The 46,945-nt window shown below is 71.8% G+C and carries 35 protein-coding genes, 1 tRNA gene and 4 pseudogenes (1 of these 40 only partly in view); 5 read left to right on the top strand and 35 right to left on the bottom strand.

Going from position 1 to position 46,945, the window contains the following annotated elements; all coding sequences use genetic code 11:
* From LWC35_RS18635 to LWC35_RS18590, 11 genes are all read right to left on the bottom strand, one after another.
* The coding region (locus LWC35_RS18635; protein ID WP_232871423.1) for a sugar ABC transporter substrate-binding protein at nt 1-1,034 on the bottom strand (1,034 nt) is incomplete at its 3' end.
* Nucleotides 1,034-1,876 (bottom strand): polysaccharide deacetylase family protein, encoded by an 843-nt coding sequence (locus tag LWC35_RS18630; protein WP_232871422.1) that lies wholly within the window; start codon nt 1,874-1,876, stop codon nt 1,034-1,036. The genes LWC35_RS18635 and LWC35_RS18630, both read right to left, overlap by 1 nt.
* Nucleotides 1,877-1,939: 63 nt before the next feature.
* Nucleotides 1,940-2,677, bottom strand: coding sequence for an SDR family NAD(P)-dependent oxidoreductase (locus LWC35_RS18625; protein ID WP_232871421.1), 738 nt, complete (start codon nt 2,675-2,677; stop codon nt 1,940-1,942).
* Nucleotides 2,674-3,405, bottom strand: a complete 732-nt coding sequence (locus tag LWC35_RS18620; RefSeq protein ID WP_232871420.1) for an SDR family NAD(P)-dependent oxidoreductase — start codon at nt 3,403-3,405, stop codon at nt 2,674-2,676. The genes LWC35_RS18625 and LWC35_RS18620 overlap by 4 nt, the downstream gene beginning before the upstream one ends.
* A 123-nt stretch (nt 3,406-3,528) precedes the next feature.
* Nucleotides 3,529-5,310 (bottom strand): ABC transporter substrate-binding protein, encoded by a 1,782-nt coding sequence (locus LWC35_RS18615; RefSeq protein WP_232871419.1) that lies wholly within the window; start codon nt 5,308-5,310, stop codon nt 3,529-3,531.
* 385 nt (nt 5,311-5,695) lie between these two features.
* The gene (locus LWC35_RS40980) at nt 5,696-6,139 is read right to left on the bottom strand and encodes an NAD(P)-binding protein (RefSeq protein WP_372463063.1); all 444 of its coding nucleotides are present in this window, start codon (nt 6,137-6,139) and stop codon (nt 5,696-5,698) included.
* Between the two features lie 57 nt (nt 6,140-6,196).
* Complete coding sequence (locus LWC35_RS18605) at nt 6,197-7,060, bottom strand: SWIM zinc finger family protein (protein ID WP_232871418.1); 864 nt, start codon at nt 7,058-7,060, stop codon at nt 6,197-6,199.
* Nucleotides 7,057-7,185: a hypothetical protein gene (locus LWC35_RS39355; protein ID WP_269804385.1), complete on the bottom strand. Its 129-nt coding sequence runs from the start codon at nt 7,183-7,185 to the stop codon at nt 7,057-7,059. The genes LWC35_RS18605 and LWC35_RS39355 overlap by 4 nt, the downstream gene beginning before the upstream one ends.
* Nucleotides 7,186-7,220: 35 nt before the next feature.
* Nucleotides 7,221-7,901, bottom strand: a complete 681-nt coding sequence (locus tag LWC35_RS18600; RefSeq protein WP_232871417.1) for a hypothetical protein — start codon at nt 7,899-7,901, stop codon at nt 7,221-7,223.
* Entirely contained in the window at nt 7,895-9,004 is a 1,110-nt protein-coding gene (locus tag LWC35_RS18595) for a plasmid pRiA4b ORF-3 family protein (protein ID WP_232871416.1), read from the bottom strand. Before LWC35_RS18595 ends, LWC35_RS18600 begins: the two co-directional genes overlap by 7 nt.
* A 393-nt stretch (nt 9,005-9,397) precedes the next feature.
* Nucleotides 9,398-9,775, bottom strand: coding sequence for a hypothetical protein (locus LWC35_RS18590; protein WP_232871415.1), 378 nt, complete (start codon nt 9,773-9,775; stop codon nt 9,398-9,400).
* A 920-nt stretch (nt 9,776-10,695) separates the two neighbouring features.
* Between LWC35_RS18590 and LWC35_RS18585 the strand changes: the two are divergent.
* Nucleotides 10,696-11,921, top strand: a pseudogene (locus LWC35_RS18585) (IS256 family transposase).
* 108 nt (nt 11,922-12,029) lie between these two features.
* Here the strand turns inward: LWC35_RS18585 and LWC35_RS18580 are convergent.
* Both LWC35_RS18580 and LWC35_RS18575 read right to left on the bottom strand, forming a co-directional pair.
* Nucleotides 12,030-12,518, bottom strand: a complete 489-nt coding sequence (locus tag LWC35_RS18580) for an NUDIX hydrolase (RefSeq protein ID WP_232871414.1) — start codon at nt 12,516-12,518, stop codon at nt 12,030-12,032.
* A gap of 223 nt (nt 12,519-12,741) precedes the next feature.
* The gene (locus LWC35_RS18575) at nt 12,742-13,158 is read right to left on the bottom strand and encodes a hypothetical protein (protein ID WP_232871413.1); all 417 of its coding nucleotides are present in this window, start codon (nt 13,156-13,158) and stop codon (nt 12,742-12,744) included.
* A gap of 999 nt (nt 13,159-14,157) precedes the next feature.
* Here LWC35_RS18575 and LWC35_RS18570 point away from each other — a divergent pair.
* Both LWC35_RS18570 and LWC35_RS18565 read left to right on the top strand, forming a co-directional pair.
* The gene (locus LWC35_RS18570) at nt 14,158-15,213 is read left to right on the top strand and encodes an FUSC family protein (RefSeq protein ID WP_232871412.1); all 1,056 of its coding nucleotides are present in this window, start codon (nt 14,158-14,160) and stop codon (nt 15,211-15,213) included.
* Nucleotides 15,214-15,863: 650 nt separating this feature from the next.
* Complete coding sequence (locus tag LWC35_RS18565) at nt 15,864-16,868, top strand: RNA polymerase subunit sigma-70 (protein WP_232871411.1); 1,005 nt, start codon at nt 15,864-15,866, stop codon at nt 16,866-16,868.
* 61 nt (nt 16,869-16,929) lie between these two features.
* Here the strand turns inward: LWC35_RS18565 and LWC35_RS18560 are convergent.
* The 7 genes and pseudogenes from LWC35_RS18560 to LWC35_RS18530 form a co-directional block, all read right to left on the bottom strand.
* A tRNA-OTHER gene (locus tag LWC35_RS18560) sits at nt 16,930-17,038 on the bottom strand.
* Nucleotides 17,011-17,538: pseudogene (locus LWC35_RS18555) on the bottom strand (zinc-binding dehydrogenase); the annotation flags it as partial. The gene LWC35_RS18560 and the pseudogene LWC35_RS18555, both read right to left, overlap by 28 nt.
* 195 nt (nt 17,539-17,733) lie before the next feature.
* Nucleotides 17,734-18,240 (bottom strand): annotated as a pseudogene (locus LWC35_RS18550) (leucine zipper domain-containing protein); the annotation flags it as partial.
* Between the two features lie 128 nt (nt 18,241-18,368).
* A pseudogene (locus LWC35_RS18545) lies at nt 18,369-19,778 on the bottom strand (IS1380 family transposase).
* 855 nt (nt 19,779-20,633) lie between these two features.
* A complete protein-coding gene (locus tag LWC35_RS18540; RefSeq protein WP_232871410.1) occupies nt 20,634-22,094 on the bottom strand; it encodes an alkaline phosphatase PhoX in 1,461 nt (486 codons plus the stop codon).
* Nucleotides 22,095-22,287: 193 nt separating this feature from the next.
* Complete coding sequence (locus tag LWC35_RS18535; RefSeq protein ID WP_232871409.1) at nt 22,288-22,596, bottom strand: hypothetical protein; 309 nt, start codon at nt 22,594-22,596, stop codon at nt 22,288-22,290.
* A gap of 43 nt (nt 22,597-22,639) precedes the next feature.
* The gene (locus LWC35_RS18530) at nt 22,640-22,840 is read right to left on the bottom strand and encodes a hypothetical protein (RefSeq protein WP_232871408.1); all 201 of its coding nucleotides are present in this window, start codon (nt 22,838-22,840) and stop codon (nt 22,640-22,642) included.
* A 1,548-nt stretch (nt 22,841-24,388) separates the two neighbouring features.
* Here LWC35_RS18530 and LWC35_RS18525 point away from each other — a divergent pair.
* Nucleotides 24,389-24,532, top strand: a complete 144-nt coding sequence (locus LWC35_RS18525; RefSeq protein ID WP_232871407.1) for a hypothetical protein — start codon at nt 24,389-24,391, stop codon at nt 24,530-24,532.
* Nucleotides 24,533-24,808: 276 nt separating this feature from the next.
* Here LWC35_RS18525 and LWC35_RS18520 read toward each other — a convergent pair whose 3' ends face one another.
* The 15 genes from LWC35_RS18520 to LWC35_RS18450 form a co-directional block, all read right to left on the bottom strand.
* Nucleotides 24,809-25,249, bottom strand: coding sequence for a PaaI family thioesterase (locus LWC35_RS18520; RefSeq protein ID WP_232871406.1), 441 nt, complete (start codon nt 25,247-25,249; stop codon nt 24,809-24,811).
* Nucleotides 25,249-26,979 (bottom strand): fatty acyl-AMP ligase, encoded by a 1,731-nt coding sequence (locus tag LWC35_RS18515; protein WP_232871405.1) that lies wholly within the window; start codon nt 26,977-26,979, stop codon nt 25,249-25,251. Before LWC35_RS18515 ends, LWC35_RS18520 begins: the two co-directional genes overlap by 1 nt.
* Entirely contained in the window at nt 26,976-27,686 is a 711-nt protein-coding gene (locus LWC35_RS18510; RefSeq protein WP_232871404.1) for a thioesterase II family protein, read from the bottom strand. The genes LWC35_RS18515 and LWC35_RS18510 overlap by 4 nt, the downstream gene beginning before the upstream one ends.
* Nucleotides 27,683-28,831: a cytochrome P450 gene (locus LWC35_RS18505; RefSeq protein WP_232871403.1), complete on the bottom strand. Its 1,149-nt coding sequence runs from the start codon at nt 28,829-28,831 to the stop codon at nt 27,683-27,685. The genes LWC35_RS18510 and LWC35_RS18505 overlap by 4 nt, the downstream gene beginning before the upstream one ends.
* Entirely contained in the window at nt 28,828-29,643 is an 816-nt protein-coding gene (locus LWC35_RS18500) for a class I SAM-dependent methyltransferase (protein ID WP_232871402.1), read from the bottom strand. The genes LWC35_RS18505 and LWC35_RS18500 overlap by 4 nt, the downstream gene beginning before the upstream one ends.
* Nucleotides 29,640-29,897: an acyl carrier protein gene (locus LWC35_RS18495; protein ID WP_232871401.1), complete on the bottom strand. Its 258-nt coding sequence runs from the start codon at nt 29,895-29,897 to the stop codon at nt 29,640-29,642. Before LWC35_RS18495 ends, LWC35_RS18500 begins: the two co-directional genes overlap by 4 nt.
* 1 nt (nt 29,898) lies before the next feature.
* The gene (locus LWC35_RS18490; protein ID WP_232871400.1) at nt 29,899-30,855 is read right to left on the bottom strand and encodes an acyl-CoA desaturase; all 957 of its coding nucleotides are present in this window, start codon (nt 30,853-30,855) and stop codon (nt 29,899-29,901) included.
* Nucleotides 30,852-32,222 carry an acetyl-CoA carboxylase biotin carboxylase subunit gene (locus LWC35_RS18485; protein WP_232871399.1) on the bottom strand — a complete coding sequence of 457 codons (1,371 nt, stop codon included), beginning with the start codon at nt 32,220-32,222 and terminating at the stop codon, nt 30,852-30,854. The genes LWC35_RS18490 and LWC35_RS18485 overlap by 4 nt, the downstream gene beginning before the upstream one ends.
* 4 nt (nt 32,223-32,226) lie before the next feature.
* Entirely contained in the window at nt 32,227-32,760 is a 534-nt protein-coding gene (locus LWC35_RS18480; protein WP_232871398.1) for an acetyl-CoA carboxylase biotin carboxyl carrier protein, read from the bottom strand.
* Entirely contained in the window at nt 32,757-34,445 is a 1,689-nt protein-coding gene (gene accD, locus LWC35_RS18475) for an acetyl-CoA carboxylase, carboxyltransferase subunit beta (protein ID WP_308194584.1), read from the bottom strand. The genes LWC35_RS18480 and accD overlap by 4 nt, the downstream gene beginning before the upstream one ends.
* The gene (locus tag LWC35_RS18470; RefSeq protein ID WP_232871397.1) at nt 34,442-36,040 is read right to left on the bottom strand and encodes a PfaD family polyunsaturated fatty acid/polyketide biosynthesis protein; all 1,599 of its coding nucleotides are present in this window, start codon (nt 36,038-36,040) and stop codon (nt 34,442-34,444) included. Before LWC35_RS18470 ends, accD begins: the two co-directional genes overlap by 4 nt.
* The gene (locus LWC35_RS18465) at nt 36,034-38,139 is read right to left on the bottom strand and encodes a beta-ketoacyl synthase (protein WP_232871396.1); all 2,106 of its coding nucleotides are present in this window, start codon (nt 38,137-38,139) and stop codon (nt 36,034-36,036) included. Before LWC35_RS18465 ends, LWC35_RS18470 begins: the two co-directional genes overlap by 7 nt.
* Complete coding sequence (locus tag LWC35_RS18460) at nt 38,136-44,642, bottom strand: type I polyketide synthase (protein WP_232871395.1); 6,507 nt, start codon at nt 44,640-44,642, stop codon at nt 38,136-38,138. Before LWC35_RS18460 ends, LWC35_RS18465 begins: the two co-directional genes overlap by 4 nt.
* Nucleotides 44,643-44,717: 75 nt before the next feature.
* Nucleotides 44,718-45,287, bottom strand: coding sequence for an SGNH/GDSL hydrolase family protein (locus LWC35_RS18455; protein WP_232871394.1), 570 nt, complete (start codon nt 45,285-45,287; stop codon nt 44,718-44,720).
* Nucleotides 45,287-46,492, bottom strand: coding sequence for an NAD(P)/FAD-dependent oxidoreductase (locus LWC35_RS18450; protein ID WP_232871393.1), 1,206 nt, complete (start codon nt 46,490-46,492; stop codon nt 45,287-45,289). The genes LWC35_RS18455 and LWC35_RS18450 overlap by 1 nt, the downstream gene beginning before the upstream one ends.
* Before the next feature lie 286 nt (nt 46,493-46,778).
* On the opposite strand from LWC35_RS18450, the gene LWC35_RS18445 reads away from it, so the two are divergent.
* A protein-coding gene (locus tag LWC35_RS18445; RefSeq protein ID WP_232871392.1) for a YiiD C-terminal domain-containing protein crosses the window boundary here: on the top strand, nt 46,779-46,945 show its start. 367 nt of this gene lie beyond the right edge of the window; the window shows 167 of its 534 coding nt (coding positions 1-167); it begins with the start codon at nt 46,779-46,781; its stop codon lies off the right edge, out of view.

Genomic DNA, 46,945 nt, shown 5'->3' with positions numbered 1-46,945 from the left:
AACGGCGACCCGCCGGGCAGGGTGGGGCTGGTGGCGAGGTTGACGAACTTCGGCACCTGCTGGCCCTTCACCAGGTCGACGACGGCCTGCAGCGCCTCGCGGGTCTCCTGCCGCGGCAGCATCACGATCGAGCCCGCGAGAGCACCGGACCTGACGTTGTCCAGGGCCCAGGAGTCGCCGCCGAAGTCGTAGACCGCGATCTTCGACCCGGCGGTCGCCTGGACCACGCCGCGGGTCATCCCCGAGAAGTTGGACATGATGATGTCGAGGTCCGGGTTGGCCTGGACGATCGTCTGCGCCGCCTGGAAGGCCTTGGCCGTGGTGTAGTCCGTGGTCTGTTTGGCGACGATGGTGAACCCGTGCTTCTCCAGCTCCTCGGCGGCCTGGAAGAAGCAGATCGTGTTGGCGTTGAGGTCCGGGCCCGAGATCAGTGCGACCTTCCCGCCATTCGGGTGCGCCTTGATCAGCTGCGTCATCCAGTCCTGGTAGACGTCGAGCGTCTGGCCGCCGACGTAGGTCACCGTGCCCGGCTCCCAGGTCTGCTCGCCGAGGTTGGTCGCCCGCCCGCAGATGGGCAGGTTGAACACGCTCACCATGATCCCGGCCTTCGGGGCGTCCTTGGTGAGCAAGGAGCAGACCAGGTTGCCGTCGTTGGGCTCGACGGCGAACGCGTTGTACTTCCCGCTGGTCAGCGCCGTCTGCATCTGGTCGAACTGGGTCTGGGCGTTGAACTGCCCGTCGAAGACGTCGACGGTCACGCCGTTCTGCGCAGCGAAACCGTGCGCCTCGTCGATCGCCGCCTGCAGGTACTGGTTGCTGCTCCCCGCCGAGAAGTAGGCGATCTTGAGCGAGGACACCTCCTGCACGGTCGGGGCGGGCTGGCCCGCCGGGGTGGCGGCGTCCTGCGTGGCCTGCGAGCTGGCTGTGGAACAGCCGGCGAGCAGCAGGCTCGAGGCCGCGAGGGTGGCGGCCGCGAGCCGGAGGAGCGGGCGGGTCATGGAGGTGGCCTTCCTGTCCGGGATCAGGGGGGACATCAGTCCTCGCCCCACGTGTCGTGAATGGCGGAGAGCGGGGCGAACCAGGTGCCGGGGAAGGAGGCCATGTAGTCGATCAGGCGTTCGAAGCCGATCATGTTGTGCGCCCGGGCGATGGTCTGCGGGTGCACGGTGATCGCCAAGACCCCGCCGGGGACGTGCTGGTAGGCGTAGTCGAAGTGGTCCTTGAACCTCTGGAACATGACCTCGCTGGAGCCCAGGCCGGGATTCTTGCCGGGGATGTACTCGGCGACCGGGAAGTCGTCGAGGAACCAGGAGACCGGGAACTCCAGGATCGGGCTCGGCGGGCCGAACGTGCTGCCCTCCTCCCAGCCGACCGTGACCGGCCGGGGGTGGTAGGGCTCGAAGTCGCGGCCCATCAGCGACGAGTCCCACTCGAAGCCGAACTCCTCGAGCAGCGAGAGGGTCTGCTCGGTGAAGTCCCAGGCCGGGGAGCGGTAGCCGCGGGGCCGGCGCCCGACGTACTTCTCGTGCAGCTCGAGGGTCTTCTCCATGAGCCTGCGCTCCTGGTCGCCCTCGAGGTTCGGGACCGGCTCGTGCCAGCAGCCGTGCGCGGCGATCTCGTGGCCGGCCTCGACGATGCTCTCGAACCGCTCGGTGAAGGTCTGCATCGTGTGCGCGGGTGTGCACCAGGTCGTGGTGATGTCGTAGCGGGAGAACAGGTTGAGCAGACGGGGCACGCCGACCTCGGCGCCGAACTCGCCGCGGGACAGGTAGCTCGGGCTGGACAGGCCGAACGTGCCCATCCACACGCTGTGGGCGTCGAAGTCGGCGCCGATGCTCACCGCGAGGGTCTTGCCGTCGGGGAGGTGCAGGGACATGGTGTCCTCTCGGGGGAAGGTCTGCGGGACGGGCGGGTCAGGTGGCGCGGGACGGTCGGTGGATCACGTGGCGAGGAAGCCGCCGTCGACCACGAAGTCGGTGCCGGTGACGAACCGGGACTCGTCCGAAGCCAGGTAGACGCAGGCCCAGGCGATGTCGGCGGGATCGCCGCCGTGCCCGACCGGGGTGGAGCCGATGACCCGTGCGTTCGCGTCGGGCGGCTGGCGGTCGGTCAGCGGGGTGCGGATCCAGCCGGGGACCAGTGCGTTGACCCTGATCCCCTGGGCGGCATAGGTCACCGCGGCGTTGCGGGAGAGCGACCCGACGGCGCCCTTCGCCGCGTTGTAGGCGGTGACTCCGACCCCGCCGACCACACCCCAGTCAGAGGAGAAGTTGATGACGGACCCGGCGCCGGCGTCGAGCATCGCGGGGAGGAAGGCCCGCATGCCCAGGAACACCCCGGTCTGGTCGACGCCGATGATCCGCTCCCACTCGGCGAGCTCCAGCTCGTCGAGCGGGTCGTAGCCGATCACGCCGGCGACGTTCGCGAGGATGTCGACGCGGCCGTAGCGGGTTCGGACGTGGTCGGCCAGGTCCGCCCAGCCCTGCTCGGACGTGACGTCGAGGAACCGTTGCTCGACCAGGGGGTAGTCGCGGTCGAAGGGTGCAACGTCCACCGCGACGACCCACGCCCCCTCGTCGGCGAACGTGCGGGCGACCGCGCGGCCGATGCCCATCGCCGCACCGGTGACGACGGCGACCTTCCCGGACAGCCGCTGTGGGCCGCGGACGCCGTTCATCGGGCCAGGTACCCGCCGTCGACGGGCAGGTCGATGCCGGTCACGAAGCTCGATTCGTCGGAGGCCAGGTACACCGCCGCCCAGGCCACGTCCGCCGGGTCGCCGGGGCGGGTGAGCGGGGTGGCGTCGGTGTAGCGGTCGTTGATCTCGTCCGTCTGCGCCGCGGTCATGGGGGTCCGGATCCAGCCGGGGAGGATCGCGTTGGCCCGGATGCCGTCCGCGGCGTAGGTGACCGCGGCGTTCTTGGTCAGCGTGCGGACCGCGCCCTTTGCGGCGTGGTACGCCGTGATGCCGGGGACCGCGACCGCACCGACGATCGAGGAGATGTTCACGATCGAGCCGGTCCCAGCCCGCCGCATGTGCGGGATCACCGTGCGCATGCCGAGGAAGACCCCGGTCTGGTCCACCGCGACCACCCGCTGCCAGGACTCGAGCGCGGTCTCGTGGACCACGTGGTAGTCCGCGACCCCGGCGTTGTTCACCAGCACGTCGACCCGGTCCCAGGCCCCCACGATGTCGTCGACCAGTGCACCCCAGGCGTGCTCGTCCGTCACGTCCAGCTCGGCGGTGCGAGACATCCCGGTCGGCCCGTCGAAGGGCAGAACGTCGGCCCCGACGACCGTCGCGCCCTCCTCCGCCATGAGTTCGGCGATGCCGCGGCCGATGCCGCGGGCGGCGCCGGTCACCAGGGCGACCTTGCCCTCCAGGCGTGGCGTTCGGGACTGCATACCCGGCTCCCTGTCTCCTCGGCTTCAGCCGGTCGGCCCGGCTGTCGAGGAGCACGGTAAGAAGCAGGGAGGTGTCCGCGGATCGTCCGATCTACGTACGCGGTGTAACGACTCTCGGCCAGGTCACGCCAGGGCGCGCGAACGGGTGAGCCAAGGCTGGGGCCGGAACCGCGCATCGGCGTACGGCGCCGGGGCGAGGATCCGCTGCCGCCCGTCCTGGATCTGGAAGACCAGGTGGGCCTGGGACAGCGAGGGGTCCACGGCCCGGCCGGAGTAGCTCAGCGCGGTCTGCGAGTCGTTGCCGAACCAGTAGGAGCCGTTCACGCCCCGCAGGACGCCGTGGCGCAGCTCGTCGGCGACGGCGCCGCGGTCCCGGGCGTTCGCCGCCTGCGACCACGCGCCCGCCATGAGCCGCACCCGGTCGTAGGCGATGCCGGCGTGGGACCGCCCCGGTTGGACGCCGAACCGGCGGGCGTAGCGCCCGGCGAACGCCCGCGCCAGCGGATCGGAGTAGGTGCCGGTCACGGTGGCCCAGAGCAGCCCCTCGGCCTTGCTGCCGAGCATCTCGCGGAACGCGCGCACGCTCGGCGCGTAGATCGAGTAGACGAGGGTGTCCGACGGCGCGGCCTGGAACGCGTCGAGGAAGGAGATCGTGCCCTCGAGCAGGTAGTGGCCCAGCATCACCGCGGCGGGCTCGGTGCGCGCGACCCGCTCGGCCACGCCCGCCCAGGTGTGCAGCGTGTCCGCGGCCAGCGGCTGGATCACCTCCAGCGCCCAGCCGTCCGCCTCCGCGATCCGCGCGGCCTCCGCGACACCGAGATCCGACGGGCCGGCCGGGCCGCCGAGCGTCCACGGGCTGAGCACGACGGCGAGCCGGTTCGAGCTCGGCGCCCACGTCCCCTCGTCCCGTAGGGCGGTCATCTGCTCCACGAAGCGCGGCGCGTAGTTGACGTCGCTGGGGCAGACCTGGAAGACCCGGGAGAAGCGGCCGGGATCGGACCGCACCCGCTCCTCCATCGCGGTCATGGTGGCCGCGTGCAGGTAGGGGATGCCCGAGTCCGCGGCGATGTCGTGCGCGACGTCCTGGTGGGTGAGGTAGCCGGAGGTGAGCACGTCGACGTCCCGCTCGGCGAGCTGGGTGAAGGTCCGGCGGATGCTGTCGGCGTCCAGGATGTCGACGTCGACGATCTCGACGGACAGCAGCCTGCCGTCGATCCCGCCGCGGGAGTTGATCTCCTCCACGGCGAGGCCGGTGGCCTGGGCCATCTCGATTCCGTCCGCGGCGGCGAACCCGCGCATGGGGAGCGCCGCGCCGATGACGAGCGGGTGCCGGGTGATCCGAACCGGCGGCAGCCGCAGGTCCCGGGTGCGCGGCGAGGGGATACCGGTGAGCTCGCGGCCCAGCCGGAGCGCCTCGAAGCCCTCGTCCCCGCCGGGCAGGGGGACCCGCAGGAGCCCCTCCTCCACCGCGATCACCGCGGCCGACGTGCGTCCCGCGACGCCCAGCTTGCGCATGATCCGGTCCACGTGCGTGGTCACCGTGCGCGTGCTCAGCTCCAGCCTGCGGGCGATGTCGCCGTTGGTGGAGCCGCTCGCGAGCAGGGTCAGCACGTCCAGCTCGCGCAGGGTCAACCCGAAGGGGAGCTGGTAGGTGCGCCGTCCGGCGACGACCACGCGTCGGGGGGCGTCGCCGGGCACGTCGACGACGACCAGCCAGGTCTCCGCACGGCCCGACCCGACCCAGATGAACCGCCTGCGGTCGACCTCGGGGGCGCGTCCCAGGGCGGCCACGGCGGACAGCAGGCCTACCGGGACGTCGGCGCCCGCACCGGCCTCCACAGAGACCAGCACTCCGCGGTCGTCCACCTGGACGCAGAAGTCGTTCTCGTCCGTCATGCTGTCCATCCAGTTCTCCCGCCGGATCCGGGGCAGATCCGACCCCGTCGGGTCGGCGTGGCCGGCGAATCGTACGCAGCCACGGGCTGCGGCGGGAGGGGTGCAACAAGACGGAAACGGACCGTGGGACGCCCGTCTCGTTTTTGTGGACCGGATGCGACACTCGGTGTCATAACTGTCGCACTGAGTGGCGTGAAACCGGGAGTTGTGTCCCAGGGCGTGGTGTAGGTCGTCGGTCGAGACCACGGCGTGGGTGACCGCCGCACACGATCTGGACCACGCCACGGGGCGTCATCAGAAGGAGGCCATGACAAACGAGGTCCGACCCCGAAGGGCGCGTCGCACGCCTCTGAACTGCGAAGATGAGGCCGCCTTGGGGAGTCGAACCCCAGACCTACGCACGACGAGAATTGTCGTCCACGCGTTCGCGAGAGGTATCACCGACTTCGGTGCAGCTCAGAGGCTTGCGGTGACGCATCAGTGGTATCGCCGGAACGAGTTGGCGGCCACGAAGGGGGCCACGGACAAACCTGAGGGGAAGCTCATCAAGCGCGCCATCGTCGTAGCGTCGAGGGCGGCCACCTCGAAGCCCCGGCTTTTCCTGGGATGAAGTATCGCTCCTCCCGTCCACGTCGACGGTGTGGGCGCCGAGCGTCTGGGCGCAGGCCGCCCGCACCTGCGCGTCCAGCCCCATCCGGCGGATGACCTCCTCGGCCACCCCGCGCGCGTCCACCGCCCGCTCCACCACGGTCACCTCGGCGACCCGCCGGTGCAGCCGGTGGGCCAGCGCCGGCCCGGCGATGCCCGCCCCGGCCACCAACACCCTGATACCGCCCACCGATGTCTCCCCTTCGTCCGCCCGTCGAGGGGGAAGACGGCGACGGGACCCGGAAAATCAGCGCCCTCCAGGCCCGGGATCGAGCCCGGGGACCGTGGAGGTGTGCGCACCCACCGGCGCGTCCTGCTCCGGCACCCGCTCCTCGCGGATCCGCCGGCCCGGCGCCGGTGGGCCCTCGGCCAGGACGTTGCGCCGCCAGGTGGCGATCAGGACCGCCGGAATGATGATCAACGACGTCCGCCCCATGAACACCGAGACGGGGTCCGCCTGCTCCAGCGCGGGCAGTGCGTACAGGACGAACAGGGCCAGCGTCGACAGGACCAGGACGATCGCGCGCGCCGCCCGCACGCGCCCGAACCCCGCCGCGTCCAGCGTCCAGGGCATCGCCCTGCGGAACAGGTCGACGACGGCCCAGAGCGTGAGGTATCCCGCCACGCCGTAGATCCACCAGCGGCTCCAGCCGGTCGCGAGGGCGAAGTTCTTGACGTCACCGTCGGCCGCGAAGGTGCGGAGCGGGACGTAGTCGTAGAAGTTGCCCACGCTGTGCGCGATGTACCAGAAGAAGAAGTACAGGACCCACGGCCGCCCGGAGATCGCCGGGCGTCGCAGGAGCCCGCGGTCGGCGAGGTAGAAGACGCCGTTGCCGATCACGACCCCGGCCATCGCCGTCAGCGCGGCGGCCGTCGTGTGGCCCGCGGCGAGCGCCTGGTCATAGTCGACGTCCTCGTCGATGTCGCGACTCAGGGTCTCCAGGTAGGCCCTCGGATGGGGGGCGGTGTTCGGCGACCCCGCCGCCACGAGCGCGAGCGCCACGCAGTGCTTGCAGAAGGACCCCGACACCCCGACCGGGCAGGAACAGCGGAACTTGAAGCCGTCCGGCCCGGAGTCCAGCTCGACGGCGTAGGGCTCCGAGCCGATCACCGTGGCCCGCACCCGTCGGCGACATGCCCGACCGGCCCGACCGCACCTCCCTCCGCGTAGTCGCGGCCACGTCCGAAGGTGACCGGATCGGCCAGCCCCTCGACGTCCGCGATGTCGAGGTGCATCAGCGGCTCGCCACCCGGAACCCGACCTCCGTGAGTCAGGCACGTGCCCGACCGCGCTTGCGCTCGCTGCTCCACTCGAACCAGCGGCTCAGCTCGACCTCCGAGCGCCGAGCGAGGGTGTCGGCGAACCGGCGGAAGGCGCCCCGGCCATGGATCGCATCGCGGAGGCCTTCAGCAAGCCGACTGTCGGCGACGGTGTCGATGAAGTCGACCATGTCGCGATAGCCGTCGCGGGAGTCGCCGTCGACCCAGCGGAAGCGGTCCCCGTCCTCGAAGTCCGGTGCCTCCACGTCCGAACCGTCCTCCTCCGCGTACTCGATCGCCGACCGGGGCCACACGTCGCCGGTCTGCAGGTCGAGTGCGCCTCCGGTGGTCAGCGGATCGCCCTCGAGGATCTCGGTCAGCAGCTCGAGATCAACCCTGAGCGGCCGTAGCAGCGGCATCGGACCCGTGCCCGCGAGCCCGTCGAGCTGCTCCGCCAGCTCGACGTCGCCGACCCAGCCCCGGCTGCGCAGGGCGGCGGCACAGTCGGCGGCATGCGCGGCCGCTCCGTCGGCCCGGTGAGCGAGGGCCGTCGCCGCCCCGTCCCCGATGAGTTGCCACACCGGGAGCGGCTCACCCGCGGCGAGAAGCGCGACGACCGCGGCCCCGTCCCCGCGGTACACGGCCCCGCGCAGCTGCCGGAGCCATTCCCGACGGTCCTCCCTGGTCACCACGGCGGCCTCCCGGCGGGCAGCGGAGCCAGCGCCGTCGCGCGCGGCAGCAGCGTGCGGGCCGACGGGCCCGCCTCCCACGTATGCCACCCTCCGGCGAGCAGGTCGAGCGCGCCGAGCTCTGCGGACATCCAGTTCAACGACAACTCGTGCTCCTCGTCGGTCGATGCCCGACCGTCGACGCCCCACCCCACGCCCATCAGCGGCACGACCCGGCGAAGCAGATCCTCACGGGCGAGCGGACCGGACGCGGCGAGGACCGCCACCGTCGTCGTGGCCAGCATCTCCTCGTACCCGCCCGGCTCGAACCAGCGGCGCAACCGCCGGACGACCTCGACATCGTCGCCCGCCGCCCGGGTGGGGCGCAGCACCCCGCGGGCGAGCCGGGCCAGCCCGACCTTGCGCAGGATGTCGTGCAACACCGCCAGCGGAGGCAGGTCCTCCTCGATCGACGCCGGCCGCTCCAGCGGGTACCAGTCCGGCCGCTGCTCTTGCACCGCCCGCACGACCGCACGCGGCAGCCGCCCACCCGGCGTCAGTTTCACCCCGCCCGCGAGCAGATCGAGGACGATCCGCACGCTCTCCGGCACCTCACCCACCGTCTGCCGGATCAGCAGGTCGGTCGCCTCCCGGTCGAAGGCCGGTAGCTCGCCTGCCCACTCCCGCAGGTGCTCATACTCGACGTGACTCGGGTCGGCGAGCACCTCGAGCAGGTGCTCGTACCCCGGCACGCCGCCGCAGTCCTCCGGCGGGCAGGCACCCTCGCCCTCCACACAGCCCGGACCCTCACCTCCCGCGCCGACGACCTCGACCTCGTGCTCCCAGCTGTCGCCGAAGTCGTAGAGGTACTCGAACCGCACCGGCATCTCTCCGAGTAGGGCTGTCGCCTCGTCACGCGGCTGGAGGGCGTCGTCCCCATCCGGATCCGGCACGCCGTACCGGACCCCGTCCGCCACGAGCAGATGCAGGTGGCTGTCAGTCCAGCCGAGCGCCACCTGGAGGAGCTGGTGCAGCTCCGCCAGCGTGACGGCGGCGGGCACGTCGATCACCCTCACGACCCGCGGTTCGACGTCTGGCACGGTGATCCGCAGGCGGGTGGTCTGCATGGCCGGAACGGTACCGACGTTCCGCGGCGACCGGACCGCACCGGGCCGGCGGCGACGAACTCATACCGATGGAGGCCACGTCATGACGCCCTGACCAGCGACGATGCAGACGAAGGAGGCCACGCCGATCACGCCGCGAAGGAATGAAACCTCATGTAAGAGTCTGACCTGCGAAGATGAAGCCGCCTTGGAGAGTCGAACCCCGGACCTACGCATTACGCGATTTCTCGTCCTCGGGGTATCCATGGGCGCCAGTCGCATCAGGGCAGCTCAGAGGCTCGACACGGCGGGCGTCGAGAAGGCTCGATCGTGTCGGCCATCGCTGGTCCTTCCCCGGGACGCGCCCGGAGCTACAGACCGGTTTCACCGAAGATCAAATGGTCCCGATCTCGCCTACCCCGCGGTTGGAGATCCCTCTCGTTCCGCGCGGTCGGCCTCGGCGCGGCTCAGCTGAGCGGCGTCACGTTCGGCAGCGGCCGCCTGACGATGGCGGGCGGCCTGGTCGGGGACCTGGTGTGCGTCGAGGAGATCGGCGCAGTGGTCGTGCGCGAAGGCGGTGCGCTCGTGTTGGGTGGCTGCGCGGCGGTGCGCGGCGACGGCGTGGGCGAGCCCGTCGGCGGCGGCTTGCTCGGCGGCAACGAGGTCGTCGCCGGCGACCGGTTGGCGCGCGCGGATCCGGGCGGCGCGGTTTGCCAAGGCGGTGCGACGCTCGGCCAATTCGTCCGTGCGGCGGGCAAGGTAGTCGCGGGCGTCGTCGACGTGATCGGACACCTGTTCGTAGTAGCGCCCCGGCGTCACTGGACGGCCAGTGTCATCTCTCCAACGGTAGACCCGGCCGGTGGCGCCCGGTAGCCGCTGCGCCGTCGGAAGACGCGGCGATCGAGATTCTGCGCCGCGGGCCCGCTCGACTCACGAGCGGACCGGAGGTGAGAGCGCTCGTCGCGTGGTGTCACGGTCTCGTGCTGGACCAGCCAGCCGCCGGAAGCAGTGGGCCGGCTGAGGCATCGGAACGGCTCGAACGGGTAGACAGCGGTACATGGTTCCCAGTCGGCCGGAGTGGGAGGAAGTAGCCCGCATCGCACGGTTTGCCTCCGCCGAAGCGAAGGTCGCTCGCGAGATGTCGCAGGCGGTGAGGGCAGCAGCGCCGGAGGTGCGGGCGAAGGCCCTCGAGTCCGTTCGACGCTCACGGGCGGTCAGGGAGGCCATCAGAGACGCAAGACCCGACCGGCTCCTCCCGCGCAGGTCGGACTGTGGATCGCGGTCCACTGCGCAGGCCCTGAAACGAGTCGGGCCCTGACCAAAACAGCTGGTTAGCTCCCGATTCTGTGCTGTGCGCCGGAAAGGTCTCGAACCCCTAACGTTCTGATCCGTAGTTGGGGCACGCCGGCCGACACATGCGGCGACCAGCGGGTTAACCCGGCACCGTCAGCCTTGCGCTGGGAGGGGACGAGCCCGCGCCGCGAGGAGATCACCAGTCAGATGCGGTCGTGCAGGCGGAGCGGGTCGACAGGCTGGAGCCTCGACCGCTGGACCGACGACGAGCCGATGCCCGGCCGAGGCAGCGGGAGGGGTCGCGTCCCCGCTGGTGGTGGAAGTCCGGGGTTCTTCCGGCGTGGCTGAGCGCGTGGGAAGGGCCACCGCGTGAGTCTCTGCGTGATCCCGCCAAGGAACTCGTAGAGAGGTGCCACGCGATGGCCCTGGACCAGTCTGCCCTGCTCGAAGTCCTCGACGCACTCAAGGCTGCTGATGTCGGTGACCGTGTCCGTACTGCGGCGGAGACGATCTATCAGGCGTTGATCGAGGCCGAGCTCACCGACACCATCGGCGCCGCCCTGCACGAGCGCACCGACACCCGTACCGCCCAGCGCAACGGGCACCGTCGGCGCACGCTGACCACCACCGCCGGGGACCTGGAGCTGAGGATCCCGAAGCTGCGCACCGGCTCGTTCTTCCCCAGCCTGCTCGAGCGCCGCCGCCGGGTAGACCAGGCCCTGTTCGCAGTGGTGATGGAGGCCTACCTGCACGGCGTGTCCACCCGCAAGGTCGACGACCTGGTCAAAGCCCTCGGCGCCGACACCGGCATCTCCAAGTCAGAGGTGTCTCGGATCTGCGCCGATCTCGACACCCAGGTGAGCGCGTTCCGTGACCGCAACCTGTCCGAGCAGGCCTTCCCCTACGTCTTCCTCGACGCCACCTACTGCAAAGCGCGGGTGAACCACCGGGTCGTGTCCCAAGCGGTCGTGATCGCCACCGGCGTGCGCGCCGAGGGTTCCGCGAGGTCCTCGGGTTCGCCGTGGGTGACTCCGAGGACGGCGCCTTCTGGACTGCGTTCCTGCGCTCGCTCAAGGCCCGCGGGCTCGGCGGGGTTCAGCTGGTCGTCTCCGACGCCCACACCGGCTTGAAGCAGGCCATCTCCGCAGTCCTGCTCGGCGCGGCCTGGCAACGCTGCCGGGTCCATTTCCTGCGCAACGTCCTCGCCCAGGTCCCCAAGGGCTCCGCAGAGATGGTCGCCGCCGCCATCCGCACGATCTTCGCCCAACCCAAGGCCGAGATGGTCCGCGACCAGCTCGACGTCATCGCCGGGATGCTCGGCCGACAGGCACCCAAGGTCGAGACCATGCTCCGAGACGCCGCACCGGACCTGCTCGCCTTCGCCGACTTCCCACCCGGGCACTGGAAGAAGATCTGGTCCACCAACCCCCTCGAACGACTCAACAAGGAGGTCAAACGCCGCACCGACGTCGTCGGGGTCTTCCCCAACCCCGAAGCCCTGCTCCGCCTCGCCGGCGCCGTCCTCGCCGAAGCCCACGACGAATGGCAGACCACCGACCGCCGCTACCTCAGCGAACACACCATGGCCCTGCTCGCCCCCACCCCGGCAGCAGAAGTAGCCACCGCCGAACTCATCACGGCATGATCTGAACCGCAGAGACCCTCGCGGACCGAGCTACACCACCCGAGGGGACGCGACCGCGGGAGGCGCCGCCGGCCGGGATACCGGCTTGAGCCGAGAAGGCAGAAATTGCTACTCAAAGTAGGGTTGTGCTGGCGCGCCAACCGCGTTGTCGATCCGTAGTCGCATCGCTGGGTGCATCGTGAGATCGGCTATGTCGGCATTGGCGCACCAGGCGGCAGCGTTCGTTTCGACGCCGTCAGGACGTGGGCTACTGCCCTCGTCCAGCACTGTCGGAACGGCGTGGAAACACAGGGCCAGCTGTTGGTGAATGGAACCATTCGGGTCGACCAAAACGTGACTGGGGTCGCTGTAGACGCCTGCGAATCCGGTGAGCTCAATGGTGATCCCGGACTCTTCGGCAACTTCACGGACGACGGCTTCGTTGGCGGATTCGCCGACCTCGATCCGGCCCCCGGGAAGCTCCCAGTTGCCGTCGTCGATCCGACGGACCAGCAAGAGCTTCCCGTCGCGATTGCGGACCGCCGCGAATGCGGCCGGCAGAACGTCGTGCGCTCTTGGTGCGTTCGCATCGCGGTAGTACTCACGTATCCGGACCACTCGCCAGATTCTCCGGCTCCGGACGGACCGGCGACAAGCGGCTGGCCGGCCCGTCGGCCTGGGCCGAGGCGGCCGCCGAGAACAGCCGGGAGGGATCACGCGCCCTCCCTGCCCTGGACTTGCTGTGTCGAGTCGTTGCTGCATGTCCAGGTTTCGGGGCCGGCCAGCTAGCCCGTCGAGGTCCAGGTGGAGCTGCTCCAGCACCGAGGGGCGGCAGCGTAGGTCAGACAGGCGGCAACAGCTCGACGCTCCATCGGCGGAAGCGCAGCAGGGCGTATCCACCGGCCGAGCGCAGGATCTGCACGACCTGCGCCTGCTGCTCGTCGTTGCGGACCGGGACGTAGACCACGTGGTGTCCGGCGTTCAGCGCGCGTTCATGGACCCGGAGCGCCTCGCCCTCGAACACCCCCCGCTGGAGGAACCGCATGAACCGCGCGCCCGGCCCGTGCCTGGTGCCGGCAGGGTCCAGCAGGCGCGCTCCCTCCGGCCCGCTGAGCACGTTCACCTTCGCCACGTCCAGCCCTGCCTGTCCGAGGCCATCGACCACGAGCTGGACGCCTGCGTCGTCGTCGAGGACCGCGACGACCCGGCGCTGCGGGTAAAGGTAGAAGCGCCGCTCGTTACGACGGGGCTGACTCATCGACGGCCTCCTTCGTCCCGGGCCCAGGACAGCGCGTCGTACCTGGGCGACGGTACCGCCAACCGCAGCGGCCGTAGCCGAGAAACTGGCCGTGGAGGTAGCGGCCGAGGGATTGTGGTCGGCTGGCTCGCCCCCCACGAACGGGGAATCCCGGCACCCCCGGGGCTCCGCTGAACGGCGCGGCCGCGTCGGTGTTCCCTCCCCCGGAGGCGGCCGCGCCGTGCCGCGCGAATCTTTCTTGGTCAATCCTGTACCGGCCGGCCAACGCGGCGTCTGGCGAACCTCCCAGGTCCGGGCCATCGCCCAGTGCATGGAGCCCGCGACGGCGCGGCCGCCGCCCCCGCCCTCCACTCCCCCAGAGCAGCGGGGACGGCCGCGCCGTACCTGCTCGTACGGCGGTCACGTGTTTGCCCCGCCGCGGCGGAGGTAGGCGTGCGGCGCTGGGTTCCTCTCGACTCTCGAGGTTCCGGGGTACGACGCGGTCGCCGAAGGGCATTCGGACATCGGCGCGGTCGTCCCCCTGGCTCCCCTCCCGCGGGAACAACGGGCGTGCAGGTCTTCAGCAGCGCAGGGCCCGCGGCGTCTTCGTCCCGTTGGTCAGGTTGGGGCGATCGCGTCAAGTCTGCGGGGATCCCGCGTTTCGACCACTTCGCCTTGGGTAGAGACGCGCGTTCGGGCCGCAACTCCCCAGGAACCGGGTCAGCGCGGTCGCCCTCACCCCGGCGGTCGGCCGCGCCACCGGTTCACAGCGAAAGCGTAGAGCCCGAAGTCCGGGCCCGTTTTGATCCACTGAGCGGCACGGCCGTTCGCGTGGTCCCCTCCCCGGGCAACCGTGCGACCGCGAACTCTGCTGGCCGAAACCTGTTCCGGGCGGGTCCGGTCAGGGCCGAACGTCTCCGAGGTCGGGTGGCCTTGCTCCCGTTTGGGCGCCGTTCGGCCGACCTAGCCTGGACGCCCGCGGAGCAGCCGGATCCGCGGCGGTAGTGCTGGAGGACGGTCATGAGTCGGGTCGCGGCGTTGTTCGGCCTCGAGACGAGCAAGTTCAACGTGGTCCGCGGCGTGGCCGTCGCGACGGGTCTGCTGGTGCCGCTGATCGTCCTCAGCCTGGTGCACCAGGAGAGGTTCTGGCTCAGCGTGTCGTTCGGTGCGCTGTTCGTGGGGCTGAGCGACCCCGGCGGCACGTATGGCTACCGGCTTCCGCGGGTGGCCCTGGTCGCCGCCGCCGGCGCGCTGTTGACCGCGCTGGGCTTCGGCATCGGCGACAGCGCCTGGGGGTGGATCGTCCTCGCCGTCCTCATCGTCACCGTGCTGGGCGGGCTCGCGGTGAAGTACGGCCTGCACACCTTCGTGGCCGCGGTCCTGCTCAACGTCTGGTTCGTCATCGCCGTCTCGCTCCCGGCCGCCTACCGCCTCGACCACGTCCAGACCGGTGCCTGGGCGCAGGCGCTGGCCTGGCTCAGCGGGGCAGCGCTCTGGGTCGCCTGCACCGTCGTCGTCTGGCTGGCCAGCGGACGGGCCACACAACGCCAGCCCGCCGAGGACCTGATCCCCGGATCCACCGAGCCGGTCCGGCTGACCCGGCAGGTGATCGGCTTCACGGTGCTGCGCGCCGTCGCGGTGTCGATCGCTGTGATGATCGCGTTCGGGCTGCACCTGCCCAACGCCGACTGGATGCCGGTGGCCACCCTGGTCGCGTTCAAACCCAGCCTGCAGCAGTCCACCCTGGCGGCCGCCCAGCGGGTGGCCGGGACGGTCGTCGGCGCCGTGGTCGCTGCGGTGTTCCTGCTCGCCGTCGACTCCAAGATCGCGCTCGGGGTGGTGATCGTCGTTCTCGGTGCGCTGGCCGGGACGATCCGGGCCGCGAGCTACACCTGGTACACCGCTGCCGTGGCGGGGGTGGTACTGATCGCCATGGACCTGCCCCATCCCGCCGACCTCAGCGACGAAGGACGGCGCATCCTGTTCACCTTCCTCGGCGTCGCGATCGCCGTCATGTTCATGCTTTTCGCCGACCTGATCGGCAAGCGCAGGGCGGCCACACCAGCGCCCGCTTAGGGGCGAAACGCAGAGCCCAAAGTCCGCCGGGCCACACGGGCGACGGCTCACCCCCGGGCGGGGGCCCCACCCCCGCAGTGCGGCATCGACAACGCGCCTTCGCCACAGAGCGCAGTCGGAGGGCGATCGCGGGCTGACCAAGCCGCAAATGCCCGCCCGTCTGCAGCCGCGGCACACTCATGCTTGTCATGAGCACGATGAGCTACGCACACCGAGGGAGCCACGCCGCAGGCGCTGACCAGCGCACATAAGCCAGAAGGAGGCCACGACGAACGGGGGCCGGAGCCGAAGATCGCTGCACAAGCCTCTGACCTGCGAAAATGGAGCCGCCTTGGGGAGTCGAACCCCAGACCTACGCATTACGAGGTAACCAATGTGCGTCGCTCAGCGCTCTAACAGCACCGATCGAGCGGCTCATGACACTCACGGAGCTGACGTTGCAGGGAGAACTCGGACCTCATGCCCCGAGCCATGCCCCACCACGGCGCCCTGCCGGGTTAGCCCAGGCAACCCCGGCACGTGGCGCCACTGAGCCAGGCGGAGCAGGCATCGGGCGGCGCCTAGCGCTCCTCGGGGCAGGACCGATCAGAAAACCCCCGTCGCGTCGTCAGTTCTGGTAGCCCCTCGACCCGGTGGGAGGATCGACGACCATGACCGACGCCAGACTGCACGGCGCCGACGAGGCCGCGTTCATCGCGGCCGCCCGCACCGACGACACCGCGCGGTTCGCGCTCCAGACCGAGCCGCACCGGCGCGCGTTGCAGGTGCACTGCTACCGCATGCTGGCGAACTACGAGGACGCACAGGACCTCACGCAGGAGACGTTCCTGCGCGCCTGGAACAAGCGGGAGTCCTTCGACGGCCGCGCCACCCTGCGGACCTGGCTGTACCGGATCGCGACCAACGCCTGCCTGGACTTCCTCGACAAGCGCACCCATCGCACGCCGCTCCCGGTGGACCTCCCGGGCACCGGCTCGGAGGTGCGGTACCTGCAGCCCTACCCGGACCGGCTGCTGCCCGACGACCCCCACGAGACGGCGGTGGCACGCGAGACGATCGAGCTGGCGTTCATCGTCGCCGTGCAGCACCTGCCGCCGCGCCAACGAGCAGCACTGATCCTGCGTGACGTCCTCGGCTGGCCTGCAGCAGCGACCGCCGACGCGCTCGGACTCAGCGTCGCCTCGGTGACCAGTGCCCTGCAGCGGGCGCGAGAGACCATGCGCACGCAACTGCCCGATCGCCGACTCGACTGGCATACCGCCACCACGCGCGAACTGTCCGCCGACGAACGGGCCACGGTGAAGGCGTGGGTGGACGCCCACGAACGCAACGACCTCGTCGAGCTGCTGTCCCTCATGCGCGAGGACCTGCGCTTCACGATGCCTCCGGATCCCGGTGTCCTCGTCACCGCACGCTCCGCCCTGGACTCGTGGGTGTCGAACGGGTTCGGCGGACCCGGATACGACGACTGGCGCTGCGTGGTCACGACGGTCAACCGCATGCCCGCTGTCGTGGAGTACCTGCGCACGCCCGAGGACCCCGTGTACCGGCTGTTCGCCATCGACGTCCTGCACATCGTCGACGGGAGGGTCGCCGAGCTCACCGGCTTCCCCGCCGCCGACAAGCCGTGGCTGGGTCTGCCCGCGACGCTGTGACCCCATCACAGCCCAGAAAGCCTCCAGCCCCGGACGCACGTGCGGCCGGGGCTGGTTGCTGTGCGCCCGAAGGGATTCGAACCCCCAACCCGTGATCCAGTGCTCGGAGTACAGGCCGGATCGGGAAGACTCAGTACTGTGATCACCCGGTGGAACGTTGCACCGGGCGCACGATCGTCTTGCCGAGGTTGCCGCCGCGGAGCAGCGACATCAGCGCGGCCGGTGCTTGCTCGATCCCGTCGAATGCCGTGAACGGGACCTGGAGACGGCCACTGGTCATGAGCTCGCGCAGCTCGACCTCGACGGCCGGCGCGCGTTCGATGTGGTCGGTGACGAGGAAGCCCTCAAGCCGAAGCCGCCGGATGATCGCATTGGCGATGTTCGCCGGTCCGGTCTGCCGCCGGCCGTAGCCGGAGATCATCCCGCAGACGGCGGCGCGGCCGCCGACCTTCAACCGATCGAGCGCGGCCTCGAGGTGGTCGCCGCCGACGTTGTCGCAGTAGACGTCGAGACCGTCCGGCGCGGCTCCCGCGAGTTGGTCTGCGATGGCGCCTTCGCGGTGATCGAGGACTGCGTCGAGCCCCACCTGCTCGTAGAGGTAGGCGGTCTTCTCCCGGCCGCCTGCCGACCCGATCACGCGGGCACCGCGGGCCTGCGCGAGCTGGGCCGCGACGAGCCCGACCGACCCTGCCGCCGCGGAGACCCAGACGACGTCCCCGGGTTGCACTCGGGCGACGACGTCGATCCCGACTGCGGCGGTCAGCCCGGACGCGCCGAGTGCGTGCAACCAGGCCTCGGGCCCGATGTCGGCGGAGGGGTGGATCAGCCGGACAGCGGCGGCGTCGACGACCGCGGTGCGCCGCGCGGTGGCCTCCTGGTCCCGGCGTCCTTGCTGCCTTCCCAGGTAGCGCCAGCCCCCGCCGTCGGGGATGTTGGCGAACTTGGTGACGTCGACGTGGATCAACGAGCCGGGATGGGGGTGTTCGTAGCGGCGCAACGGCTCGCCGGTGACCCGGTCGATGCGGGAGAGCCGGTTGATCTTGCAGCGCACCAGGACCGCGTGCACGGTCGAGGCGGCCAAACCGAGCCGCCCGCCGATCTGGACCGGGCCCAGCCGGTGGCGCCAGCGCAGTCGCACGATCCGCCGGACCAGCCGAGGACTGGTGCTGGTCGGGCTGGTGTGTGGCCGTAAGCTGCGGTCGGTCATCCCGGACGGTCCTTCGGCCCGGTAGCGGTCGGCCCACTTCTTCGCGGTCCGCGCCGAGACCATGAACCTCTTCGCGGCCGCAGCGTAGGTCCAGCCATGATCGACGACGAGTTGGGCGAGCCTGAGCCGGGCGCGCGGGGTCAGCGCGGCGTCAGCCCCGGTGATTCATGACAAGTAGTAGTTGATCTCTCGTCCATGTTCGTCTCGGTTTCCGGGTCAAGGGCGTGCGGGATCGTCCGGCCTGCTGTTCCGCCGGGTGCTCCGTGCGCCGTTCGTGCCGGTCGGGAGTGGGTTCAGCCTGCGGGGGCGGGCAGGGCGTGGAGTCGGGCGAACGCGGTCGCGAGTTGCTCGGCCCAGGGCCAGGACTGCTGGATCCGGATCCAGGTGCGGCGTTGACCTCGGGTGATCCGGGCGGCGACGTGCAGGAGGCGGTAGGGCAGCGTCTTCGGTTCGGCCTTGGCGAGAGGCCCGTCGAGGAGCAGGTGCTGGGTCCAGGAGAGCAGGTCGACCGCGAGCATGACGACGGTCGGCCAGGCCGTGTTGATCGTGAAGGTGCGGGAGGGGAAGTGGTTCAGGTCGGTGTCCTTCGCGGTGCGGATCCGGTCCTCGACGCGGGCGTGGGTGCGGTGTCGGGCGTCGAGGACCGCCAACTGTCCGGCGGGGGTGTCGGTGGCGAAGCAGGTGTGGCGCCAGCCGTCACGAGTCTCCATGAGGTCCAGCTGCGCTCCGGGGTGTGGGCGTTCGCGGCGGACGATCACCCGGGTGCCCTCGGGGTAGCCCTTGAGCGAGGCGGCGGGCAGCAGTCCGGTGAGCTCGGCCAGTCCGGCGCCGTCGCGGTGGCCGCCGTCGGCGTCGACCGCGTCGGCCCACACCTTCTTCGGGACCAGTCCGATGGCGGCGCGTTCGCGGTCGGTGATGGCCCAGCCGACGGAGAACTCGCAGCTCATCAGCCTGTTCTGCTGGTTGCGGACGTGGGCGAGGAACCCTTTCGTGCAGCCTGCGGTGTCCGCGCGGACCAGGATCGGGCGGCCGTGGCGGTGCTGGTCGGGATCTGGGCGAGGGCCTGGTCGAGCACGGTGATGTGGTCGGCGGCGGTGTTCGCGCCGGCGTTACCGCGGCGCAGCACCCCTGCCAGGAACTCGGAGGTGTTGTCGCAGAACGCCATCAGCGGGTGGTAGCCGAAGGTCCGCTTGAACGTCGGCGCCGCGAGTTCCTTCTCGCTGTGGCAGACCACGATCGACGCGTCCAGGTCGAGCACCAGGACGTTGAGGTCTCGTCCGGCCACCGTGGCCGGTGGGAACGCCCGTCCGTGGAGTTCGGCGTGCTGGTCCCAGACCACCTCCCGCGCCCTTGCCCGTACCGCTACGACAGTCGTGAGCGCGGTGTCGTCGAGGCGGTCGAGCAGCCGCCAGCACGTCGAGTCCGAAGCGACCTGGCCGAACAACTCGCGCTGGTCGCGCAACACGTCGATCTCGGAGATCCTGGTGGCACCGTCGGCGACCGCGACAGCGAGATCCACCAGCACCCGGCGCGGAGCATGCCGGGCCCGCGGCGGACGCAACACGCCCCGAGCCTGCGACAACTCGCCGGTCAATGTGGTCCGGTCCGCGACGTCGGCCGACAGACGAGACCCGACGTGCGACACGACCCCGGCCCCGTCGGCGGTCACGATGATCTTTGGGCGGGGTGGTTGTAGCCTGCACTCGGAAAGTGCCTCCTCGACCGCGGCGGACATGGCCCGCAGCAAGCCCTGCCTTACCTGGTCACGAGGCACTTTCTTCTTTCGGGGTCGCCTGCCGCCCGGCCCGCCCATGAAGAGCCGGGGCTAAGGCCTGACATAGAACGGGACGTGTCACTAGCTGCCAACGCTATTCGCAGGTTCCAGAACGGCCGGGTGGAAGTACTCTGCACCAGTCAAGGCGTTGAGGTAGAGCCCAGTTATTGGCGAGTCGTGTAGTCCGCGAGAGGCGATCGAGCGGCTTTCGGTTAGCCCAAGCCGAACCAGCCCGCCACGGTCAGTATCAGCACGGCTGCCGCTCCTCACACAGGATGGTGCTGCGGCGCCGCGGGACTGGCGATCGCTGCGAACACTCGCCGCGTGAGGTGTGCGCCGACCTTGCCCGCGTAGCCAGGCCGTGTGAGCAGCGCAGAGCCGCTCGTCCCGCCTCCCGACTACGACCGTGAGGCCGTCGCCACCGCCGATCCTGGTGCCGGTGGTCCGGAGCCCGAGGCCGGAACGGCATGGAAGGGAGGAACCCGACCATGTCGAGCAACCGCAGCCCGAAGGCAAATCGGACACGACCGGCCGTGGCGCACACCCTTCCGTGTACCTGAGGTCCCCGGCGGCGACTGACCTGACGACCGCCCCCGCGATCCGTAGCGCCCTCGCCGCAGAGCGCCGTTCCACGGACAGGAATCGGATCCAGCCTTCAGGAGGGGCGGCCTGGGCTGGCTCCGCGAGGGCAGCCGCGCAGCGAACGGACGCCGGCCACCTCCGCCGCGCTCCTGGAGGGAACGCGGCGGACGTGGCGCAGGGTGGGTGTCGCTCGTGCGGACGCTCAGGATCCGTTCGACGGGCGCCGCCAAGGGCCGGTGATGGCGAAGACATGTCCCGGTGACTGGATGCCGGCGAAGAGCTGTTTGCCGTCGGCGCTGAAGGTCGGGCCCGCGAACTCGTTGCCGTTCAAATCGTTGCGAGCCATCGCGTACGACTTCCCCTGGTCGGTGACCCCGACCAGGTGCTGCACGCCCTCGCCGTCCTCGGCCAGGATCACCCCGCCGTACGGCGAGACGGTGATGTTGTCCGGACCGTCGAAGTTCGTGCCTTCCTGATCCGGCGTCGCGTTCACGGTGAAGATCGTCTTCAGGGTGATCCGCTGCTTGCCCGGCTCGTAGAACCAGATCTGCCCGTCGTGCTCGTTGACACTGCCGTCCGACGCACGCGCGTAGCTGGCGACGATGTACGCCCCACCGTCGGCCCACCAGGCGCCCTCGAACTTGCGGCTCCGCGTGATCGCACCATCGGCGAACTGCTTGCGGGTCGAGGTCGTCGCAGCGAGCCGGTCGGGCACGTCGACCCAGTCGACCTTGTACTGAGTACCGGGTGCGGTCGCCTCCGACAGGTCCTTGACGTGCGTGCTGCCGCGGCTGCAGCGCATGGCCTGCAGGCCACCGGCGTTCTCGGCGAGGCCCTTCAGGCTCCACTTGCCGCCCGTGAACCCCTTCGGCGGGGTCCAGCGGTAGAGCAGGCCGTGCGGGTCGTTCGCGTCCTCGGTCAGGTAGACGGCCAGGGTTTTCGGGTCGACCGCGACGGCCTCGTGCGCGAAGCGCCCGAGGAAGGTGAGCGGAACCGGGCTGTTGCCGATGTTCGCCTGCCCCACCGGGCTGACCTCGAAGACGAATCCGTGGTCCTTGGCGAGGACTCCGGAGCCGACGGGCTTGCCGGCCTTGTCCTCGGTTTCCTCACAGGTCAGCCAGGTTCCCCAGGGGGTGACGCCACCCGCGCAGTTGTTGTGTGTTCCCGCGACGGAGACGTACTCGGCGAGCCGGTCCCCGGTGGCGCTGACCTCGATGTTGGTGGTCCCGCCCGCAGCACCCTCGTCATAGGTGAGCCCGAGTCGGTGAGGTACGCGGAAGGCTTCGTCACCACCGATCTCATGGTTGTTCACCAGGACGGTCCGGTCCTGGACGGTGAAGGCCGCAGTGCCGTCGGTATCACTCGGCGTGGGCTCGCCGCCGTCGGTCAGGCGGGTGATGCCTGCTTCAGCGACGATCTTGTAGCTGAAGCCCTCGGGCAGAGATAGCAGCTTGCGGGGATCCGCTACCAGCGGCCCGTACCCGGACGCGGCGCGGGTCGGCGCGCCGAACGCCGGACGGCCCGCGATCGCATCGATGCTGCCGAAGAGGGCAATGCCGAGACCGACGGCTGCGGAGTTGCGCAGCATGGCTCGTCGGTTCAAGCCGCCCTCGGCGCTGGAGGCGTTCGCGGGGGCGCGGTGGGAAGCGTCAGAGGTGGTCACTGTTCCCTCTTTCGGGTGGTAACGGACTCTGGCAGATAAAGCGACCGAACCGACAAGATCGGGCATCGTTGGTGAACAGACGCGAAGATCGACATGAACGCTCTGCGGTGCAGATCCCAGCGGACGCCCTTCGGCGTCCCCGGCTCCCCACCGGCGCTCGCCTCACCCTCAGCACCGGCGATGGACACCGCGATCAGTCCGGCGCTTCAACGCGCAGGTCGCTCGGCGAGACACGGAGGGACCCCAGCGGCAGACGAGCCGTCACCTCGGCGGCGGGGACCGTCCAGCGAGGCGCCGATGCCGGCGTCGCCTTGAACGAGTACTTCTGGCCGCGCTCGTCCTGCAGCGCATCAACGCGGTGCTCCAGCTCGACCTCAGCAACTCCATGGGCACGAGGGCAACGGATTGGGGTCCGCTCATGGCCGCCGCCGGGCTGGCATGTCTGCCGAACCTGGTCCTCTACCTCGTCCTGCAGCGCCGCATTGTCGACGGCTTCGTCCACTCGGGACTCCGGTGATCAGGAGTTCGGTTCGGTGTCGCGGTCCTCAGCGGCGCGGTGAGGCGGTGATCTGGTGCCTCGCGGCCTGCAGGTACCGGGCGACCTCGCCGGTGATCCGGTCCGCGTCCCGGCTGAACACCTCCACCCGCTCGTCGGCGGGCAATGAGGCGTAGGCGACGACGAGGTCCTCGAGCCGGGCCAGCAACATCGCGGCCGCCTCGGCCCGCGTCTCTCCCGGAGTCAGCACGCGTTCCACTCCGCCAGTTGGCCCGCAGGGTCGCCGCCGGGGGCAACCTACGCGCCGGACGCTACGCGTTCTCGGGCAAGCCGACCGTGACCGGGTGGAACCCGGTCCGGATCGCCCTGGCGTGGGTCGAGCTCATGAACCGGCTCGGCTACACCCGCTACGTCACGCAGGCGGCGACTGGGGCAACGCCGTCACCGAACAGATGGCCCTGGCCATGCCTGCAGGGCTGCTCGGCATCCACACCAACATGCCCCCGACCGTCCCCCCGGAGATCTCCCGAGCACTCCAGGTCGTCGGCCCCCCGCCGGCCTGTCCGCCGAAGGTGCTGGCCCACTTCTCCGCCACCGGGCTGTGCTACGCCACCGAGATGGCCCAACCGGCGCAGACCGTTCTGGAAGTCGACCTCGGACTCCCGCCGGGCTTGGCGAACTGGCGTCGACGCGCTTGCCACCCCCGCATCGGGCCTCGGCGGCGCCGGCCGAGATCGGCCGGGCGTGCCTCCTCCTCTGCCGCCGTCTCGCGGGTCTGCTGGTTAGCCGGCCCGTGCACCTGCTCGTCCGGCTCGGGCGCCGACATGCAGGGCGCTGCCACGAGCAGCGCCTGCTCGCCACCGCTTCAACGCGGCCATCTGGTCGGTCGCCAACGCGGCGGGACGTGCGGCTCATGCTCGGCGCGACCGCGCTCGGTGGGTCCTCAGGTGCGTACGCCGAGCGGCTCACGAACGAGCGTCAACCCGTACTTGACGAATCGGGCGTCAATGATAGGTTGACGCTCGTTAATCACGGGTTACACCGAGCGGTCGAGGGGGTGCACCATGGCAAAGAAGAAGGACAAGAAGAAGGGCAAGAAGAAGAAGTGAGCTCGAATGGCTCGGCGCAGTAGCCGAGTTACGTGGAGGCGTCCGGACAATGTCGTCCGGCGCCACATCACTCCCATGATCAGTGCGGCCACCCCGCGCAACCGACGCGCGTGATCGACTGGTCGTCGCGGGCCGCATGTTGCGCACACCGCTGCGGCTGTCGGTACAAACGATTCTGGTCGAACTACTTCCGGCGTCGCTGTGAAGCTCTCCGAGCACTCGTCCGCAGACACTGCACCGCAGCCGAAACACCCCGCCGGCGGCCATCGGGGTCACCCCGTCGGCGCCTCCGTCACCGGTAGTACCTCGACCACCGGACGGACGCCCTGCGTCATGCTGAAGGCCAGTTCGTTCCGGGTCGCCGCAACCTCGGAAGCACGAAAAGTAGCCATGACCTCTCCCGCGGTTTCCACGATCATGAGTGCTCGTTCCACCCAACCCGGTTCCGTTGTCGCTCTGCCGCCGCTATGAAGGCGAGTCGAGCCGCCCCGGGCCCGAGGCGTGAAGGGCCGAAGGTCCCGAGGATGTCACCGCCCGCGACTCGCGGCGGCCGTGTCGAGGGATCGGCGCGAGATGTGCTCGCTCGGCACCGTCCGAGGTCATCAATACACATCCCTCGATCAGGTCGACGAGCTCCTGCACTCCGTGGCGGTCGCGCTGGTCACGGAGCGTGCACGCATCGTCACGTGATGGATGCGATCCAGCACAATTCCGTCCTGGGATCGGATGATCCTGATGCAGTGCTGATCTCTCGGCGGACGCCTCTCCAAGCCGTCGCGGAGATCGCGGCGCGCGCCCTCCAGGACCGCCCGCGGCTCTGGAACAAACGCTGATCGCGCGGCGCACAGCACTCCAAGCCCTGGCTGACCTCGGCCAACATGAACTCGTGCCACGACTTCAGCGGATCGAGGGGAGGGTCAGCGTAGAGCGCCCACACGGCCACGCGTGGGCGCATTTCAGGCTGGCCCGTTACCCCACTTGCGCGTCGCCGAGCCGCTTCCCGCGCGCTGTCCTCCCGTCCTCGCCGTCGCGGCCGGCCACCGCCGGCTGCGTGCCGACCCAGGCACACGGTGGGCTCACCCGTGTCATCGCATGACCGGATGCGTTGGTCAGCGAACGTCAGTGCCCGGGAGATTCCGCATCGTGACCAGGGCTGTGGCGCAGAGCGTCTCCGCCTTGCCGTCGATCGCCACGATGTCGGTCGCCGCCACAGACGTGGAGTGTCCCGCCTTCACCACCCGCCCACGGGCGACGATCATGTCGCCCTTGGCGGGAGCGAGGATCTTCACCGTGTAGTCGGTCGTCATGGAGGCCGAGCCGGCAGGCAGGAGCGTGCCTGCTGCTGAGCCGCCCGCGTAGTCGGCGAGAGCACCCAGCACACTGCCCGCCACGAAACCGTCGAGCTGGGTGTGTTCGGGCCGGACGTGCAGCACCAGCTCGGCCGTGCCCGGCGTGAGTGCTCCGACGGTGAAGCCGAGGTGCGCTGCAGCGGGCATCGTCTGCAGCGCCGTCCGGACGGCCTCGGCGAAGTCGGGGTTGGGGGCGTCCATCAGGCTCCTTCGACGTCGGTGAGCACGGACGCACCCTTGTCCACGGTCATGCCGTCCTCGTGTCGGGAAGGTGACCAACGATCGAACCCGTCGCGTGCGTGGATTGCCGCGGCGGCGGCGCGGCGGATCTTGCCGCTGCTCGTCCTCGGCACGCGACCGGGCAGCGTGACGACGAGTTCGGCGAGGGTCAGCCCGTGCTCGTGTGCCAGGGCTGCTCGGACGGCACCGGCGACCTCCTGCGGATCCCAGGCACGTCGGTGCTCGCGGCGGACCTCCTGCACCACGACCAGCCGTTCCCCGGTCGGCCCGGGGACCGCGAAGGCCGCTCCCGCACCGGGCTGCAGCGCCGGGTGTGCGGTAGCGACGGTGTGCTCCACGTCCTGCGGATGGTGGTTGCGGCCCCGGATGATCGCAACGTCCTTGATCCGTCCGACCACATAGAGCTCGCCGTCCTCGATCACCCCAAGGTCCCCCGTGCGGAGGTACTCCTCCGGCTCGCCGGCAATCCGCGCGCGGAAGGTCTCGCTGGTCGCCGAAGGGTTGCGCCAGTACCCCTGGGCCACGGCGGGCCCCGACACCCAGATCTCCCCGACCGCACCTGGCGCGGAGGCGTGGCGGGTCCGCGGGTCGACAATCCGCACCGACTCGTCCGGGAGCACCTCGCCGGACCCTGCCAGCTCCCGCACACGAGGTGCCGCCGAGGCCCGGGCGACGCGACCAGTCTCGAGGGCTTCGGCGTCGGCGAGCAGGAGTCGGGGGCCGCGCAGTTTCCCGGTGCCCGTGACGATCAGGGTCGCCTCGGCCAGGCCGTAGCAGGGATGCATCGCCGCAGGGTCGAAGCCGTGCGGGGCGAACAGCTCGGTGAAGGTTCGGAGGGTGTCCGGGCGGACCGGCTCGGCGCCGTTGAACGCGACCTTCCAGCAGCTCAGGTCCAGGGTCGGAACCGTGCCGCGGGCGGCTGCGCCCACGCAGGCGTCGAAGGCGAAGTTCGGGCCCCCGCTGGTGTGCGCGCGGTACCGGGAGACCGTCTCCAGCCAGAGCAGGGGCCTGCGGACGAACGCCATGGGCGACATCAAGATCGCCTGAGCACCCACCCACAGCGGCTGGACCAGGTTGCCGATCAGCCCCTGGTCGTGGAAGAACGGAGCCCAGCCGACGACCGTCGAGCCCTCGTCGTGCCCGAACGCCCGGGCGATCATGTCCTCGTTCGCGGCGAGGTTGCCGTGGGAGACCATCACGCCCTTCGGGGCCGAGGTCGAGCCCGAGGTGTACTGCAGGAACGCGAGGTCGCCCGGCCCACGGGCGACGGGGACGCCCGCGGCCGAGCCCACCTCGTCCACCGCCACCCACGCGGGTACCTGCGGCAGCGTCTCCTGCAGCGCGTCGAGGGAGGACCTCAGCGTGAGGACGGCTGCGGGCGCCGAGTCCGCGACCACCGCTGCGGTCGCCTCCTGCACCCGGTTGCGCCGCGGCGGGTTCATCGGCACCGCCACCACCCCGGCGTACAGGCAACCCAAGAACGCGATCACGAACTCGGGGCACTGCGGAAAGGCCAGCAGCGCTCGCTCGCCGGGCCCGCAGGGCAACGCCGCGGCGACCCCGACCGCCCGCTCGTGCAGCTCGGCGTAGGTCAGCACGCGGGTCTCCGCGCCACGTTCGTCCAGGAACACGTACGCGGTCCGGCGCGGCGTCTCCGCGGCCCGGCGCGCCACCACCTCGGGAAGGATCATCCCAGCGCTCCCGTCATCAGGGCCGCGAGCTCGGCGCGGCGGGGCTGGTGGAAGAGGTGCTCGCCCTCGAACAGGTGCAGCGCGAACGCGCGCGTGGTGACCTCCGCCCAGGCCTGCACCTCGTCGAGGGCCACGATCGGATCGTCCCGCCCGTGGAACGCCGTAATCGGGCAGGCCAGCCGGGGTTCCGGTGTGCCGGTGTACTCCTCGGACAGGGTCAGGTCGGCGCGGGTGAGGCCGAGGGCGTACCGCAGGAAGCGGGGCGGGCCGATGATCGCGCCGCCCAGGGCCTCGGCGAACTCCGAGTCCGGCAGCCGGTGCACGCCGCCGTGTCGCGCCGGGCACTGCGGCGCCCGCCGCCCGGAGACGAACAGGTGTGCCGGCGGCTGCCCGTCTGCGCTCAGGGCCCGGGCCAGCTCGAACGCGATCACCGCGCCCATGCTGTGCCCGTAGAGCGCCACCCTCGGCAGGGCCGCGATCTCGGGCAGCAGTAGCGCGACCGCGTCCGCGACCCGCTGGAGCGGCTGCTCGGTCGCACAATCCTCACGGCCGGGCAGCTGGGCCCGGACGAGCCCGATGGGCGCTGCGAACAGGCGCGGCCAGCGCGCGAAGGACGACGCGCCCGCCCCGGCATGGGGCACACAGACCAGCGCGATCCCGTCCTCGGGTGGGAGGTCGCGCAGCCGCCGCGGCATCGTGGCGGTCATCGCGCACCGGCCGCGACAGTGACCGGCAGGGCCTCCGGGCTGCGGACGATGAGGCTCTCGGTCTGCCACCGCACCTCACCGTCGAGGCGCAGGTCCGGGCCGCGCACGAGGGTGTCGAGCACCGCGCGGGCCTGCAGCTCGGCCAGCGCGCCGCCGAGGCAGCCGTGCATGCCGAACCCGAAGCCCAGGTGTGGACCGGGTCCCCGCGCCGGATCGAAGGTGTCCGGGTTCGGGAACACGGCCGGGTCCCGGTTGGCGGCGGCGAGGCAGAGCAGCACCTGGTCCCCGGCGGCGATCCGGACGCCGCCGATCTCGATTTCCCGGGTGGCGATGCGCGTGGTCATCTGGAGCGGGCTCTCGTGACGCAGCGTCTCGCGCACGGTGGCCGGGACCTGCTCAAGTCCGATTCCCGGGCTGCGCAGGAGCGCCAGTGCACTGTTGCCGATCAACGCCGCGGTGGTCTCGGTGCCCGCGACGAAGCACATGATCCCGAGCAGCGCCGTCTCCTCCTCGGTGAGGCGGTCACCCCCTGCGGTCCGGACGGCGGCGAGCTCGCGTAGCAGGCCGGGCGTCCGCACCTCGCGCAGCGCGGCGGCGAAGGTCGCGACGACCCGGGAGATCCGCTCCAGGTGGTCCCGCTTCAGCATCCCGGGCTCCAGCAGGAACCGGATCTCGTGCGTCCAGCCCGCCACCTGCCCATGAAGCTCCGCGGGCAGGCCCAGCCAGGTGCACAGCACCTCGACAGGGAGCGGCTCGGCGAGCTCGGCCATGAGGTCGTGTCGCAGCCCGGACACCCGCCGCTGCGCGAGCTCGTGCACCAGCGGCTCCAGGTCCGCCACCGCCGCCGGGGTGAACACCCGGTTCACCAGCCCGCGTAGCCGGGCGTGCGCCGGGTTGTCGGTGAACACCAGCGACGCCCGACCGAGCCGCAGGACCAGGTCCGTGTCCACCGCCCCGCCGTGCCGCGCCACCAGGGCCGGGATCAGCTCGGCGCTGAAGCTCCGGTCCCGCAGCACGGCCAGGACGTCCGTGTGCCGGGTCAGTACCCACATACCGAGGGTGCGGATCGGCAGTTCTGCCCGCAGCGCCGCGTACTGCGCATACGGGTCCTGCCGGAACGACGGCGCGAACGGGTTGAACCTCATGCGCCCCACCGGGAGCCGTAGGGGCGCATCGTGATCCGGTACAGCGCGAGCTTGCCCATGCGGAAGCCCAGCGAGGACAGGGTGAGGTAGCGCTCGTAGCGCGCCACGACCTCGGGGCCGACCAGCTCGCGCGCCTCGGCCCGCGCCGCCTTGAGCCGCCGCGCCCACTCGTCGCAGGTCCAGGCGTAGTCCAGGCGTCCGTTGGACAGCGCGGTCACCTCGAGGACCCCCTCGGCTGCCACGGTGATCTCGCCGAGGGTGGGGAGTTCCGCGTCCGGGAAGATCTCCTGCTGCATGAACCGGCTCGCCTCGGCGGGGTCCATGTTCGCGTAGGCGATCGTCTGCAGGGAGAGCGCACCGCCGGCGAGCCAGTCCCGGCAGCGCGTGAAGAACTCCCGGTAGACGCCGATCTTGTCCTGCCCGGGCGCGGCGAAGTGCTCGAACGCGCCGATGGACACGATCCCGTCGTAGGGGGCCGCGGGCGTGTGGTCCCGCCAGTCCTCCACCCGCACCTCGACGTCCGGGAGCCCCCGGGCCGCGACGTGGGCTGCCTGCTCGTCCGACAGCGTGAGCCCGACGGCGGGCACCCCGGCCCGCTCGAGGATCCCGCCCCAGCCGCACCCCACGTCGAGCAGGCGCGTGCGGGCGCCCGCCGCGTCGAGGTGGTGGCGCAGTTTCCGCTCCTGCGCCTCCTCCAGGGTGTCCGCCCCGTACCGCCACGCGCAGGAGTAGCTGAGTGTGGGATCGAGCCAGAGCCGGTAGAAGTCGTTGCCGACGTCGTAGTGGTGGCGGATGGCTTCGACGGAGGTCATCGCAGCCGCTCGTGCAGGTACGTTGCGACGGCCGTGATCGTCGGGTTCTCGAACAACGCCTCGGGGGCGATGTCGACGGCGTACCGCTCCTCCACCTCCACCAGCAGCGACACCGCGAGGGCGGAGTCCACGCCGAGCCGGTCGAAGTCGGCGTCCGGGTCGACCTCCGCCTCCTCGACGTCGAGCAGGTTCGCCAGGTAGCCGCGGCACCAGGCGACGATGGACGGGACGTCGGTCGCGACGGCGGTTCCCATGTCAGGCTCCTGCGGGTCGGACGCGCCGGGACTCCCGGCGCTCGTCGGACGGGGTCTTGAGGTCCCAGGCGAGGCCGATCGCCTCCAGGGCCTTGATCAGCCAGAACCCGGGGTCGAGCCGATACCAGTCGAGGCCGAACGACGGCGACTCCGGGAAGGCGTGGTGGTTGTTGTGCCAGGACTCGCCGAGGGTGAGAAGGGCGAAGATCCCGCCGTTGCGGCTGTTCTCGCGGGACTCGTAGGGCCGGGTCCCGAACATGTGCAGGAAGGAGTTGATCGCCCAGACGATGTGCTCCAGCACGAAGATCCGCACGAACCCGCCCCAGAGCAGCCCGGACACCGCACCCTGCCAGGACAGGTCCACGAGGCCGCCGACGAGCGCGGGCACGGCGAGCCCGAGTGCGACCCACCAGTAGTAGCCCCTCGCGACCTTGACCAGCGCCCGGTTCCTGATCAGGTCGGGGGCGTAGTGGACGACGTTGGGGTACTCATGGCGGCGCATCCACAGGAAGTGCGAGTGGGCGAGCCCGCGCAGCGCGCCGACGAGCCCGCCGCCGGACAGGTTGGGCGAGTGCGGGTCGCCCTCCCGGTCGGAGAACTCGTGGTGGCGACGGTGCAGCGCCACCCAGGAGATCACCGCGCCCTGGCCCGCCATCGAGCCGAGGACGGCCAACACGGCCTGCACCGCGGGCGTCGTCCTGAAGGTGCGGTGCGTGAAGAGCCGGTGATAGCCGACGGTCACCCCCAGGCCGGTGAGCAGCCAGAACCCGACGAGCAGCCCGAGCTCGGTCCAGCCGAGGGGATGCACCCCCAGGAACGCCACGGCCGCGAGGGTGCCGAGGATCGGGGCGATGTCGAAGAGCAGGAAGTGCCTGCGCTGCAGCTTGTGGATGTAGGGACTGGAGATCGTCTTCCGACGGGGTTCCGGTCGCTCGGCGAGATCGGTCGCGGCGGTCATGCGGTCACGCCTCCCAGCGTGGCTCGATCCTTCATGCGGTCCAACAGGCCGGTGTCGTGCCGCCCCGCGCGGAAGTCCGGCTCGGCGAGCACGCCGCGCAGGAACGGTGCGGTCGTGGCGATCCGCTCGCCCTCGATCCGGGTCTCGGCCAGCGCCCGGTCCATCCGGCGCAGCGCGGTGTCCCGGTCGGCACCCCAGGTGATCACCTTGGCCAGCAGCGAGTCGTACTCCGGCGGGATCCGACGGCCCGCCGCCACGTGCGTGTCCACCCGCACGAATGGCCCGCCGGGCAGCTCGACGGACTCCAGCAGTCCCGGGGTCGGGGCGAAGTCCTTCGCGGGGTCCTCGGCGTTGATCCGACACTCGACGGCCACCCCGTCGAACCGGACGTCGGACTGGCCGAATCGCAGCGGCTCGCCCATCGCGACACGCAGCTGCTCGGCCACCAGGTCGATCCCGGTGACCATCTCCGTCACCGGGTGCTCGACCTGCAGCCGGCAGTTGACCTCCATGAAGGAGTGCGCGCCGTCGGCGTCGACGAGCATCTCGACGGTGCCGGCGCCGACGTAGCCGACCGACAGCACGGCCCGGACGGCCTCCTCGCCGATGGCGTGCTGGACGTCGAGCGGGAGCCCCGGGGCCGGTGTCTCCTCGACGAGCTTCTGGTGGCGGCGCTGCACCGAGCAGTCCCGCGCGCCGAGGTGCACGCCATGACCGTGGGCGTCGCACAGCACCTGGATCTCCACGTGCCGCGCGGAATCCAGGTAGCGCTCCACGTAGACCCGGCCGTCGCCGAACACCGCGGCCGCACCGGCCCGGGTGCGGCGGTAGACGTCGACGAAGGCCTCGGGCTCCCGGACGACGGCCATCCCGCGGCCGCCACCGCCTGCGACCGCCTTGATGATCACCGGGTAGCCGATCGAGTCGGCGAGGGCCCGGGCGGCGGCCGGGTCGTCGATCGCGTCCGTGCTGCCGGGGAGCAGCGGAAGCCCTGCCGCGACCATGGCGGCACGAGCGGAGGCCTTATCCCCCAGGCGCTCCATGACCGCCGGCGGCGGCCCGACGAACGTGATCCCCTCCGCCGCGCAGACCTCGGCGAAGTCGGCGTTCTCGGACAGGAAGCCGTACCCGGGGTGGACGGCGTCGGCACCCGTCATCCGGGCCGCCTCGATCACCGCCGGGATGTGGTTGTAGCTGCGGCGAGCGGGGCCGGGTCCGATCCGGACGGCTTCGTCCGCCTCGCGGACCACGGCAGAGCCCTCGTCCGCCGTCGAGTACACCGCGACCGTGCGCAGGCCCATCTCCCGGCAGGTGCGCAGGACCCGCAGGGCGATCTCGCCGCGGTTGGCGATCAACACGGTGTGCATGCCTCTACTCCGCCGACTCCGCCGACAGGGCGAACAGCGGGGCGCCGAACTCCACGGCGGTCGCGTCCGCGCAGAGCACCTCCACGATCCGACCGCCGCGCTCCGCCTCGACCGGGATCATCAGCTTCATCGCCTCGACGATCCCGACCTGCTGCCCGGCGGTGACCAGGTCGCCGGTGTCGACGAACGGCGCGGCACCGGGCTCGGGAGCACGGTAGAACACGCCGACGGTCGGGGCGGTGAGGGTGTGCTGCGCGGTCACCACGGCGGCACCGCCGCTCACGGCGCCTCCGGCCGCGGCGGCGGGCGCCGGCGCGGCGGAGGCGGGCACGGTGGCGACCACGGGAGTGGGCACGCCTCCCTCGATCGGGACGAGCTGGGCGTTCGGGGTATGGTCCGCTGCGCCGACCCGCACCAGGTCCCACTCCAGGGTCACGCCCGCGGCGCCCAGCTTGATCCGGGCGGGCGGGCGCGCATCCGCGGCCATCGCGGAGGCGGTGCGGTGCAGGGTCGCGAGGACCGTCTCGAGCTCGGTCATGCCGTTTCTCCGATGTGAGGGGCGCCGAAGCGGCGGAACCGCTCGTGGCGGCGGGCGAGCCGGGTCTCGCGGTCCATGCGCGAGAGCGGCAGCAGGCTGCCGACCAGCGCGGACCCGAGGTTGTCCGCGGCGGCCACGTGGTCGCCGTGCTCGGCCTCCGGTACCACGCCGTCGACCACGCCGAGGTCCAGCAGCGAACGGGCGTCGACGCGCAGGGCCTCGGCCGCGCGCGGCGCGGCGCCCGCGTCCTTCCACAGGATCGAGGCGCAGCCCTCCGGGGTGATCACCGAGTAGACGGCGTCGCCGCACATCAGCACCTCGTCCGCGAGGGCGAGGGCGAGGGCGCCACCGCTGCCGCCCTCGCCCGTCACCACCGCGACCACCGGCACGGGCAGGCCGGACAGCAGTCGCAGGTTCTCGGCGATGGCGACGGCCTGGCCCTGCTCCTCCGCCGCGACCCCGGGGAAGGCGCCGGAGGTGTCGACCAGGCTGACCACCGGCAGGCCCAGCTTCCCGGCGAGCCGCATCGCCCGGGCGGCCTTCCGGTAGCCGGCGGGGGTGGGCATGCCGTAGTTGCGCTTGGGCAGCTCGGCCGGAGTGCGGCCCTTCTGGGTGCCGACCAGCACGACCGGGATCCCGGCGAGCCGGCCGAGACCGGTGATCATCGCGGTGCAGTCGGCGGCCATCCGGTCGCCGTGCAGCTCGGTGAAGTCCTCCAGCAGCAGGTTCGCGTAGTCCAGCGTGGTGGGGCGGCCGAACCGGCGGGCCGCGCGCACGGCCTCCCACGGGTGCCGCTCGGGGAGCTGCGCCGCGTCCCGGACCAGGACCGACGCCGGCTCGTCGGTCACCTCGGCCGCGCCGCCGCCGACGGCGAGCAGCTTCGCCAGCGTGCCGCGCAGCTCGGCGCGGGGCGCGATGAGGTCGATGATGCCGTGCTCGAGGAGGTACTCGGCGGTCTGGAAGCCCGCGGGCAGGGTCTCGCCGATGGTCTGGGCGATGACCCGCGGGCCCGCGAAGCCGAGCCGGGCACCGGGCTCGGCCACGATCACGTCGCACAGGGTGGCGAAGCTGGCCGCGACGCCGCCGTAGGTCGGGTCGGTGATCAGTGAGATCGTGAGCACCCCGGCCTCGTCGAGCCTGCGCAGCGCCTGGCTCGTCTTGGCCATCTGCATCAGGGCGAGGATGCCCTCCTGCATCCGTGCCCCGCCCGAGGCGCTGACCAGCAGCAACGGTGTCCGCTCGGCCTCCGCGACCTCACAGGCCCGGGTGATCGCCTCACCGACGGCCGCGCCGAGCGACCCGCCGAGGAACCGGAAGTCCATGGCGGCGACGACGACCGGGTGCCCGGCGATCCGGCCGCGCGCGCAGAGCACGGCCTCGTCGAGCCCGGTGCGGCGGCGGGCGTCGCGCAGGCGGTCGGGGTAGGGCTTTGAGTCGACGAAGGCCAGGACGTCGGCGTCCGGGACGTCGACGGGGAGGGCCTCGACCGAGCCCGCGTCGAGCAGCTGGACCAGCCGCTCGGGCGCAGTCAGCGGGCTGTGGTGGCCGCACTCGGGGCAGACACCCGCGGCGCGCTGCAGCCGTTTGGCGTAGACCATGGCGTCGCAGGAGCGGCACAGCACCCAGTCGACGCTGCGCGGGGTGTCGGGGCGGGGGATCGGCGGGGCGGGCAGGGTCTCGGTCACGACAGGATCTCCGGTCGGTGGGCGGCGCACCGGGCGGGCAGGGTGACGCCCGCGAGGCGCAGGGTGGTGACGCGGCTGTGGAAGGCCGCGCCCCGCATGAGGTTCTCGGCGATCCCGCTCACGGTGCGGGCGCCGACGGGTTCGAGCGGGGTGCCGGCGAGCCAGGTGTTGCAGGCGCCCATCGCGGCGCCGCACCAGATCTGGTAGTCGGCGGCACGGTCGGCGACCCCGGCCGCGGCCCAGTTGGACGACAGCCCGAGGTACCAGCGGAACACCAGCGCCATCCGCCGCTTGGGGTTCTCGGCGGCGCGGGCGATCTGGTCCGGGTCGCGGCGGGTGAAGTAGTCGACGGTGTCGGCCCACACGTCCTCGAGCGGGCGGCGGAACACGGTGCGTTGGAGGGACTCCCGCTCGGCGGCGGGCAGGTCGTCGAGACCGTCGTGGCGGCGGTAGAGATCGTAGAGCCGGCGCGCGCGGGACGGGAACATCGTGCCGCGGCGCAGCACCTGGACGTCGACGCCGAGCTCGAACATGTCGCTGGACGGCGCCATCTCGCAGTCGGTCACCCCGGCCTGCCCGAGCATCTCCTTGGCGATCGCGGACTGCCCGGACTCGACGCACGCCTGGTTGACCGAACCGGTCACGACATAGTCCGCGCCTTGGGCGAACGCCGCTGCGGCGGCGTCCGGGGTGCCGATTCCGCCCGCCGCGCCGATCCGCACGCGGGGGTTCAGGCGGTCGCGGAGCCGCAGCAGCTCGCCCAGCAGCACGGGGAGGGGGCGGCGGTCGGTGTGGCCACCGGAGTCCGCCTCGGCCGTGACGTCGTCCGCCATCGGGACCCCCCGAGCGAGGGTGGCCTGCTCGGCGGTGATCCGCCCCTCCTCCACCAGCCGGCGCAGGATCGGCTCGGGCGCCGGCGCGAGGAACAGCTCGGCGATCTCGGTCCGCGACACCTTCGCGACGACGTGGTGCCCGATCCGGGCGGACCCGCCGGCGCCGCGGGACAGGCCGAGCGCCCGGTAGCGGACGATCTCGGGCGTCAGCTCGAGGAACGCGGAGGCCTCGACCGCGGTCACCCCGTGCTTCACACAGAGGTCGACGGTCGACCGCTCCATGGCGAGCTCGCTGGGGCTGTGGATCAGGTTGCAGGCGAACGGCTTGCCCGGCGCACCCCGGGTGATCGCGGTGAGTCCGGCGTCGACCTTCTCGGAGACGAGTCCTGCCGCGCCGAAGCTCGCCAGGATCCCCGTCCGGGCCAGCGCCGTGACCATCTCCGCAGACGCGATGCCGTGCGCCATGGCGCCGGCGTGGTAGGCCAACCGGACGCCGTGGGTGCGGCGGAACGCGGCGGCGCCCAGCCGGGCCGGGGGTAGCGGCCCCGCGGACGCGAGCACCTGCACGCCGGGACGGCGCGCCCCGGCCAGCTCGTTCGTCGCACCGACGCCGCGCTCGTCCCGGACCACGTACACCGGCCGGTCGAGGTCGGCGAGGACGCGGTAGAGGGCGTCCGGGGTCCGGGCGAGCAGCTCGCCGCGGGACAAGGCCGTCAGGTCGGGCCCGGTGAGGCCCGCCGTCGTGATCTCGGTGGTCACCATGCCGGCGCTCCCTTCTCGCGCGCCTCCGCGGCGACGTCGCTCAGCTCGTAGATGCGCAGGCCCGGCTTCCAGACCGAGGCGTCCGCGACGACGCGCACCCGACCCGGCCGCCGCTCGACCCGCTTGACGTGCGCCTCGAGGGTCATCTCCCCGTCCTTCGCGAGGATCTGGCCCCGGTAGCGCCAGGCCAGCTCGACGCCGGCGGGGACGACGAACTCGGGCTCGGCCAGCTCGGCCAGCGCACCCGTGTCCACCAGCCACTCCTGGAGCGCCTGGATCACCGCCTCGATCCCGAGCGAGCCGGGCATGACCGGGTCGAGGTGGAAGTGCCGGGCGAAGAACCAGTCGCCCTCGTGGACGGTCCGCCGGGCCCGGACGTAGCCCTGCCCGTGCACGCCGCCCCCGTCGACGACCTCCAGGTCGTGCACCAGGTCCAGCTCGCCGGAGGCGCCGGTCCGCCCACCCGGGACGGTCCGCGACGGCCTGGGATGCTGCTCCAGCCAGGTCGGGACGAACGTGCCGTTGTCCAGGCCGGTCTGGTTGGCCAGGGCAGTGGCATTGAAGAAGCCGAACAGCGAGCGGCCGGAGTAGAACGGGTCGACGCGGTCACGGTCCTCGCCGTCGAGCCAGAGCTCGTAGGAGAAGCTCTGGAGCACAGCACCCGCGAGCACCGTCGTGGACAGCAGCTGGGAGCGCTGAACGATCGTCCGCCCGCGCAGGTCGACCTCGCGGTGCAGGGTTGCGCTGCCGTCGAGGTTGCGCAGGCTGTAGTTCTCCTCGGGGTCGGTGAGCGTGGCGCCGAGGTGGTAACCGAGCAGTAGTGCCGACTGCAGCGACGTCTCCATGAGGATCACGTTCGGCACGCTCGGGCTGGGGGCGGCGCCGTAGTACCAGGCGTCGGCGGCGGAGTCGTACTCCGTCTCTCCGGCGCCGCGGGTCAGATCGCCGCGCCTGCCGTCGACCTCCATGACCCGGCCCACCAGGCGGAGCCCTCCCGCGGGCGGCCGGGTCGCGCGGACCCGCTCGTACCGGGCGAACTCCGGCCCCAGCGCCATCTGCAGGTCGCCCAGGGACGCGGTGGCCAGGGCCAGCTCGTCGACCACGGCGAGGGCGCCGGTCACGCCACGCCGGACCGGGAGGGCGGGCGGGTTGCCGCCGCGGCGGGTGCCGAGCGGGGTGCCCGGCTCCTCGCGGACGGCGACGGTGAGCCCGCGGACCAGGCCACCCGGGCACAGCTCGACGTCGACCCGCACCCAGGGCCGCGGCAGCAGATCGGCCGCGGTGACCTCGGCGCGCACCTCCACCTCCGTCTCGATCTGCGGGTCCTCTGAGCCTTCCGTGGCCTCAGACACGACCTCGCCGCCCTCGACCGCGAAGCGGGCAGCGGGGACCACGGTCGGCAGCCCCAGCCAGCCCGCGATCACCTGCGCGACCTGCGCGGCCAGGGCGCGCAGCTCGGCGGTGTCGGCGGGCGGGGCGGCGACACCGCGAAGGACCGCGACGCCGACGGGTCCGCCCGGCCGCAGCTCGGTGACGGCCCGCAGCGGACCACAGTCGAGGACCGGCCCGGCCTCGCCACGCTCGTGGCGTGGGCCGAACACGGCGGCAAGGTCGCCGCGCCGCAGCCGCTCGAGGGCGGCGGCGTCGAGGGTGGTGACGACGGCCGGGGCCAGGGGCTCCAGCCCGCCCTCCGGCCGGTAGCCGGCCGGGCTCAGGGCGAGGCGGGGCGGGCCGGCGGTGAGGGCCGCCTGCTGCACGACCGCAGCCGGGGCCCGGGTGATCCCGGCCTGGACCGGCTCGGCCGCCGGCACGGGGCGGCCGCCGCGGAGCGCGGCCAGCGCCACCTCCTGCCACGCGGCCTGGACCTCGATGGCGGAGCGGTGCGCGGCCACGAGCTCGGCCCGCAGCTCCCCCACCAGTCGGGCGGCGAGGGTGTTGGCCGAGTCCGTCGGCACCCCTTTCGTCCGGGTACGGTTCACGTTCCGGACGGGAGTCGGTCGCTCCTCGACCGACCCGCTTCCCGGCTGCGGACCGGGGGCGCCGGCGAGCGCGTCGAAGGGCTCGCCCTCGAAGGTGATCTCCTCGAACCCGGTGCTCATCGGGAACCCTCCTCGTTCCGCACCCGGACCGCCTCGGCGAACTTGGCGGCCATGTCCGGGGTGCTCACCGCGCCGACGTCCCGCCACCGCTGCAGTACTCGGCCCTCCGGGTCGGTGACGGTGGCGTTCACGGTGGCCCCGCCGCTCGTCGGGCGGAGGTCGTCGGCGATCACGCGGAACGGCGCGTCCGCCGGGATCGGGGCGTACAGGTCGACGGCGCCGACCGACAGTGGCAGGCAGCCAGCCTGCAGGTGCCAGACCCCGAGGACCGATGCGACCTGCAGCACGACGTCGCCGAGGACCGGGCTGTGCAGCTCGGCGGACCAGCCGCCCCCAGCCAGCTGGGTGTCGGCAAGCTCGCACTCTGCGACCAGCCGGGTCGGCTCCTTGACGACGACCCGACGCAGACCCTGCAGCAACGGGCCGTGGAACAGGTCGGCGTCCCGGTAGACCTGCAGCCCGTCGTCGCCGGTCGTGGGCTCCCAGGACTTTTCGGTCGGCGCGGCCGCCGGGCCGGAGGCGAGCAGCAGGGTGGCACCGAAGTGGGGCTGAGACGGAGCGTGCGGAGTCGACCCTGCGTACTGGGAGCCGCAGCTGGTGATCCGGGCATGCAGCGTGAGGGTGCCGCCCTCGACCGTCCCGCGGTCGAGCGTCAGCTCCAGCTGTCCGGGCTCGGTGCCGTCGAGCACGATCCCGCGATGCACGCCGACGTTCCGCAGCCCGACGACCCGCAGGTCGCGGTGGGTCCGTTCGGCCGTGCGCGCCATCCAGCCGATCGCGGCGGACAGCGGGAGCACCGGGTGCGCGCCGATCCGGTGGTCGGCCACGACGGCGTCCCGGGTCAGCGGGTGGGTCTCGCGGCGGACTCTGACCGCTCGGACGGGCTCCGGCGCCACCGGAGCGAGCGCGCCGCCCGGCGCCACCAGCACCGACCGGGCGCCGTTGCCGATCTCCTCGACGAAGGCCGCCGCACCGGTGGTCGGTTCGAGCAGTGCGACTCCGCGGGCCGCGAACAGCTCCTTGAGCTCCGGCGTGACCATCCCACCGTCCCAGGCGCCCCAGTGGATCGCGGTGCCGCGCTGACCCTTGCGGCTGAGCGTGGCGACCGCGCGGTCGAGGGCCTCGTTGGCCGCCGCGTAGTCCGCCTGGCCCGGGTTGCCGAGGACGCCGGCGACCGAGCCGAACACGACGACCCGGGGCGAGGTCTCGACCGCGTCGAGAACCGCGCGGAGCCCGCCGAGCTTGGGCCCGATCACCCGGCCGACGGCCTCGGCGGTCTTGTCCGGCAGGGCGGCGTCGGCCAGGGCACCGGCGCCGTGGACGAGGATGGTGACCCGGTGGGCGTCGTCGCCGAGGGCGGCGCGGACACCGGCGGCGTCAGCAACGTCGGCGCTGAGGTACCGCACCTGGGCACCGGCCGCGCGGACCGCGTCCAGGGTGGAGCGGATCTCGCGCCGCGCCCGCAGGGCGGCGACCTCCCGCTCCACCTCCTTGGGCCCGAAGCCCCCGGTCCCGTTGCGGAGGTCGGTGATCAGGGCGGCCTTGAGGCCGTCGTCGGCGACACCCGCAGCCCAGGTCGGCTCGGGCTCGTCGACGCCGGTCGTGCGGCCCAGCAGCAGGAACTCCGCGGGGACGCGCTCGGCCAGGGCGATCACGCAGCTGGCGGTCACGCCGCGGGCGCCGCCCGTGACGAGCACGACGTCGTCCGCGGTGAGGCCCGGCTCCTGCGGCGAGACGCCGGCCAGGCCGCGGTCGGTGCGGACCGGGGTCCAGCGGGCGCGGTCGGCGTCGACGCCGACCTCGGCGACCAGGTCCGGATCGTGCAGCTCGGCGAGGACGACGTCCGCGAGCGCGGTGTCGTCGAGCCCCGGCTCGACGTCGAGGGCCCGGGCGAACACAGTGCGCGCCTCGCGGGCGAGGGTCTTGGTCAGCCCGGTCAGCCCGCCCTGCAGGGCGAGCGGGAGCTCGGCGGTACCGCGGTGCCCGAGCCCGCCGTCGATGCGGGTGACGGTGAGGAAGGCCGCGCGGGAGCGCTCGGCGGTGCGCCGCAGGGCCTGCACGGTCGCGCCCGCGGTCAGCACCGCGTCGGTGAGCAGCTGCTCGGCCGGGACGTGCGGGCCCGCCAGCAGGAGCACCGCATCCAGGCTCTCCGGCCGCTCACCCCCGGTCACGACGGTCCAGCCGCGGCCGCGCAGACCATCGACCAGTGCCGCGGGCACGGAGGAGCCGCGCTCGACGATCCACGCCACCGGCTCCTCCGCGAAGGGTGCGGCGAGCCGGTCGATCGGCGGGAGCGGCGCGAGGTCGATCGTGAAGCGGTGTGGTCGGGTGTCGGTGCTGATCTCGGCGGCCTGCTCGCTCCCGACAACGACCACGGGCTCGGCCCCCGGGGTACCGGCGAGCACTCGCACTATGTCGTCGACCGAGCGTAGTTCCGCGAGCTGCTCGGGGCCGACCCCGGTGACGCCGGGAACCCGCTCCGCGACCGCACCCAGGATCTGCACCCGCTTGATCGAGTCGATCCCGAGATCGGTCTCCAGGTCCATCCCCGGCTCGACCATCTCCACCGGGTAGCCGGTCTTCTCCGAGACCACCGTCAACAACGCGCTGCGGACGACGTCGGGGTCCACCCCGGAGGACGCTGCGGAGGACGGTGCGGAGGCGCCCGGCGCTGCGTCGGGGGCTCCCGCCAGTACGCCGACGATGTCGTCGACCGACCGCAGCTCCGCGAGCTGCTCCGGCCCCACCTGCGGCAGACCCGGCACCCGCTCGGCGACCGCACCCAGGATCTGCACCCGCTTGATCGAGTCGATCCCGAGATCGGTCTCCAGGTCCATCCCCGGCTCGACCATCTCCACCGGGTAGCCGGTCTTCTCCGAGACCACGGTCAGCAGCGCAGCCCGCACGGCCCCGGCGTCGGGTCCGGTGCCTGGCCCACCGGCGGGCGGGGGTGCGATGCCGGTGCTGGTGGCCACCGCACTGGAGGACGGGGCGACCGGCGCAGGGCTGGGGGCAGCGGCCGGGCCCGGGTCCGTCGGAGCCGCGGTCGGCGTGCTGAGCAGATCCGTCGCCGTCCCGGCGCCGGCCAGGGCGGACGGGTCGGCGACGACACCTGATCCGTTCCCGTTCACACCCGTCGTCAGGGCGTCCGGACGGGTCTGTCCGGGGACGAGGTCCGCTGCCGGCACGCCTCCGAGCCCGAGGGCCGAGCCGCCCGTTCCGCCCACCCCCGCCAGGCTCGTCATGCGGGAGAGCACCTCGTTGGCATGGGTGTGGCCGCGGCTGATCGCGAGTGCGGAGTCGGCGACGGCGCGGACGCCGGCCTGCACCTGCGGGTCGACCTCGGCTCCCTGGGCGCGCAGCACGTCGACCAGGCCCTCCGTGATCCGGAGCTGGCTGTCGAGGTAGCGCGCATGCAGGTCGACGTGCTCGGCGAGCGGGTCGCCCACGAGCCCGCTCTCGGCCGAGGTCGGTCCATCGACGGGCGGGAGGGGTGCGGGCGCGCCGGACAGGGCGACCGCCGCGCCGGCGGTGGTCCCGGCGCTCGGCGCGGGGGCGCCGGTGGGGAGCGCCGCACCCGGCGCGGGGGTCGCAGGGGACCGGTCGGCCACCGGGATGGCGGGCCCGGTGACCGGTGCGGGCAGGGCAGCAGGCAGCTCGACCGTGTAGCCCGCCGTCAGCGCCTCCCGGTAGGCGGCGGTGCGGGACTCGGGCCGGTAGGTCATGCCAGTGAGGGTCACCGTCATGCCCTTCGGCTCGACCTCTGCGAAGGGCGCCGCGGCGTAGCGGTTGAGCCCGCTCAGCGGTGCGCCGAGCACCGCGAGCTGCACGGCGGCGCCGAGCAGGGCGGCGGCGGAGTCCCCCGACGGGCCCGAGTCCGTGGCGATCGCGACCGCCCGCTCCCCCAGCGTCCGCTCGACGAGCCCGGTCAGCACCCGCTTCGGACCGAACTCGACGAACACCGTCGCCCCGGCGGAGGACAGTCGCTCCAGCCCGGCGACGAACTCGACCGGCTTCCGCAGCTGATCGCCGAGCACCGCGCGGTTCGCCTCGACATCGGCGCCGTACTCGGCACCCGGCGAGTTGGCTACGAGCAGGCCTGCCGGCGCCCCGATCTCGACGCTCGCGACGGCGTCGCGGAAGGACTCGACGGCGTGGTCCACATGGGAGGTGTGGAAGGCCGCGGCGACCGGTAGCTCCTTGGCCGACACGCCGCGCGCCGAGAACTCGGCGACCGCGGCGGTGACGGCCGCGGCGGAACCCCCGATCACGACCTGCGTCGGTGCGTTGTGGTTGCACACCACGGCCCCGTCAGTCTCGGCGAGAACTTCCTCGACGACCTCGCGCGCCGCCGAGACGGCCGCCATCGTCCCCGGGTCGTAGTCCTCTTCGGCGGGCGGCGCCATCGCTCGGCCGCGGGCCCGGGAGAGGGTGTGGAAGTCGGTGTCGGACAACGAACCGGCCGCCCACAGCGCGACGACCTCACCGTAGCTGTGCCCGAGAAAGCCCTCGGGGACGAGCCCGAACTCGCGGAGCACGGCGTACTGGCCGGCGGCCAGCGCCCCGATCGCCGGCTGGGCGTACTCGGTGCGGCGCAGCGCCTCCTCACGCGCGGCCTCCGCACCGGCCTCGAACGTCGGCGGCGGAAAGACGGCGGCAGCGAGGGTGTCCGAGCCGGCGTCGCCGAAGCCGGCGTTGGCGGCGTCGAACGCGGCCCCGACCGGGGGGAGGTCGATCGCGGCCTGCCGCCCCATCTCGACGTACTGGCTGCCCTGCCCCGCGAACAGCGCGGCCACCCGGAGCTCGGGCAGCGCCGTGGCGCGGAAGTGGATGCCCTTCGGGTGCGAGAAGCTCTCCTCGGTCGACTCGCGCAGCAGGGACGCGGCGAGCGCGCGCAACGAAGCGGCCTCGTCATCGGTCCGGGACACGAAACCGATGCGGGCGTGCCCGGCCGGGATCTCGCCGTCGGACGGTGGCCCGTCCAGTGCAGTGAGGAGGGAGGCGCGGTCGGCCGCGTGCCACACGTGGGCCCGCGGGCCGCGGTGGGAGGTCGGGGGCCGCTCGGGGTCTGCTTCCTCCAGTACCACGTGGAAGTTGGTGCCGCCGAAGCCCATCGCGGAGGCCGCCGCCCGCCGGACCGGCCGTCGCGGGTCGCGGATCCAGGGGCGGGTCACGGTGTTCGGGTACAGCGCGTGGCCTTCGAGCGCCTTGTTCGGCTTGTCGATGTTGATCGTGGGCGGCAGCACCTTGTGCCGCAGCGACAACGCGAGCTTCATGAGCGAGGCGGTGCCCGCCGCGCCCTTGGTGTGCCCGATCTGCGACTTGACGCTGCCGATCGCGGCGTAGTTGCGCTCGTCCGTCGCCTCGTCGAGGACGGCGCCGAGCGCGGTGAGCTCGGTCCTGTCACCTACCGCGGTGCCGGTCGCGTGGCCCTCGAACAGCTCGACCGACGCCGGCGAGAACCCGGCGTCGGTGTATGCGCGTCGCAGCGCCAGCTCCTGGCCGGACGCCCGCGGCGCGTAGATGCTGCCGAAGCGCCCGTCGGAGGAGGAGCCGATGCCCTGGACGACCGCGTAGACCCGGTCACCGTCGCGCTCTGCGTCGGTGAGCCGCTTGAGCGCCAGCAGCCCGATGCCCTCGCCGACCAGCGTGCCGTCCGCGGTGTCGTCGAACGGCTTGATCCGGCCGCTCTTCGACAGCGCCTGGGTGCGCGAGAAGCACATGTAGCCGAAGACCGTGTTCTCGGTGTCGCAGCCGCCGGTGATCATCAGGTCGGCACGGCCCTCGGCCAGCTCGGCCGCGGCCATGCGCAGGGCGGACAGCGAGCTCGCGCACGCGGCGTCGACCGCGCAGTTCATCCCGCCGAGGTCGAAGCGGTTCGCGATCCGGCCTGCGGTCACGTTGCCGAGAAGGCCGGGGAAGGTGTTCTCCTCCCACGGCGGAAAGGCCATCAGGTACTTCTGCGCGATGGCCTCGGCGTCGGCGTCGGACAGCCCGCAGCTGCGCACGACCTCCTTGAGCACCGGCGTCTCGAGCCGGGCCGCCATCGGATGGGTCAGCGGCATCGGGCCGGTCACGCCGAGCGTCACCCCGGTCCGGGCCGGGTCGTACCAGCTCGCGTTCCCCGCGTCCGTCACCGCGCCCGCATCCCGCAACAGGTCACGGGCCACGACCAGACTGAGCAGCTGGACGGTGGTGGTCACCTCGAGCTGGTTCGGCGGCAGCCCGAACTCGCCCGGCGAGAACCGGGTCTCGGGCACGAACCCACCACGGGTGCAGTAGGTGGTGTCCGGGTGGGAGGGGTCGGTCGAGGGTGTGGGGTCGAAGTAGTCCTCGGGGCGCCAGTGCGTCTCCGGGACCTCCGAGGTGCAGTCGACCGCGTCGAGGATGTTCTGCCAATAGTCGCGGTAGTTCCGGGCCATCGGGAACAGGCCCGCCATACCGATGATCGCAATGGGATCGTCCGCCGTGCGGCGGCCGACCCGGGCCGGGGTATCGGACACGCGTCCTCTTTTCAGCGTCATTTCGGCAACCCACGGGACCGATTCGCTCGGCGAACCGGGAATGCGGGGAGCAATTCAGGAGAGCAGGGCGGCGATTTCGTCGGCGATCGCGCGGTGGCCGCGCGAGGAAGGGTGGATGCCGTCCGGGTACCACATGTCGGGATCCGCGCAGAGCGCTGCGGTGGACAGCTCGTAGCGGACCACACCCCGCTCGGCGCAGAGCGAGGCGAGGAAGGCGTTGGCCTCGGCGAAGCGAGCTCGCAGCGCGGCGCGGTGCTCCTCCGGGATCCCCGGGAGCTTGCCAGGGATGTCCGGATAGTCGTGAGTGAACAGGCACCGTCCGGGGGCCACGACCGCGTCGAAGATCGCCGTGAGGTTGCGTCGGAAGCCGTCGTGGTCATAGGCGCGAACCAGGTCGTTGCCGCCGACTGCCACGCCCAGCAGCGTGGTCTCGACGTCGACGATCTTGTCCAGCTGCTGGTCGACGACGTCCTGGGTGGTCGCGCCGTACGTACCGAGGTTGAGAACCTCACGCAGGCCCAGCCGGTGCGCCACCCGCGGGACCCAACCGACGAAGCCGCCGGACCCGTCGGGGTCCCCGCGTCCCTCGGCGAAGCTGTCCCCGATCACCACGAGGTCGTACATCAGGCCGCCGCCACGATCTTGCCGATGTTGGCGGGGGCGAAGAACTCCTCGCCGCTGATCCCGCCGCCGACCATCGACAGGAACTGACGGGTGGCGGGCTCGTTGTCGCTCACGGCGCGGAACAGGCCCTGCAGCTCCGGCGACAGGTCGAGGTCGGAGATCATCGTGGTGAAGCGGTAGGCGCCCTGGGTCTCGGCGTCGCGGACCTTCGTGTACTCGGCGAGCGCGTCGCCCATCGGGCGCCCGGCGAGCCCCTCGGCGATCCGGTCGGCCAGCAGCTCGGCGTGGACGAAGGCGTCCGAGATGCCCTTCCCGGTGAACGGGTCCTTGTGGTAGCCGGCGTCCCCGACCAGGGCCCAGCCCGGACCCGCGGAGACCCGGTAGTAGTTGTCCGGGTAGCGGATGCCGGTGAAGCGCTCGGCCTGCTCGCCCGCACGGACCTGCTCGGCGAGGTCCGGCACGACCTGCTCGATCACCTCGTGGAAGTTCTTCTCGACGTCCCGGCGGAACTCCGCGTACCGGTCCCGGGTGCGCATCACGGCGACGAGGGTGCGGTCGTCGTTGGTCGGCCACAGCCCCACCTGCTGCTGGTTCAGCCCGATGCGGCTGTGGAAGCCGGTGTCCGGCACACCGTGCCAGTAGCTGTAGTAGATGAAGCAGGCCGGCTCGACGACGTCGTAGGCACCTGCCCCGACCGCCTCGGCGACCCGGGACCGGGCCCCGTCGGCACCGACGACCACCCGGGCGCGCTCCTCGACGAGCTCGCCGTCCGCGGTCTGCAACCGGACACCGCGCACCACGCCGTCCTCGACGACCAGGTCCCGCAGCGTGGCGCCGAGGCGGACCTCGGCGCCCGCGGCCTCGGCGGCGCGCAGCAGGACCGGGTCGAGCGCGGTGCGCCGCGGCGCCAGCGTCGCGGTGATGCCGTCGATCGGGTCGGCGAACCCGGCGATCACGGCGTCGTCGTAGGAAATGGTCACCCGGGTGATCGGAGTGGCGCCGGTGGCCAGCACCTCGTCGAGCAGCCCCCAGGCCTGCAGCCGGGCCAGCCCGTACTGCTGCAGGTAGTGGGTGGAGACCGTGTCGGCAGGCAGCGCGGCGCGGTCGACCACCAGCACGCGGTGCCCGCGCCGGGCCAGCAGCATCGCGACGGGCGAGCCGGCGCAGCGGGCGCCGACCACGATCGCGTCGTAGGGCTCGTTCATGGCTTCTCGTCAGCTCCCGAAGGTGACGGCCGATCCGGCTGGAGAGGGGTCACCGTCGCCGTCGACGGGGCAGGAACGGCACAGGGCTCGCAAGCGGTACGGGAAAAGTGTCTACGGCCGTGCGGAATGGAAGTCAACGGCGTCCGGCGCACGATGGGGCCGAGCTATCGCGTCATGCACCACCCCGATCATCTGCGCATTCCGCCGTTTCGATCCCGCGCATTCGTCGCCAATTTGGAGACCGCCGTTCACCCGCCAGCCACGCGATCCGGCGGTAATGGTCGGCATGGCCACCCAGACACCAGCGCAGACCAATCCGCTCGCCGCCGTCGTCGCGGGCCTCGCCGCGACGGGCGGCGCCGTCGATCTCGAGCAGCTCCGCCGGACCGTCGACACGATGGTCCCCTTCTGCAACCACGTCGGCGTCCGCGTCACCGAGCTGGCGCCGGACCA

Origin of the sequence: Pseudonocardia kujensis, assembly GCF_021283305.1 — a bacterium.
Classification (GTDB): Bacteria; Actinomycetota; Actinomycetes; order Mycobacteriales; family Pseudonocardiaceae; genus Pseudonocardia; species Pseudonocardia kujensis.
This window is presented reverse-complemented; position numbering and strand designations above follow the sequence as displayed.

Bases quoted from the DNA above. Each gene is read 5' to 3' on its own strand.
- LWC35_RS18630 (WP_232871422.1), bottom strand. From the start codon at position 1,876: ATGTCCCTGCACCTCCCCGACGGCAAGACCCTCGCGGTGAGCATCGGC.
- LWC35_RS18485 (WP_232871399.1), bottom strand. From the start codon at position 32,222: ATGCACACCGTGTTGATCGCCAACCGCGGCGAGATCGCCCTGCGGGTC.
- LWC35_RS18595 (WP_232871416.1), bottom strand. From the start codon at position 9,004: ATGCAGACCACCCGCCTGCGGATCACCGTGCCAGACGTCGAACCGCGG.
- LWC35_RS18470 (WP_232871397.1), bottom strand. From the start codon at position 36,040: ATGGTGACCACCGAGATCACGACGGCGGGCCTCACCGGGCCCGACCTG.
- LWC35_RS18620 (WP_232871420.1), bottom strand. From the start codon at position 3,405: ATGCAGTCCCGAACGCCACGCCTGGAGGGCAAGGTCGCCCTGGTGACC.
- LWC35_RS18490 (WP_232871400.1), bottom strand. From the start codon at position 30,855: ATGACCGCCGCGACCGATCTCGCCGAGCGACCGGAACCCCGTCGGAAG.
- LWC35_RS39355 (WP_269804385.1), bottom strand. From the start codon at position 7,185: ATGCACCTCGACATCGCGGACGTCGAGGGGCTGGCCGATCCGGTCACC.
- LWC35_RS18615 (WP_232871419.1), bottom strand. From the start codon at position 5,310: ATGGACAGCATGACGGACGAGAACGACTTCTGCGTCCAGGTGGACGAC.
- LWC35_RS18525 (WP_232871407.1), top strand. From the start codon at position 24,389: ATGGATGCGATCCAGCACAATTCCGTCCTGGGATCGGATGATCCTGAT.
- LWC35_RS18450 (WP_232871393.1), bottom strand. From the start codon at position 46,492: ATGAACGAGCCCTACGACGCGATCGTGGTCGGCGCCCGCTGCGCCGGC.
- LWC35_RS18465 (WP_232871396.1), bottom strand. From the start codon at position 38,139: ATGAGCACCGGGTTCGAGGAGATCACCTTCGAGGGCGAGCCCTTCGAC.
- LWC35_RS18480 (WP_232871398.1), bottom strand. From the start codon at position 32,760: ATGACCGAGCTCGAGACGGTCCTCGCGACCCTGCACCGCACCGCCTCC.
- LWC35_RS18570 (WP_232871412.1), top strand. From the start codon at position 14,158: ATGAGTCGGGTCGCGGCGTTGTTCGGCCTCGAGACGAGCAAGTTCAAC.
- LWC35_RS18495 (WP_232871401.1), bottom strand. From the start codon at position 29,897: ATGGGAACCGCCGTCGCGACCGACGTCCCGTCCATCGTCGCCTGGTGC.
- LWC35_RS18515 (WP_232871405.1), bottom strand. From the start codon at position 26,979: ATGATCCTTCCCGAGGTGGTGGCGCGCCGGGCCGCGGAGACGCCGCGC.
- LWC35_RS18505 (WP_232871403.1), bottom strand. From the start codon at position 28,831: ATGAGGTTCAACCCGTTCGCGCCGTCGTTCCGGCAGGACCCGTATGCG.
- LWC35_RS18575 (WP_232871413.1), bottom strand. From the start codon at position 13,158: ATGAGTCAGCCCCGTCGTAACGAGCGGCGCTTCTACCTTTACCCGCAG.
- LWC35_RS18625 (WP_232871421.1), bottom strand. From the start codon at position 2,677: ATGAACGGCGTCCGCGGCCCACAGCGGCTGTCCGGGAAGGTCGCCGTC.
- LWC35_RS18520 (WP_232871406.1), bottom strand. From the start codon at position 25,249: ATGGACGCCCCCAACCCCGACTTCGCCGAGGCCGTCCGGACGGCGCTG.
- LWC35_RS18455 (WP_232871394.1), bottom strand. From the start codon at position 45,287: ATGTACGACCTCGTGGTGATCGGGGACAGCTTCGCCGAGGGACGCGGG.
- LWC35_RS18510 (WP_232871404.1), bottom strand. From the start codon at position 27,686: ATGACCGCCACGATGCCGCGGCGGCTGCGCGACCTCCCACCCGAGGAC.
- LWC35_RS18565 (WP_232871411.1), top strand. From the start codon at position 15,864: ATGACCGACGCCAGACTGCACGGCGCCGACGAGGCCGCGTTCATCGCG.
- LWC35_RS18500 (WP_232871402.1), bottom strand. From the start codon at position 29,643: ATGACCTCCGTCGAAGCCATCCGCCACCACTACGACGTCGGCAACGAC.